The following is a 57,671-nucleotide window of genomic DNA, read 5'->3' on the forward strand; positions in this document are numbered from 1 at the left end:
TAAAATTGTAGTAGATGGTAAATTAATTAGATGAGATGGTGCTAGTGGCGATATTTCAGATGATACTATTACAAGTATAGATGATAGAGTATTTCAAGGTAATCAAAATATTACCTCAGCTTCTTTCTCTAAAGTAACCAGAATTGGAGATTATGTATTTGAAGGTGCAACAAGCCTAGCTTCAGTAAACATGCCAAAATTAAAAGAATTAGGATATTATGCATTCGAAAATACCCCTAAACTAACAGGCAAAATAGTTGGCGATGGTATATTATTTGAATGACGTAATGCTAGTGGTGATATTTCGGATGATACTATTACAAGTATAGGTGCAAACGTATTTGCAAATAACAAAAATATTACCTCAGCTTCTTTTCCTAATGTTATCAGTATAGGGAGTAATGCTTTTGAAGATGCAACAAACTTAACATCAGTTTCATTCCCTAATGCAACTAGTATTGGAATGCTAGCATTTAGTTGTGCAGACAATCTAACAACTGTTTCTTTACCAAATGCTACTAAACTCGGCAGCGGGTGCTTTTGAGGTGCATCTAGACTTAAATCTGTCTATATGCCAAAATTAGAAATCTCTAAGATGGGAAGTGATGTATTTGGTGGTACTGATAGTCTTACGGGTAAGTTAATTATTAATGGCATTTTAATTAAATGGACCGATGCTAGTGGTGATATTGTTGATGACAGTATTACAAGTATAGCCAGTTATGCATTTGCATTTAATAGCAATATAGCATCAGTATCATTCCCTAATGTGACATATATTGGAGATAGGGCATTTTTAGGAGCAAGTAGTTTAAATGAAGTCTTACTACCTAATGTTACAAGTATAGAAGAAGAGGCTTTTGAAGGTGCAAAAAACCTAGCTTCAATAAACATGCCAAAATTAAAAAAAGTAGGATATGATGCATTCAAAAATACTCCTAAACTAATGAGTAAAATTGTAGTAGATGGTAAATTAATTAGATGAGATGGTGCTAGTGGTGATATTTCGGATGATACTATTACAAGTATAGCTGATGGAGTATTTTGAAATAATCACAATATTATCTCAGCTTCTTTTCCTAATGTTACCAGTATAGGGGATAAGGCTTTTTATAATGCATCAAATTTAACATCAATAGATATGTCGAAATTAAAAAAAGTATCATATGATGCATTCAAAAATACTCCTAAACTAATGAGTAAAATTGTAGTAGATGGTAAATTAATTAGATGAGATGGTGCTAGTGGCGATATTACTGATGATAGTATCACAAGTATTGCTGATGGTGTATTTGTAAATAATCAAAATATTACATCAGTTTCATTTCCTAATGTTACAAGTATTGGACAAAGTGCTTTTGAAGGTGCAGCAAACTTAACATCAGTCGATATGTCGAAATTAGAAGATGCATGATGAAATTCGTTTAAAAATACTCCTAAATTAACTAATAAAGTAGTTGGAAATGGTATATTATTTAAATGATCTGATGCTAGTGGTGATATTGCTGATGACAGTTTCACAAGTATTGCTGGTGGTGTATTCGAAAATAATGAAAAGATAACTTCAGTTTCATTCCCTAATGTGAAAAGTATTGGAAATAAAACTTTTGCAGGTGCAACAAATCTAACATCAGTTTCATTCCCTAATGTTACAAGTATAGGAAATAATGCTTTTGAAGGTGCAACAAACCTAACATCAGTAGATATGCCAAATTTAAATGAAATTGCATGAAATGCATTCGAAAACACACCAAAACTAATTAACAAGCCTACAGTGAAGGCAAATTAATTATAAACCCGGAGTAACAAGCTTGCTAATTAACTTGTATCAAAAAGGAAAGCTCAGTACCTTATGGTACTGGGTTTTTAATTAAAAAAGCCTATGCTATAGGCATAAGCTTACAATTAATTTAAATTATTGTTTGATAACTTCAACATCAACAATACTATCACCATCTTTTAGGTTAATGATTTTAACACCTTTTGTGTTACGTGAAGCTTCTGAGATTTGATCAACTTGAGTACGGATTGTAACACCTGAAGAAGTAATAACTAGTAATTCATCACTTAGGTTAACAAAGCGAGCAAAAACTAGTTTTCCAGCTTTTTCAGCATTAATTCCAGTTACCCCCTTAACACCACGGTTAGTTAATCTAAATTGGTCTTTGGCTGTTAATTTTCCAAAGCCTTTTTCGCCAAGTGTAAGGACGTAATCTCCTTCATTGTCTGCAGAAGCTGAAATTACTTCTTGACCAGGGGCAAGTGATATACCTTTAACACCTAAAGAAGAACGTCCAAGTGGTCTAACATCATCTGATTTAAACATTACAATATTTTTAACGTTATTAGCTAGTAAAACAGCGTCATTTTCACCAATTACAAAAGCTCTAACTAATTGGTCACCTTCACGTAATTTGAAGGCAATAAGACCATTTTTACGGATATTGCTAAAGAGATTTAGTTCAGATTTCTTAAACATTCCTTGTTTAGTTACTGTCACAAGATATTGATTATCTTGATATGAATCAATATTTAGAATTGAAACAATCTTTTCACCATTTTCAGTATCAAGTCCTTGAATAATATTGATAAATGGTAATCCTTTTGATTGTTTAGAACCTTCAGGGATTTGGTGTCCTCTTAGGTTATATACTTTTCCATAGTTTGAAAATAGTAATAAATCAGTATGAGTTGAAGCATGAATTATCATAGCGATATCATCATCATCATAAGTCTTCATTGAGACTGAACCCATTCCACCACGGCGTTGGGTGTTGTATTCATCTAAATCCATACGTTTTACGTATCCATTTGAAGACATAGTGATTACAATTTCTCTTTCAGGGATTAAATCTTCATCTGAAATTGAACCAACAGCAGAAGCATCAATTACAGTTCTTCTTTCATCATTGTATTTATCTTTAACTTCTTGTAATTCAAGCACAATTTCATCAATTAATTTAGCTTCTGAAGATAAGATATCTTTGTAATGAGCTATTTCAACTTGTAAATCTGTAATTTCAGCATCCATCTTTTCGATGCTTAAGCCAGTAAGACGACTTAAACGCATTTCTAAAATAGCTTTCGTTTGTTTTTCACTTAATCCAAATCTTTGTGCTAGTGCTTCTTGTGCATCTGCATCTGTCTTAGATTTCTTAATAATTGCAACTACTTCATCAATGTTAGAAACAGCTATTTTTAATCCATCTAAGATATGAGCTCTTTCTTCAGCTTTATTTAAGTCAAATTTTAATCTACGAGTTACAACTTCTTTTTGGTGATCGATAAAGACTTCTAAAGCTTGTTTAAGGTTTAATGTTTTAGGTTCATTATTAACAATAGCAACTAAGTTAAAGTTAAATGTAGTTTGAATGTTTGACTTTTGGTATAACTTATTCAGTAAAATATGAGGATTTACTCCTTTTTTAACATCAATAACAAGTCTAATACCTTCACGGTTAGATTCATCTCTTAAGTCAACAATACCTTCAATGACTTTTGTTTTGTGTAATTCAGCAATCTTTTCAATGATTGTAGTTTTCTTAATTGCATAAGGAATTTCACGGATAATAATTTTACTTTTACCATTGCTTTGTTCAATCACTTCACATTTAGAACGTACTGGAATGCTTCCTCTACCTGTTTCATAAGCTTCTAAAATCCCTTTAGTACCTAAAATAATAGCTCCTGTAGGGAAATCAGGTCCTTTGATATATTGCATTAATTCTTTGACTGTGATTTCGGGATTTTTAGCTAGTGCAATTGTAGCATCAATGGTTTCTCCAAGGTTGTGTGGTGGAATTTCTGTTGCCATCCCAACTGCAATACCAGAAGAACCTGAAACAAGCAAGTTAGGGAAACGACATGGAAGTACTGTAGGTTCTTGTTCACTACCATCATAGTTATCAACAAAATCTACTGTATCTTTCTTAATACCATCTAGCATTTCAACTGCAATTTTAGCCATTCTAGCTTCAGTATAACGCATTGCAGCTGCTGCATCACCATCAATTGATCCAAAGTTTCCGTGTCCATCTACTAATGGATAACGCATTGAGAAATCTTGTGCCATTCTAACCATAGCTTCATATACTGAAGAATCACCATGTGGGTGGTATTTTCCAAGTACATCCCCAACAATACGGGCTGACTTACGGTGTTGGCTACCTGGAGTAATTCCAAGTTCACTCATATCGTATAGAATTCTACGGTGTACAGGTTTTAATCCATCTCTGGCATCTGGTAAAGCACGAGAAACAATAACACTCATTGAGTATTCAAGGAATGATTGTTTCATTTCATTATCAATTACCACTGGATGTAGACCATCAGTTGGTTCTGTGATAATTTGAGATGTAACTACATATTCTTCACTTTCTTGAGGAATTTCTTCTTCATCTTCTTCAACTACAGTTGCTTTTTTCTTGCGAAAAATCATTGTGTTGTTTTCTTCATATTCAAACTCTGTATCGTCTTGAATTTTTACTTTTTCTTCTTCGTTATCATTTACTATGATTTTATCTTTATCATTCATGTTTTACCTCATAATTTAATTAATATAATTAATTAAATTATATAGATTTTTATGCTTTTGCCTAATTAGCTAGCTGCATTTTTAGCTCTATGGGGTAGGGAAAAAGTAAAAAAATCTAATACCGAAGTATTAGAAATTTGTTTAGTTGTTTTCTTCTGTTACATCTTCTTTATCATTTAATCATTCAAGTGCATTTGTAACATTGCCAACTTCACCAATAATTGTAATAATATCATCCTTTTGAATAATGGTATCCCCAGTAGCACGCTTAAAGGTATTACCTGTTTTAATTAAAACAATAGTTATTCCCATTTGAGATAAATGTAAGTCTTTAATTTGCTTGTTTTCAAGTTCATTATTATTAACCTTAGTTGATCCTATCACAAAGTTACCACCAATTTCTTGTAAGTTTTGTGAGTAACGAATGAAATTACGATTTGTGGCAATTAAAGCAGCTCTAATTCCTGATTCATATTCAGGACGAATGATAACATCTACCCCAATTTGTTTTAGCACTCTAGCATGACGTTTTGAAGTAGCACGAGCAATAATGTTTTTAACTTTTAATTCAAGTAAAGCAGCAACAATTTCAATGTTATCTGAGACAGCTACAACTACTGTTTCAGCTTGATCGATTCCAAGTGATTTTAATGTTCTAGTGTCAGCTGCATCTCCAATTACAATCCGATCCACTTCATCAGCAAATAGTTTAGCTGTTTCTTGATCCTTATCAAGGACAAAGACACTTTTTTCCATTTTAATTAATTGTTCAATTACTGCTTGACCGAAACGCCCAGTTCCAATAACTACAATATCATTTTTATAATTTAATTTCATATATTCTCCTATCCGATTGCTACATCAGCATCAACGTATTCAAAAGTACGTTTTCAATTTTTCTTACGTTTTCAAACAAGTAAGGTTGATGAAATACCAAATTGTCCAATAAACATAACAAGGATTAAAGCTAGCTTAGAAACTGTATTTAAATTCTTGGTAATACCAGAAGTTAGCCCAGTAGTTCCAAAGGCACTAGCTACCTCAAAAATAATGTTTTGCGTGCTATATATCTCATTTGCATTATTTGTATTTGATAAGGTTTGTATTGCTCCTCCATAGTCTTTAAATGAAGAAAATAGTACTAGAGAAGCTAATACAATCAAGATAAAGGCAATAGCTAGTACTTGAGATGACATATTAACTGTATCTTGATTAATTGCTCGTTTAAACATTCTTACCCGTGGTAGTCCAAATAATACCCGCACAATTCCCATGATAATTAAAGCAAAAGTTGTGGTTCTAATTCCACCTCCAGTTGAAGCTGGAGCAGCTCCAATAATCATCATAAAGATAAAGACAAATGTTGATCCTTGAGTAAAGTGTTTAATATTAACTGTTGCAAATCCTGCACTTCGAGTAGAAAGTGAGGTAAATAAAGTAGCAAAAGTCTTATCAAATCAATTTCCATATAATTGACCATTTTCAAAGACTCATTTTTGTTCATTTAATAAAGCATATTTAGGATTAGATAATTGTTCTAATTGGTGACCATTTTTAAACCAGTCAACATATTGTGTATGGAAGATATACATATCATTGGTGTTGTAAAGTTGACCATTAGCATGTTTTAAGGTTTCAGGAATGTAATATTGGTTTCATAAAGCATAGGCATTTTGTGAGCTAGCTTCAAAACCAATTGAAATTAGAAAGCCAACTACAAAAACTAATCCATATGTTACTAAAGAGATTTTAGTAAAGACTGAAAAGTAATATGGAGCTTTTTCACGTCTAATTTTATGCTTAACAAAGCATGTAATATCATAAATAGCTGGATATCCAAGTCCACCGATTACAAGTAATATAATAAAGCAAATTTGTAAGAAGTAGTTTTGATAATATGGCATTAAACTTGCAGAAGACATAATATCAAACCCAGCATTATTAATCGCTGAAATAGTGTGGAAGATTCCAAATTTTAAAGATAGTAAGATATTTCCTTGTGGCGAAATAAAATTGTTATTTAATTCATCAGCATAATTAGCTTGATTAGGTTGCAATCCATTAGCTAGAACTAAATCAATTCCTTTAGTATGTGTTGGAGTTGCAAAATAGAAATAAATAGTTAAAGCAACACTAAAGATAAATATGCAAATAAATAAGAATTTAATTGAAGAAATAATAATTTGAGTAATTTTGGCAATATTTGTTCCTCCACGTTCACTTTGGATTAGTTTAATTTCTCCTAGCGAAGAGGATTTCTTGCGAAAAATAAAGTTAATAATAAAGAATTTTAAAGCAAAGATTCCAATTCCACCCGAAAGGATTAAGATCGCAATAATTGCTTGGCCAAATTCATTTCATTGTCTAAAGGTATCAGTTACTACTAATCCTGTATCACTAAAGGCAGAAGCAGTAGTGAATACAGCATCAATATAAGAAACTTTATTGGCAGCTGGATTTTGAGCTCATGGTGAAAAAAGTAATAAGCTAGAAACTAAGACTATTAAGAAATAGACAAATAATAAATATTTTAGCTTGGAAACATTAGATTTTCAACGCCAAAAGCGCATGATACTTTGAATAAATTTCGAATTTGCTAGTTTACTTTTTAAGTTATACTTAACTCGCTTCATTGTACTCCTATAATTATTTCTACTATATAAAATGATTATATTAAATTTATATAATAATATAAATTTATCTAAATAGCTAGTTTACTGGCTATTTTTTAATTTTAAGCCTATGACATAAGGATAAAAGTATATTTGATTGCAATAATTATTTTCACTCGGGCTTTTTTTGTATTTTTTGCAATTGTAAAGAGGGAAATTTCCTTTTTTCGCTAGGTGCTAGCTAAATAAAAATTCACTGCGAAAGTGAATTTATATGATTTAATGAAATTTATTTGTTTTTAGCATCGTTCATAGACTTCATAATTTGTCTAATTTGAGATTCACTAGCTGTTCTTCCCATTTGTTTAAACATAACACGAATCATTTTTTCGTTAATAGGTGGGTTTTCTCTTAGTTGCTTTTCAAATATTCTTTTAGTTACAAAGAATGTAACTAACGCAACAGCTATACCAACTAAAAGTACAACACCAATAATCATTCCGACGAATGCACCAGTTGTCATATTAACCATATTTTCCTCCTATAGTGGCTTATTTATATTTTATTTTATCATATTTTTCTGGATTAAATTCTAATATAAAGTTAGAGATTAAATCACTAGCTGCAAGTAGATCTGAAATTGCACAAACTCCAATTGGTGAGTGCAGATATCTTTGTGGTAGTGAAATGGTAATTGTAGCAGCTCCTCCACGAGCATATTGCAATTCATGAGCATCAGTTCCTCCACCCATTGAAACAAATTTATAAGCTGGGATATTGTGGTCTTTAGCTACACGTTCCATTTCAGCAATTAGTCCAGTATCCATTAAGTTTCCACCATCTTTGATTCTTAAGGCTGCACCCTTAAATAAAGCAGTAGTTCCAGGGATAGTACCAATTGTATCATGTGAAGAAGTAGTATCTAGAGCAATTGCAATATCTGGGTTAATAATTGAAACTGAAGTTTTAGCACCTCTAGTTCCAACTTCTTCTTGTACTGTTCCAACCATGTAAAGGTCGCAATCTAAATCTGCTAATGCTACACTTTGAGCAATCCGTTCAAATACAGCTACACCAGCTCTATTGTCCATAGCTTTTCCACCAATTAAATCTTCATTATCAAAGATAATGGTTTCTCCACTCATTCTAACTTGGTTTCCAATTTCAACACCAGCTTCAAGAGCTTCTTGTTCTGATCTAAAACCAAAGTCAGCATATAAATCATCATTAGTTAAAGCTTTAGCTACTTTATCTCTTTCCATAATATGGATTGAAGTGTGACCAAAAACTCCTAAATAAGTCTTTTTGCTTGTAATTAATTTAGCTTTAGTTCCAATTACGGTGCTAGCTCAAATTCCACCAATTGGGCTAAGTAAAATTTGACCTGATTTATCAATTCTACGTACGATGTAGCCAACTTCATCCATGTGAGCTGCAACCATAACTTTAGGTGCATTAGGGTTTTTTGAAGGTTTATGGAAGATAATTGAGCCCATTTTATCACGTGATACTTCGTAACCTGTAATGTTTTTTCTTAATTCATTTGCTACTGGTTCTTCATATCTAGACATGGCTTCAATTTCCATGTATTTAATAACTCTTTCTTTAAATTCTTGATTCATTTTAACTCCTTAAGTAAGTATTTTAAGTTTATCAAATTCTATCTAAAATGCTAGTAAATTGGATAGAAAAACCCCAAGGGTTACTTGGGATTAATCTTATTTTTTATCTTTAGTAAAGAGCACTAATGCTGCAAGGAAGCAGACTGCTGAAATAATAGTTAAGTAAGCTCATCATGGGAATGCTGAAGCATCAGCTTGTGCCTTAATATCAGTTAAAATAGTTGATTTAAGTACTTTTGGAGCTTTAGCAAATTGAGTATTCATTGTGATTGCTTTAATCTTTTCAATATCATCTTTAGTAAATTTGTTTTTACTAATAATGTCAAAGTAATTGTTATCAACTAGTAATTTATTAAAGGCTTGAACATTAGCTGGGAAGATAGCATCCTTAGCTAAGGTATTAAATTTACTTTGATCCTTAGATTGAATTGCACTTACTAGTTCAATCATTTTATTACTTAATAGGCTAATATTTGCTTCTTGAGTATTGAAAGCTGTTACAAGAGCTGCTGTTTTAGCATTAGTACTTGCACTTAATGCTTTATTTTGATTTAGAGCTTGAGTTAAGTTACTTTTTGCTGTGTTATAAGCTGCGTTCTTAGTATCGCTTGCAATGTAAGCTTGGTAAGCTTTATCTAGTGTGCTTAAATTATTTAATTGAGATATAACATTAGCACAATCATTATATGCAGCAGTTGGAATGAATTCTTTTATTGCTTCAAGTTGTTGTACTAATTCAGGAGCAGGACTCATAGCAGCTACTTTGTCTTTTAATTGTGCTACTATTTTTTCTAATTCAGCGTTAACTTGAGTTTGTTTTGCTAATGCATTATCTTTAACTTCTTTTGCAGCTGCAAAAGTATTTGTTGCATTGAAATCTTTCTTAACTTGAGCCTTATAACTATCTGAAACATCATTTAAGTTTTGAGCAATTCAGTTATCAATTTCTGCTTCTTGCACTTTATTTGCATCAAAGTATGCTTGACTTGGGAATAAAGCTACTTGTTTGCTGCTTGCTTGAAGAGCATCTATTTTATTTCTATAGTCTTGAATTACTTCTGGAGTTAATACTTCAGGTAATGTTTTAGCAGCTTCTAAAGCAGTTAATTGACTAGTTAACTCATTTTGTAAATTAGTTGGTGAATTCTTGAATTGGTTACTATTAATATCAATCTTAGCTTGATTAATAGTTTGATTAATTTCATCTTGTAATTTTTGTCTAATTTTTAAAGCTTCTTGGTAGTTAGCTTCACCTTCTTGAGCTACATTAGCATCTAATTGTGTTAATTTAGCTGCTAGTGCATCAATTTCACTAGCTTGGTTGGTTTGATATACTGTACCAGTTGCTAAGTTTTCTAATGCATTAGCTGTAGCTAAATTGTCTTTAAGTTCTTGTAATTTAGCTTCATTAGCATATTGGTAATGCTTGCTTGCATCTAATATATTTGCATTAACATTTTGAGCAATTGCGCCAAGTTGAACCATGCTTGTATCTAATTGGCTAGCTTGAGTTTCAAGTGCATTTACAGCGTTTTTATCACTAGCTAATTGGATTTGTTTATAAAGAGCTTCTTTTTGTCCTTTATTTAGATGAGCAAGGTTATAAACCTTATTTAGAGCAGTAATTTGAACATTATTTAACTCTTGAGCTGCTGCTGCTTTTTCAATAGCTTGAGGATCGTTAAAGTTAACATCTTCAAATAAGCCTTTAGTTGTATCTTTTAGAACTTTGAATCCTGGTTCAAGAGGAATGTTACTATTTAATTCTTCACTTTGTTGGTAGTTTAATAATGGAACTGCCACTACATAGTGATTTAGTTTATTGCTTAAGGCATCAATTGCACTAATTTTGCCTTGTTTAGTTGCTTCAAGGTCTTGTGCGCTGACTCCATATTGAGCAACTATTGCTGGGTCTAATTTTTCAAAAGCTTGAGTTGCTTTAGTTAATTGTTCTAATGCTACAGTAAGGTCTTTGTTTCCATTTGCTAATGCCAAAGTAAAGTCTTGGCTTAATTTTGCCATACCTGTTTGGTCTGGAGCGTTATTAAAGGCGCTTTCAATTGCTGCAATAGTGTTTGCTAACGCATCATGATCAGCTTTTGTTCCTTGAGTATCCAATTTTTCAAGCAAGGTTTTTGCTTGTTGCATTTGAGGTTTCATTTCCCCGATAAACTTATCAAAGTTTGTAGCACTTGTAACAATTGGATCAAGTTGTTCTATATTAGTTGCTTCATTAATTTGCTTAATGTAGTTATCTTTATCATTTTGAGAGATATTATTTAAGGCATTTATTTTTTCAATAGCTTGTTGTTTGCTATTTTGAAGTTTTATCGCTGCTTGGTAGTTAGCTTCAGCTTCTTGAGCAATCTCATCGTTTAGACGATTAATTTTTTCTCTTAAGGCATCAATTTCACTAGCTTGGTTAGTTTCATATACTGTACCAGTTGCTAAGTTTTCTAATGCATTAGCTGTAGCTAAAGCTTTCTTTAATTCTTCTAATTTGCTTTGGCTTGCAAATTCATAGTGTTTGTTTGGATCCTTAATGTCAGCATTCACTGTTTCAAGGGCATCAGAAAGTTGAGACATACTTGCATCTAGGTGATTTGTTTGATTCATAATTTCACTTAAAGCATTTGTGTCACTTGCTAATTGGATTTGTTTATAAATAGCTTCCTTTTGTCCTTTATTTAAGTGACTAAAGCTATATACATTGTTTAAGTCATCAATTTGGGCATTATTTAACCCTTGAGCTGCTGCTGCTTTTTCAATAGCTTGAGGATCATTAAAGTTTACATCTTCAAATAGGCCTTTAGTTGTTTCTTTTAAGACTTTGAATCCTGGTTCAAGAGGAATGTTGCTATTTAATTCTTCACTTTGTTGGAAGTTAAATAAAGGAGCTGCAACTACATAGTGATTTAGTTTATTAATCAAATCATCCATTTGACTAATTTTTCCTTGTTTAGTTGCTTCAAGGTCTTGTGAGCTTACACCATATTGAGATACAATTTCTGGATTTAATTTCTTAAAGGCTTCATTTGCACTAGTTAATTGTTCTTTAGCAGTATTAAGGTCTTTATTAGCGTTTGTTAATGCTGTATTAAAGTTTGCTTTAATTTTAGCCATTTCATTATCATCTGGAGCATTATTAAAGGCATTTTCAATTGCACTAATTGCTCCTGTAAGAGCATTATGATCTGCTTTGGTGTTTTGTGTATCTAGTTTTTCAGCTAAAGCTTTAGCATCTTGCATTTGAGGTTTCATGTCCCCAATAAACTTATCAAAGTTTGTTGCCTTTGTTACAACTGCATCTGCTTGAGTTGTATTATTAGCCTCATTAATTTCTTTGATGTAGTTCTTTTTATCTTCTTGAGAAATATTGCTTAAAGCATTAATTTTATCAATAGCTTGTTGTTTGTAATTCATTAAATCTTTAGCAGCTTGATAGTTAGTATTAGCTTGTTGAGCTACTTGTTCATCTAATGCTTTTAGTTTTTCTCTTAAAGCATCAATTTCTTCAGGTAAGTTGTTTTGATATGCTTTTCCTGTGTCAAGAGCTTCCAAGCTATTAGCAGTAGCTAAATCATTTTTAAGTTCTTCTAATTGACTTGGGTTAGCATATTGGTAGTGTTTGTCTGGATCCTTGATATTTTGATCAACAGTTTGAGCTACTGAAGCAAGTTGACTCATACTTGCATCTAGGTGGTTAGCTAAAGAAACAATATTATCAATCGCTTTCGCATCCTTAGCAGCTTGAATTTGGTCGTATAAAGCTTCTTTTTGTCCTTTATTTAAGTGACTAAAGCTATATACATTGTTTAAAGCAGCAATTTGAGCATTATTTAGTTCTTGAGCTGCTGCAGCTGTTGCAATGGCTTGAGAATCATTAAATTGTAAGTTTTCAAACATTGCTTTAGTTGTGTCTTTTAAAACTTTGAATGAAGGTTGAACTGGAATAGCACTGTTTAAGTCTTCACTATTTAAGTAGTTTAATAAAGGAGCTGCTGTTTTATAGTGTTTTAATTTATTACTTAATGCATCAATTTGGCTTAATGTTCCATTATTTGCAATGTTATCTTTTTCTTCAGCTGTGATATTGTAAACACGTTGTCCTTCAGGAGAAATTGTCTTATATTCATCATAAGCTTTATTGAGTTCTTCGTTTGCTTTTTCAATGTCATCTTGAGCTTGTTTTACAGCGCTTTTAAGTGTTTCTGCAATTTGATTTGCTTCAGTTACTGAAGGCATATTTTCTAGAACTTTATTAGCGCTCTTAATAGCTTGGCTTAAATCATTTTTATCAGCGCTTACTGCATCAGTATCTAGCTTATTAATTAGTACATTTCCTATTTCAACATTAGTTTTTAATGTTCCAATAATTTCATCTACTTGTTTAGTTGTATTAACTTTTTCTTCTATTTCTTCATAAGTTTCTGCTTTTTTAATTTCTGCAATAACTTTTTCTTTATCAGCTTGACTTATGTTTTCTAAATCATTAATTTCATCAATGGCACTTTGTAATCTTTCATCACCATCTAGATCAGAAATATCAGTATCTATATTTTCAATTGCAGTTTGAGCATCATCGGAACCTTCATTTAGTTCTTCTATGTTTCATGGATCTTTATTTAATGATTCTAGATATTCTTTTAAGGTATTTAAATTATTATCTAATGAGTCTGAATAAGTTGCATCAGAAAACTTATAATTTGTGGTTTTTTGGGCAGCTTGAGCTTTTTCGATTGCTTCATTTAGCCCAGCTATGTTTTCATTAATTTCCTTGATCTGGTCTAAAGCTTCATTCTTTTCTTCATCAGTTTCAATTTTATTAATTGCTTTTATAGCTAATGCTTTTTGTTCATCAGTTAAGTTTTCAAGGCCATTAATAACAGTAGCATATCCATTAAGTTTGTTTTCTGATTCATCAAAAGTTTTTAATGCTGTGTTGACTGAGCTTACTAGCTTTGTTGTGTCTTCGCTATTAAATGTTTCGTTTGAAATTTCATTCAATTTAGTATCGATTTGTTCTTTAAGCTTGTCTAGTTCTTCATGAGCATTATCATAAGCATCTTTAGTATTTGAATCAGATTCACTGTAATTTACAGTTTCCTCATTTGCAGTAAATGATTCATCTCTTTTCTTGATTTCTTTTAGTAAATCTCCAAATGTTTTTACTTCAGAAATTAAATTTTGAATAACTTGCTTATCATCAGAATTTTTAGCAATTTCTTTGATTTTATTTATGATATCTGAATCTATAATGCCATTAAATTTATCAGTTGTAGCACTTAATTTATTTTCTTCAGCAGCTTTATTTTTATCAATTTCATCTTTAAGAGAATTAATTAGGTTGACTTTTTCATTTTTTTCGCTAGTTAATAATTTTCATAATGCTTTAAGATCAGTCAAAGCTGAGCCTGTATTTGATTCTTTATCAAATCCATTATTAAATTTATCTTTAGACTCAGTACTTGCAAATGTGTATTTTTGTTCTTTTTTAAGTTGTTTTGCTTTATTGTCTAAGTCGTTGATATCAGTTTTAGCTTCACCGATCTCTGTAATTATTTTTTCATTTTCGTTATATTGTGCTTGGTCTGATATATTTTTAAATAGATTTCAGGCTTCTTTCTTTTGTTCTTCCGTAAGACCTGCTCCATTTATTTTTTTTGAAAGGTCATCATATGCTTCATTAACTTGATTAGTCTCAGATTCAAGTGTAAGGTTATAACATGTGTTATATAAGAAATCTACTTCTTCTTTGGAGTTTGAAACAAATGTACCCAATAAATCAGCTGATCCAACAAATGCACTTATACTGGTAGTATCAGTATTAGATGTAAATGGAATGTCGCCTGTTTTTCATTTTAGACGTTTATCACGTTTTGGACCATTTATCTTTGTTATAAAATTATTCAAATCAGTGCTACTATTAAAAGCAGCACTTTTTGTGAAAGTTGTTTCTATATCGCTGCTTATTTTGCCTCTTGAATCTGGGCTCATATAGATTAATTTTTCTGTATTGTTTGAATTAAAAAATGATAAAACTTCCTTCATTTCTTGTTGCTTTAATTTGTTGTATATTAGCAGATCTCAACCAAGATTTACCATATCGGAAGCATTTCGCACATTAATTAGGTCTTGTTTTGAGACATCTTTTCAAGGTGTTGAACTAGATTCTGAAGCATTATTTGCACAAACTTGAACATAATATTCATTAAGAGAAGTAAAATCTTTTTCTGCAGCCTTATTAGCTATATTTTGAATAAAATCAAGCTTGTTCTTCATAGCTGATATAACATTATTGTAGAGTTCAATTTGGTCATGATCATTTTCATCTGTTAACCCTTGGTATATTCCTTGTTTATTATTTTTTAATTGATCATTATTTAATATGCTGTAAAACATGTTATATCAACGTTTCATTCCAATTTGAATACTTGAAAGTAAATTTAAATTGCTCATCACTTTATTATCATACCTGTTATTGTCATCATATCTAGTCCAGTTGTTACCATCATTTCCTGGTTTCATATTATTAATGAAACTATCTTCTCCATTTATAATACTTTGCATATTAAGATTAGACATTTCAGTAATGAAATCATTTAGTTGCTCATCAGAATAGTTATCATTGTTAAATAATTCATATAACTTTTTATTTAATTGAGCAATATTTGGATCATTTTTACGGAATTCTTGATAATGGAAATTACTAATTGATCAATTAGGTCCTCAAATTCAATAACTTATAAAGTCAAAATCACTCTCATCAGCAACCTTAGAAATAAACATATTTGGAATGTATTTTTTATTTGCTTTATAGAATGTAATTAAATTAGCAATTTCGTGTTTAAAATCATCAGTGTTTTTGCCTAATATAACATCACTAGTTTGTATAAAAGATTTTAAAAATGTTTTTCATTGCGTCAACAATTGTATTCTATCTCTAAGTGCATCAGTATAATGTTCTCTGAATTTACCATCTCCTGCTTGATATTTTAAAATAGCTTGGATGTTAGTTATATCATCAAGTGCAAGTGAATCTGGTTTTTTCTTTCCTTTTTCGGTTTTAAATCCATCAACAATATTTTTTTGCATTTTTATCATTTCATCTTTTAAGCTCTTTAAATTTGGTTTATTTTTATATTCATTTTTTGTCATAAGCTCATCAAGATTTGCAATTGCTTCATTATAAAGCGTTTCCACTTTTTCCTTACTTAATATATCAGTAATGAAATTGTGCAGTTCTTCTCTTGATAATGGATTATAACCATATGGTATTACATAATCATTGAGATTTTTTTCTATAGTAAAATCCTTAATGGCATTTGTGTTTAATTCTCCACTCGCACTCACTGAAAGCACTGCAATTGGAGTTGTTACCCCTGCAAGTGCTAAAGTAGTAAGTATTGAGTTGGTTAATTTTTTCGGTTTCATTTTGACTCCTTTATTATGCATTTATGTTACTTAAAAGTAACCACTTTTAATTTAATTTAAAAGTATGCTATTCTATATTTTTATTATACTCTTATATAAATATCATGCTGATTTTGCAAAAATGTTAAAAAGTGCTGATTTTGAATTAAAAAGTGAATGCTATTTTTGCAAAAAATCAACTTTATTATTTTGAGTTAATAAATTGTAGTTAAACAATTAAAAAGCAATTTTTCTTTTTAAGCCTTACTACAAGGCAGAAACATATTTTATTTTTTTCTTTATTTTGATTCTTGATCAAAATAAATAAATCAAAATTAAGAAAAATAATAAAAGTAAAATATCTTACATATATATCCAAAAAGTAATATTAATTAACTTTTTTCTTTTTTATTTCAACTAAATGCAAAATTTTGTGTTTTTTATTTTTACTAAAATTTAAGGTAAAAAATCCCTAATTGAACAAAAAAGCAAAAAAATCCTTGCTTGCGCAAGGACCTTTTGGAGATTATTTTTTCTTAAAGACATACAATGAAATTCCGGCAACAAATAGTAAGCTTGCTAGGATGGCTACATAAGCTCATCAAGGGAATGTGGCTTCTGCTTTCAGTTCGCTTAAAATAGCACTTTGTAGTACCTTTGGTGCACTTATAAAGGCTGGATTTGTTACAATGGTTTTAATATCTTTGATATCACCTTTTGTATATTTATCTTTTGAGATAATTTCAAAGTATTTATCATTAAGTAATAATGTATCAAAATCTTTAATATTGTCTGGAAGTAGACTGCTTTGAGCAGTATTTTGGAATGTATTTTGATCTTTAGTATCAATAGCATTTACTAATGCAATTACTTGTGCTGCAAGTGATTTAATATCAGCTTGAGCTTGATTGTATTGAGTAATTAATGGATTAGTTATGCCAGGAGTTTGTTCTTTGATTTCAGCTAGGTTATTTAATGCTTGATTTAAAGCATTTAATCTTGCTTGATATTGAGCAGCATCTTTGACATTTGAATCTAAATAAGCTTGGTAAGCATCTTTTGCTGCTTGTAAGTTATCTAATTTATCTATTACAGTTGCGCAACTATTTCAAGTTTGCTCTTTGGCTTTATTTTGCAATTGATCTAACTTAGCTTTTAGGCCAGTTGCATTTTGTCCATTAATAGCTTGTGCAACTTGACTAATTAATTCATTCATGTCATCTTTAATAGTTGCTTGTTGTTTAAGAGCTTGTACCTTTACTTCGTTGGCTGCTGGCAATGTATCAGTTTGATTATAAGCTGCTTTAACTTGAGCTATCACTGCTGTAGAAACATCAGTTAAGTTTTCTTTGATTCAATTATCGATTTCAGGAATTTGCTTGTCGTTATCATCTTTAAAGACTTGTGGCGAGAATTGTTCAACAGCTTTGCAATTATCTTCAAGTGCTTTTATTAATCCTTCAATCTTAGCAATAGTTTCAGGAGTTAATTTATCTGGTAATTCTTTACTTTGACTTAAATTATTTACAACTGTATTCAATTCATCTCGAAGAGCTTTAGGTGAATTAATAAATTGATTGCTGTCTAAAACCTTTTGTCCTTGTTTTAGTGCTAAATCAATCTTATTAGCTAAATTTTGTTTAGCTTGTTGCATTGCAGCTTGAGCTTGTTGTTTAACGTTAGCATCTAAATCTTTTAGCTCATTAGCTAAAGTATCAATTTGACTTGCTAAATTATCTTGATAAATGTTTCCGGTTGCAAGAGCTTCCAATTCTAAAGCTGTTTTAAGATCAGCTTGTAATTTAGCTAATTTATCTTTAGGAGCATATGTAACATATAGATCGTTGTTTGTGCTTAAATCTTGATTTACATCTTGAGCTATCTTAACAAGTTGTTTCATGCTTGTATCAAGCCCTTGAGCTTTTGCAATAATATCTGCAAGAGCATTTGCTTCTTTAGCAGCTATTGTTTGAACATATAAAGCTTCTTTTTGTCCCTTATTGAGATTTGCTAAAGCATATATATCATTTAAAGTCTTAATTTGTGCATTATTTAATGCTTGTTTATTAGCTTGAGCTTGAATTGTAGCTTGATCATTTTGATCAATGTCTTGATACATAGCTTTTGTTTCTGGTGCTAAAGGTTTAAATTCTTCTTGCAGTTTAATGTTAGGATTTAATTCTGGGGCTTGTAAATAATTTACTAATGGATTTGCAATTACATAGTGGTTGAGTTTTTTACCTAACTCTTCCATATCTTTTAAAGTACCATTAGCAATAGTTTGCTTGATATTTTCTGGAGTTGGTGCAAATTGAGCCACTACTTGTTGGTCTAATTTTTGGAATTTTTCTAAAGCTAACTTAGCTGATTCTTGACCATTAGTAATATCTGTTTTACCTTGAGTTAAAGCTGCATTCATGTTTTCTAAAGCTTGATTTAGTTGTTCTAAATCAGCATTTTGATTTATAGCGTTTTTAGCTTGATTTATAGCATTTTCTAAAGCTGTTTTATCTTTGGCTACTGCTGGAATATTTAATCTAGCTAGTAGTGTGTTGGCATCTTCAAGCATTGGTTTAAGTTGATCAATTACAGCTTGGCGCATTTGATTATATTGTTCAAGAGCCTTATTTTTAACTTCATTAGCTTGTGATGCATCAGAAGCTGCATTAAAGTCACTTATAACTTTAGCAGCAACCTCACTATTAACACCTTTGAGATTTTGTTCCACTCAGTGATTAATTTCTGGAATTTGTTTTTGTTCTGAATCAGTAAATTTATCATTGCTAAATTGAGCAACTGCATTATTTGCATCTGATAATTGTTTTAATACTTCAGGGTATTTTGCTACATCAGTTGGGTTATTTGTAGTTGTGGCTTTTTCTAATGCTTTAGCAGCTGTAATAGCATCATCTAATTGTTTTCTTACTGTAGTAGGAGCATTAATATAACTATTTGAATCTTTTAAAGTATTACTGCTATTTAAAGCCTTTTGAATTGCTTCATAAGTGTCTAGATTTTTAACTTTTCCATCCACTTCTTGCATTTTAGTTTCATCTGGATAAGCAGTTTCAAGTGCTTGTTTTAATTGATCCTTTTGTTCATTTGAAAGATTTTGTGCAGTTTGAATGTCTTGTTCAACTTTGTTTTTAACTTCATTTGCTGATTTGATTTGTTCTTCCATCTTATCGTATGCAGCTTGAAGCTCTTTAGCCATATTATCAATTTGTTCTTGACTGGTTCCTGACATTAAATCGCCACCTGGACCAGTGATGCTTTCATAATCACTAATTGGTGTTTCAACAATCTTAGCAAATTTATCTTCAAATCCAGGAGTCTTACTTGTATTAATTACTTTGTTGTATAACTCTTGAACTTTAGTAAATTCTTTAGCTAAATTTTCATCACCATTTAAATTTCTCATTGCATCATCTAAGGTTTGCGTTTGTGTAATTAAGGCATTAATATATGGAATTAAGTCAGATGCATTAGCTACTTGGTTTAAACCTGTAGCATTGGCTATTGCATTATCTTGTAAATTCTTTTGCGCAGTAAGGACAGCTTGTTGTAAAGGCTTATCAGCAGCTAGATAATTTGGTTCTTGTTGGATGTTTGTAGCATATGAATCAGTTAATTTAGCTTTTCCAATCGCATCATTAAGTTGTTTAGCATTATTTAATATGGTATTAATTTCTTCATCAGAAGAGCTAGCTTTAACTTTGGCTTTTAAGTTATCTCTTAATTCTTGAGATAAATTGCTTAATTTATCAATGAAGGCACTATATCCATTAAGATTATTTTTAGCATCAGTTACTGCTTTTATTGCAGCTGTAATAGTAGCAATGTCTTCATCTGTGTAGCTAGGTTTTGCTAACATTTGGCTTGATAGACTTTGCAATGCTTCATAAGCATTATCGAAATCAGATTGTTTATCTGGTGTAGAGTTTTGATAAATTCTAGTTTGAGGAACTAGGATTAAATCATTAAGTGTATCTGACATTGAAATATTAGCCTCAGACATCTTGGTTCCAAGTGCTGTTATTTTGTCAATTCCTTCTTTGCTATAAGTTTTAGCTAGTTCTTGGTTGATATTAGTTTGTTGCACATTAGATAAAGCTGGGAAGTTCATTTCCACTTTTGCTTCATTATCAAGAACTTTCTTTTCTTCTGTGATAGCTTTTTCTAATTGGTCAATTGCATCATTCTTATCTTTAATTTCAGTTTCGATGTTTTTAATTACTTCGTCAATATTAACATCTGTACCAGTCTTACCATTTTTATTAAATGCTTTATTAAAGATGTCTTTAGATTGTGCAGTTGCTAATTGATATTTATCGCCATCTTTTAAATCGTTAGCTCTATTAATTACTGCTTGTAAATCTTTGTTTAATTTTTGGATTTTTTCAGGGATGGTTTCAGTTTTTTCTGTTCAGCTAGTATCATCTTTAGCAGCAGCTATTTCTTTAAGTAATTCATTCTTTTGATCTTGATTAAGTAAAGGTAATGCTTCAATTTTGCTTACTACTTCAGTACCTTTTTTGTTGATTGTATCAATTACTTCACCTAGCCCAGTAATATTATTTTCTGAATGTGAACTATTTTTACCTAATAAGAAGTTATAAACATTTTCTTTTCCTCATTCAAAAAATGGAAATGGTGTAATGTTAGATTTTGCTTCTAAGCCATAGTATTTTAAGATAGGTTCATCATTTTCTTTTGATTTAAAAACGTTCTCATTAGGAGAATAATTAGGTGAAACTAAAATATCTGAACCTAATTGTATTAGAGGAAGAGTAACCATCTTACTTTTTTCACTAGGTAAAATATATTTGAATTTTAAAGAACCTGTAATTGGATCAATAAGTTGGTCACATGCTTGAAACATTATAATATTTCTTTGAATAAATAAACTTATTTTAGGTAGTAAACTACCAAATTTTACTACATCAGCAATACTTGCATTATAAAGCTTTTCTCAGTCATCTGATGTAATTTGGGATGCTACTTGTTCCAGTGTTAGGCTTGAACCAGGCTTAATTACAGTGTTATATAGCTGTACAATTTTATTGGCAGTAGTTTTTAAAGCACCATTTGTCCGACTCTTTCAACCATTGACTAAGTCTGTATTTGGATAGTCTTTTAAATTACTAATAGCAAATCTAGGATCATTAACTAGTTTTTCACTATTCAAGAATCAATAATTTGATTGATACATCAGTTTCATTTGATATTCAAACATATTTAACAAAGTACTTGTCATAGGAAAATCATTATAGTTAAAATAAACTGCTGTAGGATTAGCACTGAGATTTACACTAAAACGATTTGATGAAGATAAATTTTTATTTAATTTATTAAATTCCTCTGTTTGCAGATTTTTTATAAATGTATCATAGTCTTCGGTACCTTGAAGATAATTAACAAAATTCTTTCCTGATGGGCTTGCAATAAACGCTTGTCAGGTTGATTTAATTTCATTATTTTCTATATATTGTCCAAAATTACTGTAATACGTTACATCTGTTAAAAATAAATCTAAGTATTGAAAATTAAACATCTTATCGATAGGCAATAAATAATTCTTGCTTGAGTTATATAATTCTTTCAAATTTTCAAACTTAGTCTTAAGCTCATTTGCTTTTTCATTATTATTAAGCAGCATTTTATATGTTGTGTTTAGATTAAATGCTAAGTTTAGATCGCATAATAAATATGCATTTATTAAAGCTGTATCATTAGGATAATTCTTGTCGTTAATATACCCACTGTTGGCAATATATGATGAATTTGTTATTTTTCCATTATAACCAGATATAAAATTGAAAATTTCATTAGCTTCTTTGGTATTTTTAACTCCATCAATTAACGCTTTGGTATTGGTTAATTTATTATTTATGATACTGGTTAACTTTGTTCATGAACTTTGCAACTTTTCTAAAAGTTGTCATTGATAGCCAAGGAAGCCTTTCATTTCTTGGTTTCATTGTGGAAGTTTACTTACTTCATCAAACATCGCATTATTTTCAGCCATTAATTGATTAAAATAATCTGATTTAGCAACTTGATCAACATATTTTTGAAAATCATTTAATGAGACATTTTCAAAATAAGCAGGTTGGTAAGGTGTAAAATTGTTTGCCTCTAATGCAGCAGCATTATTAGCAAAATTATCTGCCACTGAAGTGGAAGAATTTTCTTCGCTAGCAGTATTTGCACTCACAGTAGCTAGCGCAGTTGGAACAAATATTCCAGTTGCTGCTAGTGAAGCGAACGCAAGAGATTTAATTTTTTTAGATTTCATATAAGCTCCTAGGAATAAGAAAACTTTATTCCTTATTTTTATTATACTATTTTGGTATTTTTATATCCTTTTGCACGAAAAAAACTTTAATGTATTTTTACTAGTTCCAAAATAATGCTTTATATTTTACCATATTTAAAAAATTATTTTTCTGTATAAAAAATATGCCTATTTTGCACTTTTTGCTTTTAAAATGAGTAATATATTCTTTTGCTGACTTTTTTGCTTAAATAAAATATAATAGAAACATGAATAAAATATATCTACATACTAATACAGAATACTCATTTTTAAATTCAGCAATTCGGGTAAAAGATTTAATTGCACTGGCACGCGAAAATAAGATGCAATATTTACCTTTAACTGATATTGATAATCTTTATGCCTTACAGTATTATTGAGAAGCTCAAGTTGCTTATGGTATTAAGCCTTTAATTGGATTAGAATTACCTTTAGCTGAAGGTTTTAGCGTTTTTTTACTAGCCAAAGATAATGAGGGATACTACTTTTTAAATGATTTAATTTACGCGCGCACTAGTGGTAAAGAAATTAAATATGCAGAATTAGAAAATGAACATGTTTTTGTTATTGATCACCAATTACTTGGAATGAAAGCTAAAAACATTACTGTAGATAGATACCTAAAGAACTTTTATTTAAATGCTAAAACCAGTCAAGAAATTCAAACTGTTTATGCTCCATGTAAAAAGATTTTGCAAGCTGAACAAAATGAATTAATTCCAATCTTAAATAGTATTGCCGGCAGAGAAGTAGACCATACTTTTTATACTGAATACCTAGATGAAGATGATTTTGCTAACTTAGATCCTCAAGTTGAACAAAACATTGAATTTATTGCTGCTAGTTGTAATGTAACTATGCCAGATAAAAGTATTAAACTAGCTAAATTCCCAGGTAATGTTAAGGAAGAATTAGCTCGCTTAATGTCAAATCAAAAGGCTTTAGATTTAATTTATACCTATGGGGAAGATGTTGTAACTCAAAGAGTTTATTACGAATATGAAGTAATTAAAAAACTAGGCTTTTTAGATTACTTCTTAATTATTCAAGACATTATTAATTATGCCAAAAGTCATGGAATAGCTATAGGACCTGGTCGTGGATCAGCTTCTGGATCTTTAATTTCCTATTTACTTGGAATTACTGACATTAACCCACTTGAATTTGACTTGCTATTTGAAAGATTTTTAAATGTAGATAGAGTTTCTTTACCAGATATAGACATCGATATTCAAGATACACGTAGAGATGAATTATTACAATATATCAAAGATAAGTATGGCCAAGATAATGTTGCCTTAATTAGTGTTTTCCAAACACTAGCATTAAAAAATTCACTGAGAGATATTGCTCGTTATTTATCAATTCCAGTTCCTGAAGTCGATAAAATCTGTAATGCATTAAAAAATACTGATGAAAGCTTAATTCAAGCTTATGAAAATAATGAAAAATATAAAATGCTAGTAGATATGTATCCTAAATTACATCAATATGCTAGTCAAATTGAAGGTTTACCTCGTCAAGTTGGAATTCATGCTGCTGGAGTTATAATTTGTGATCAAAATATTAAGCATGTAATACCAGTTTCAAATAATGCCAACACCTTGCCTCAAGTGCAATTTACTTTAAATTACCTTGAAAGATTTGGACTAATTAAAATCGATTTCTTAGGATTGAAAAACTTAACAATCCTACAAGAAATCGAAGACTTAATTCCATCTCAATATCATTTTGACAATATTGTTGGCAAAAGCTATGGTAAATTCATTGATCCAGATGTAGCTAAATTACTTAATAATTTACTAACAAATGGAATTTTCCAATTAGAATCACCTGGAATGCAAAATGCTATCAAAGAAGTTCATATCGACTCTTTTGATGACATTTATGCCATTATTTCACTATTTAGACCTGGACCAATGCAATATATTTCAACTTATAGTCGTAATAAACTAAATCCAAATAACATTGAAAAACTGCATCCAGCTTATGATGAAATAGTTAAAAATACCTTTGGTATTATCTTATATCAAGAGCAAATAATGCAAATTGCTCAAAAGGTTGCTGGTATGTCATTTGCACAAGCTGACCTCTTACGGAGAGCTATTTCTAAAAAAGACGAAACTAAATTACACAGCTATAAGAGTGATTTCTTTGCTGGTGGGCTTAAAAATGGCATTTCAGCTGAAATTCTAGAAAAAATATACTCTAATATTGAACGTTTTGCTGCTTATGGATTTAATAAATCACATGCAGTAGCTTATGCACTAATTGCTTATAAGCTTGCTTACTATAAAGTTAAATATCCACTCATTTTTTACAAAGTATTAATTTCAAATTCTTCAGCTGATCAACAAAATATTAAAAAATATGTTGCTGATGCAACTAGCCAAGGAATTAAGGTGTATTCACCTGAAATTAACCATTCAACTGAAATAGTTGAAATTGATAATAATGAATTATATTTACCTTTATTAATGATTAAGGGACTTGGAGCTGTTGCTGCAAGTAAAATTGTTGAAGAACGTAAGGCAAATGGTCCATATAAGAGCTTTTTAGAGGCTTATTTAAGACTTAGAAATCTAGCTAACGTTTCAGAAAGCATTTTAGATAACTTAATTAAATCTAATACTTTTAGAGAATTTGGTGGGATTGATACCTTATTAAATGCCAAAGAAAAATATGCTTTACCATTTAATAAATTATTTGAGGATTCATATAAAAAAGTTGCAGGAGACAAAAGTGCTTTATTACTTAACTTTGTTAAGACTCAAGGACTTAATGAAATAGTTATGGAGCTAATTCCAACTAATTTAGCTGAAGAAATGAAATCAGAAGCTGCGCTACTTGGAGCTGTTTATAATGCTTTAAGCTCACTACAAGAAGCAACAGGTTATAAGCAATTAATTGATGTTGAACTTAGCCCAATTTGAGTTAAATGCTTTATGTCTAAAGTGCAAAAGGATGCTAAAGGCAGACCAAGAGTTTCACTAACTGACAATAGCAAAAGCATTATGGCTTTTGGATTTTCTCCACGCGCTGGTGAAATTTTAAACCACACTAACCCGCGTATGATTGTTGCTTTATTAAAATTATCAAAAGCAAACTACTACACATTTATAGACTGAAAAGAGATTGAAGATGAACAAAACTAATATTCACTTAATAATTGATGGAAACTACTTAATGTTTCAGTCATTTTATGCTACCTATTATGGTAATCCAGATAACATAATGCGTGCTTCAGATGGCACACCAACTAATGGAATTAACTTATTTTTACACCAACTAAATAAACTAATTGAGTTTTATCATCCTCAATATTTATATATTGCTTTTGATTCAAAAGATAAAAGCTTTAGACATGATCTTTATGATGATTATAAAGCCGGTAGAGCTAAAGCACCAAATGAACTCTATATTCAATTTGACTTAATTAAGCAAATTTTAGATCGTTTAGGTGTTGTGCAACAAGAACTAGCTGGCTTTGAGGCTGATGATTTAGTGGCAGCTTACTGTCATAAAGTAGCACTAGATGAGCCTAAAATTATCTTTTCACGTGATAAAGACTTACACCAATTAATAAGCCCTAATATTAGTATTATTCAAAAAGAAAACTATGGATATTCTTTATTAACTAATGAAAACTACTTTGAAAATTATGGATTTTTACCATCTCAAGTAGTTGATTATAAGGCACTAGCTGGTGATAGTAGCGATAATTTACCTGGAGTTAAAGGTATTGGAGAAAAAACAGCTATTTCAATTCTTGAAAAATTCCATACTATTCCAAACCTATATGCTAGTCAAGATCAATGAGATAGCAAGCTAACTAAAGGGGTAATTAATAAATTAATTGCTGGTAAAAATGATGCTTTATTTTGCTTACAAATGGCTACATTAAATCCAAATATCGATAGCTTTAATTCTAATAAAGATGCTTATGTTTTAAATCTAAATCTGCAAAACGCTTTACCTTTATTAGAACAACTAGAGCTTAGATCAATTATAGATAAATGAAACAAATGATAGCAATCGTTGGACGAATGGCTTCTGGCAAAAGCACTTTTTTAGCTGCTTGTGCCTCATTAGGCTTTAGTACCTTTAGCTGTGATGAGTATGTTGCTTACTTATATAACCAAGATAAAGCATTTATTACTCTAATTGAGCAAAAATTTGGAAGTTTTTTGCTTTCAGAAGGCAAAATAAATAAAAAACTTGTTAAGAACTGAATAATGCAAGATCCCAGTAATTTAAAAAAGCTGGAAAAAGAGGTATTTTACAGGCTAAAACAGCATTTAATGCAACATAAATACGATTTTGTTGAAATTCCAATTTTATTTACTGAAATTGAAGATTTTGCACCATTATTTAGTTGTATTTTTCATATGCAAATTCAAGAGGATATCAGACAAAAATTTCTACACCAAAAGGGTGTGGATAACTTTACTTTAGAATTTTTGGACAACCAAAATGCCTATGACTGAGACTTAAAAGAAATTTTTCGCGAAAAAAGGGTTGTGCATATCTCTTTGGATAAACGTGATAATATAGAAAAAATTTCAAAAGTACTTCTCATGCATGCGAGAGTTAGGTAAAATATGATTACTATCAAATATTTTTTACGTTAAAAGGAGCAGAAATGGACCTACAATATTCATATTTCGCAGTTGAAAAAAATTCAGAAATCACAAATGATGATTTAGTTAATTTCAGAGAGTTTTATGGGCCATTTTTAGGTTCAAATCCTATCTTTTTATACCAATATTTATTAGATTATGTAAGAGATAGCCAATTTAAGCGTTTTGCTTATGACTATTTATCTTTAACTGTCTTTTTAAATATGGATGAAGCTGCTCTTTCAAAAGCTAGAAGACAATTAGAAGCTACAGGTCTAATTAATACTTATGCTGATCACAGTAAAAAAATTATGATCTTTTCATTGCAAAAACCATTAAATGCTTTTGGTGTTAAACAAAATCAACTAATCACTGACTTATTACGTAACAAAGTTGGGGATGAAAACTACAAGCAAATGATACTAGCTAAAACTCGTCCAGCTACTTATCGTGATGCTTTTGATGTAGAAGATGTTACAACAGACTTCTTTACTGAATTTGCTAATAATCAAACAAGCAAAAATTCTATCATGGCACAAAATAATTTTGTTCAAGATGTACTTCATATTGGAAAAATGAGAAAAAGTCGTGTTGAAAGTGATAAATTATCATTCTCAACAGCTACTCGACTTGAAATTGGCAAGATCAAATATTCTAATGAATATGAAGCTATCTTAAAGCTTAATTCAATTGAATTTGCTCAACAATTAATCAATGATGACTTAGAAGCTAGTTATATTGCTACATTACAACAATGACAAGATAAAGTCCAAGATGACAAAATTATTAACTTAATCTTATTTTTATCCTTCTATCATTCATCAAAAAGTACAGGTAGACCATTAAAAGAATGATTTAAACATGCTGGAAGCATGATTAATGAAGTGCTACAAATGAACTTACTTGATTTTGCTGTAGTTGAAAACTACTTTGATGGTAAAATTAGAAATACCTATGATATTAAAATTTTCCAAAAGAAGGAAATTCTCAAATCAATGTTAAAGTAAAAGGAGTTAATTATGAGTTCAATCAATAAACCGATGCTAGCGTTTGATTTCTTAAAAGAAGCTCCAGTAAATAAAGATAACTTAATTGCTCAAATTAAAAAAGAGCCTTTACTTAATAAATTATTTAAAAAATTAAAAGTCTCAGATTCTGAAATCTGAGATTACTTTAATTATTTTATAGATTATAAAAATCAAATTATCAATCCTAATCAATCACCTTATTTACTTGATTTTAAACGCGATAGTAATAATAAGCTTATTATCGAAAAGAAACTAGCACATAATGAAAAAGGTGATCAGTTTCGTTTATTAAATAATTTATTATTGCAACACATTTCATCACCTTTTTATGACACCACTTTACAAGATTTAGATATTAATGATAATTTATATTATGATCTAGCTGGAATTAGAGCTGAAATCTTACTTGCTTTAGAACCTAATCATCAAAACTTTGATTTACTATACGGAGTTTATTTCCATGGTCCAGCTAACAGTTACCGTACTAAATATCTTTCTTCTGTAGCCAATACTTTTGCTTTAAGTGATGTTCCAGTTGCTTATATCGATCTAAATCAACTTGATGAATGAGTTAAACAACTAATTGGAAATAATGATGATATTAAATATTTAGTTAATGAACTTTCACGGGTTCCAGTCCTAATTATTGATGAAATTGGACTCAAAAACTATACTGAATGATTCTTGGATACAGTTTTAGTTAAAGTGTTGCAAAATCGTGCTCAAAATCATTTATTAACTTATTTTGGCTCATATTACCCACTTAGTGCACTAGCTAAAACCTTAATTACAACAAAAAAAGGAAATGTAGTAACTACTATTTCTAAACCTTTAATTGATAAAATCATCCACTTAATTATTGAACTTACTAAAGTTGAAACCTTTATAGGAGTTTAGAAAGGAACCTTATGGATAAAATTAAAATCGTTTTAGCCGGAACTCCTCAATTTGCTGTTCCAGTTTTTGAAGAAGTTATTAAAAACTTTGAAGTAGTTGCCTTAATTTCTCAACCTGATCGTCCAGCTAATCGTGGATATAAGCTAGAGGCTACTCCAACTAAATTACTAGCTTTAAAGTACAACATACCTGTTTTTCAGCCAAATAAGATTTCTGAAATCTATGATCAATTAGCTGAAATGGATTTTGATATCTTTCTTACTTGTGCTTTTGGTCAAATTATTCCTGAAAAAGTACTAGCCTTACCTAATTTAGCTGCTTTAAATGTACATGGTAGTTTACTGCCTAAATATCGAGGAGCTGCTCCAATTCAATATGCTTTATGAAATGGTGATGATGTTACTGGAATTACTTTAATGTACATGGTTAAAGCTATGGATGCTGGGGATATGATTGTTAAAGCTAGTTTAGATATTTTACCAACTGATACTAGTGATACTTTATTTGATAAACTTTCTGCCCTAGCAGCAAGCAATATTGTAACTTGACTAACTAATTTTGCTCAAGGGAAATATAAGCCAGAAGCCCAAGATCCTTTGCTAGTTTCCCTTAGCCCTAAGTTAAATAAAGAAGATGCTTATTTAGATCCAAGCTTAAGTATGGAAGAAGCTTTTAATCGGATTAGAGCTTTTAGTTCAAATCCAGGTTGCTATTACTTAATTAATGATAAAAGAGTCAAAATTTATTATGCAAGTAAACAAAAAGTTGCCAATGCTATTAAGTTAGACTTTGCTAATGGTTCCTTATGAGCAACTGATTATCAATTCGAAACTAAAAAGCGTGTTAAAATTGCCTAAAACAATAATCAAGCTAGAAATTCAATATACTAGCTTGATATTTTTTTCTGATATAAATAAAATATTTATATCAAACTAGCTAAAAATGTTTATAATTTAACAAGCTATTTTAAGGAGGAAAAAATGATTTTTGACAAACTTTCAAATATTAAGAAATATCAAATCAATCCAGCAATTAAAGCAGCACTAGAATTAGCTGCAAATGCTGATTTTGATGCATATGAATATGGGATTCATGAGTTTAATGATGACATTAAGCTTGTCAAACGGAATTTTAGCCCCTTATTTGAAGAAAATTATGGTGAATTACATGATCAACACATTGACATTCACGTTTATTATGCTGGGGATGAAATAATTTACTTTGATCCGCAACCACATTATACTCAAGATGATATTTTAAGTGCTTCTAAACCTAATGATGTCTTTTACATTAAAGCACCACAATATCATAATCAAGTTAGACTAAACCAAGGGACATTTGCTTTATTCTTCCCTGGTGAATTACACAAAATTACTTTTGCTAATGAGCAATTAACTAATAAAGACAAAATTATTATTAAAGTCAAATATTAAGGAGACAATGCTATGCATTCTATTAAAAAATTTATATTAAAACCTGGGTTCTATGACACTTGAACTGATGTTACAGTTAAAGGATGAGTTTCATCTAACCGTGGAAACAAAAAGATTCGTTTTATTGAAGTAAATGATGGATCAACTGTTAAAAACTTACAAGTAGTATTTAAAGGTGAAAACTTCGATTTCGAAGCTTTAGACAGCTTAAAACCTGGTTCAGCCATTGTGGTTAAAGGTACTTTACACGCTACACCAAATGCACCTCAACCAATTGAATTAGTTGCTGATACTTTAGTTGAATACAAAAAAGTTGATGAAGACTATCCAATTCAAAACCAAGAAATTAACTTAGAAACCTTACGTGAAATTCCACACCTAAGACACAGAACTAACTTACTTAGAGCTATCATGTTAGTTCGTTCAACTTTAGCACAAGAAATTCACAAATTCTTTATTAACAAAGATTTCTTCCTTATGGCTAGTCCTATTATTACAAGTAACGATGGAGAAGGAGCTGGAGAAACCTTTATTGTTTCAGATCCAAGCTGAGCTGACCCATTCTTTGGTAAAAGCAAGAAGGCTACATTAGGAGTTACCGGACAATTACATGGTGAATCATATGCTGTAGGAATGAAAAAGATTTATACTTTTGCTCCTACATTTAGAGCAGAAAAATCAAACACAAAGAGACATTTAGCAGAATTCTGAATGATTGAACCAGAAGTTGCTTTCTATGATTTATTTGACACTATTGCGTTAGCTGATGATATGCTAAAGGTTGTTATTAGAAACACAATGGCTAAAAACAAACTTGAATTAGAGTACTTAGATCAAGTAACAAACAATGGTCTTTTAGATAGATTAAATCACTTTGTTGAAACACCACTTTTAGTAGTTGATTACAAAGATGCTATTAAAGAACTTCAAAAAGTTAGAGATATTTTTGAAAACAAAGATATCGAATTTGGCCTAGATTTAGGTTCAGAACACGAAAAATACTTAACTGAAAAAGTTTATAACGCTCCAATTGCAGTTATTAACTTCCCTAAAGATTTCAAAGCCTTCTACATGAAACAAAATGAAGATGGTAAAACTGTTGCAGCTTTTGACTTACTTGTACCTGGTGTAGGTGAACTTGTAGGTGGATCTCAACGTGAATCAGATTACAACAAATTATTAACTAGAGTTAGAGAACTAGGAATTGATGAAAAAGACCTAGAATGATACTTAAACTTACGTAGATTTGGACATATGTTAACTTCAGGATTTGGACTTGGATTTGAAAGACTTGTTATGTATGTAACAGGAACTGAAAACATTAGAGAAGCTATTCCATATCCAAGAACAACTGGAAGCATTAAAATGTAAAGCCACATTTGTGGTTTTTTTATTAAAAGTTTAAATTTATCCCTAAAAAGCAGTAAAAAATTACTTTTTAGTGATAAAAAATATTATATCAGTGTTACAATACTAGTATATTATTAAGATATTTAGGGATGAAATTATGAAGAAATTTAAATTAGTTTTAGGAGCTTTAGCTACTCCTGTTCTTTTGCCTATTATTACCATTTCATGTAATGATGATAAGAAGCAAATGCAAGAGCATATTAAGACTCAAGACAAGCAAATTAGTATATTACAAGATTCCTTGAATCAAAAGCAAACTGCCTTAAATCAAACTAGCACACTATTAAATAGTACTTTGGAACAACTTAGTCAAGTTCAAAAGTCTTTATCTACAAGCAATAACCAAGTAGCACAATTAAATAATCAAATTACAGAATTAAGCACAAATAATAAAACTTTACAGGCTGATTTAGATAGCAAAAATGCATTGTTAGCTCAAAAGCAAGCCCAAATCCAAGAGCTAAATGAAACTTTAGCCAGTCAACCCGATAAGGTGGAATTTACTAACTTAAAACGTCAATTAGCCACTAAAGAACAAGAAATTGCAAGCTTAAAGCATCAAATTAATGCTGCAAATGATAGTAAAACTAAATTACAAAGTCAAATTAGTTCCTTACAAGAGCAACTTGCTTTAATTACCAAACAAAAAGAGCAACTACAACAAGAAGCAAACAATAAGCAAGCTTTAGATGCAGCTAAAATTGAACAATTAAATAATCAAATAGCTCAGTTAAATAGTGATTTAGATCAAGCTAATAAACAAAAGCAAGATATAAGTGATCAAGTTGAAAGTTTCAGCGCTCAGTTGCAAGCAGCTAACATAACTAATAAAAATCTTCAAGAACAATTAGATAAAAAGACAAGCCAAATACAACAAGCTCTTAAAGATTACAACAATCTTAATCAACAAGCTGAGGATCTAAGACAACAAATAATTCAACTTGAAACTACTATTAGTAATAATGAAGCCAAAATACAAACTAAAAATAATACTATTGCAGCCTTGCAAACTATAATAGCAGATAATAAAAATCAAATTAGCTTACTTACTGAACAAAAAAGTTCACTTGAGCTCAATATCGAGAGCTTAACTAATCAACTAAATAGTACTAAAGAACAACTAGCTAGTGCTCTAAAACAAAATCAAGACTTACAAAATCAAATTAAAAAACTTGTTGATGAAGTAGAAAAATTAAAGAAACAAAATTCTAGCTCTACTAGTGGGGAAAATAAGGATAAGGATCAAACCAATCCAAGTCACAGTGATACTGGGGCTTCTAATCCAACTACTAATTCAAATCAAAATAATAATCCTAGTTCATCTCAAGACCTCGCTAATGCTAACTTAATGTTTAAGCTAAAAGATAACTACATAGTTGCTAAGGATGATAAAAGCTTTAATTTAAATTCGCTTGTGACAATTAATTCTAATTATCAAGCCAAAGAAATCAAAAATACCATTAATAGCCATGGAATTTTAACCCCTGATGGTGTAATAATTCCAACCATTAATACTTCAAATATTGAGACTCTTAAACCAGGAAAAGCACTTTCTAACCCACCAGTAGGTAGATGGTTTAGAACAGAAAAACAATTTGACCCAGATGATTATCACTACTATTTAATGTGAGATGAAGCTGCTAACTGATTTGATGCCAATAAATGATTTAGATACACACCAAATATTGATAAGTCCAATGAAGATAACTATTATCCAATGAGATACTTTGGTAATGGTGGAACTGACGATCGAAGTTGTTGAGCTGCTGCCTCAAGCAACATTATGATGTGATGAATTCAACAAAATCATAAATACATTGAAACATACTACAAAATACATCCAGAAGATAAAATTTTGATGCTAAATGGAAAAGATATCTTACAAAGTTATAACGAAAAGGATTATGCCTTTATCTTTAACTTTTTAGTTGAATACTTTACCGATACCTCAGGATATGCTTTATTTGGTAATGAGTGATTACTATCAGGAGAAAAGAATCCTAACTTTAATGCTTCTATTGAAGTAGATAAGGCAAAGCAAGCTGCTCAATTTAAAGGATTATTCCCTCATTTATTTAACTGAGATAATGTTTCTAAATTAGGAGATTATAAGAAACTAGCTGGTGGAGTTACAAATGCTGATAAAGTCTTTTCTAACTATGTTAAAGAAGCTTTCGAAAATCACTATGCTGTTTCATTTGTTATAAATCCTTCAGCTTCTTATAATCATGCAGTGACCTTATGAGGAGCTCATTATAATTCAGATGGTATAATTGATGAAATCTATTATGCTAACTCTGACCACAATAACAAAGAAATGCGCACTAGATCTAGACTTGAAAGAGCCAAAGTGGTTTATTCACCAGATAAAAGAAATATAAGAATTTGGCTAGCTCCAGATCAAACTAACTATGAAGAACAAAATAGAAAAGGATACCTTATTGCTTCTGTTGAAAAATTTAACCTTGGACATGATATTTGAGAAAAGTGATATAAAGAAAATGTTAATGCAACAGATGATAAAGTTGCAATTAGCGTTATTAATGCTGATCAATTTGATATTTCAAAGCCAGGAATCTATCAAATTAAATATCAAGGGACAGATAAATTTGGCAACACTCAAACGCAAGTAGCAAACATTACTGTAAAATAGTTTTAGCACTAGCACGTAGGCTGTTAGTGTTTTTTTGCATAAAAAATCCAGGACAAGCCTGGAACTAATTAGATTAGTTAACTAATTTAATAGATTATTTGTTTTTGTTTACAAAATCATCTAATCTAGCGTGTTTTCTAGCACCTTTGTTAGCGTGGAAAACACCTTTTGAAACTGCTTTAGCAATTGTTTTGTGTGCGAATGCTACTAATTCAGCAGCTTTTTCGTCTTTAGCTAATACAGCTTCTCTAGCTTTACGTACAGCTGTTTTAACACGAGATTTCATTGCTGAATTCTTTTTGTGTGCTTCTTCCATTTTAGCTATACTTTTGATTTTTGACTTAATGTTTGCCATTATGTCCCCCTTTTTCTAATATGTTTATTGAAAAATCAAGTATATTATATATTAATTTTAGATATTACTAAAATACAAATACTCCTTAATTATAGTAATTAAGCAAATTATTTATATTTTTTTAAATTAAAGTATTGCTTGCTTTTTACTCAATAAATAGCCCACGTAAATAACGCAATCCGATATAATAAAAACATTATGAAAAGAAAACTAAAAATATTTGAATCATTTGCAGGAATAGGTTCTCAATATAAAGCATTAAAGAATATATATATATATATATATAGCAATAATATAAGAGAGAGAGAGAGAGAGAGAGAGACGAGCTCCAAATTGTACCATTAGGTACAATTGATTGATATATAGATGCAATTATATCTTATCAAATCATTCACTACGGACTATTAGAGCCAGAATCTAATTATTCTCATGAGCAAATGGCTAGTTTATTGTCTCAGTACACCTTTAGCTCAGACTCAAAAAAGCCAGTTTCAAATTCATACTTCAAAAAGATGAATAACGAAAAACTTAGCAAGATTTTTCCTTATTTATATTCTTATGTGAATAATGAATATTTCACTTCAGTTTATCCAAAACATCAAAGAGATTTAAAATATGTAGGCTGCACAGATATTACTCAATTTGAAACACTTCCAAAGCATATTGATATTTTTACATATTCATTCCCTTGCCAAGATTTATCACAACAAGGAAAACAAAGAGGACTTGAAGGTGGTACTAGAAGTGGTCTTCTTTATGAAGTTGAAAGAATACTGAAAAACAATACAGATCGCTTGCCGAAAGTATTGCTTTTAGAAAACGTAAAGGCTCTAGCTAGCTCCAAATTTAAAGCACCTTTTGATGAATGAATTAATACACTAGATCAATTAGGATACGAAACTGTTTATAAAGTAATTAACTCAGTGGATTATGGTTCAGCTCAAAATCGTGAAAGAGTATATGCTGTTTCAATTCTTAAGTCTCATTTAAAGAAACCATTTGTTTTTCCTTTACCAATTAAGGAAAAAGGAAAACAGTTAGAAGATATCATCCACTTAGAGCACAGTGATAAGCTTTTAAATGATTTATTAAAGAAATATAAGCATAATGACTTTAATACTACATCTAATAATATTACTAAGTCTAGACTTTTAAACTATACAAACTTTAATTCAGAAGCTTATATTTACTTGCCAAAAGGAAAGGGCCCAACCCTAACTGCTAGTGGTGCAAATAGTAGACTTAAGTTTTACTTTCCAGAGCAAAAAACTCTAAAGGCTATAAGTCCTTTAGAATCCTATTTATATATGGGATTTGATGCAGATGACTATAACAAAGTTGCTCAAAGCAATCTAGTTTCAAATTCCAAAATGATTTACACATGTGGTAATTCAATTTCAGTTGAAGTTTTAGAACAAATCTTTACAACTATTTTGAAATGTCTAAAATAGAAATATTTAAAATACCCATGTGTACTAAATCTTACTATTCAAAAACATCTCAATCAGCAAAAGGACAATTTGACCTTTATGTTGCATTTGACACTAAAAGATTAATCATTTATGATATTTTTGTTAATTTTTTAAATCTCGAAATAGATTTATGCAATACAAAATCTCATTTTAACAGTAATCTATCTAATTTTAAAATTAGAAAACACATCTTTAACCAGCTTGGCTTAGAACTCATACCAAGACAAAGTACCAAAGAAAATAAGCTACTTAAATTAAATGCACAGCAGCTAATTAAATTTAGCTCATTAGTTAATACCTATTATTTTCAAGAAAATCAAAAAAATATAAAAGAACTAATATATTTATTAAAGGGCAATAATCCAGGTGGATCAGTTACTAGAAAAGAAAATTCAGAACTAATCTTAGATGAAAAAAGAAACTCTAATGGGCGGATATTTTATAACTTACCATTAATTATTGACGCTATTACAATTGGAATAAATTTCAGTGGTGATAGTTTACATCATATGCTTGCGCATTATCAAATTAGTGAGCATGAAATTAAAAACTTTGATACTATGATCGAAATAATTAAGAACAATGATTCGAAATATCTATGATCAGGAATTTGTATGCTAGAGATAACTGGCATTAATCATAAAGAGCAAAATGATACTTGAATTAAAAATATGAGCACATATATTAAAAATCTTTCAAATAGTAATAAACTTTGTAAATCTATTAAAGAGACTATTAAGAAATATAGATCAACTTATGCAAAGCGTGTAGAAGGAAAGAAAATATTTGACATTGAATATTCAACAGAAAAAGCCCATATTTACAATGTTGAATGAATACAAAAGGAAGCATTTGACTATTGTGCAAATGACCCAAATAGAATAGATGATCAAAGATATCACAAAATAATTAAACAAATTTCTGATGAAAATAATTATTTAAATTTAGAACCAAATATTCATAAAAGCTTTGATAGATATGAATTTAGTTATAATGAAAATGGTAGATTAATTCAAACAAAGCAAGCATTAAAAGATAATGTAAGAGAAAATGCCTTAGATAGCTACTATCAAATACCTAAAGATAAGTTAAATAAGCAAATTAAAGATTATATTAAGAAAAGAAACAATTATATAGAAAATAATAATTTGTTAGATAACTATACCAAGAATTAGACCTAAAAGTTTAAATTGCTACTTTATTCATAATTGCAATATATTTAGAATTATATCTTTGGCGAGTTATTATATAATTTGATTAGTATTTTTACAATTTAGTGCTAAGTTTTAATATAATTTATACGAAATCCTTTCAGAGGGGTTTTCAGTGGAGTACAAAAAACAGTGCTCCACTTTTTTATATTTAAAAGCGAAACACTGTATATATAATTAAGATTAAAACCTAACTTAGGATTAATTTTTACCCGCTGCATTTTGTCATAAAGATCAATAAGCACCTTTAGCCTTAAGTAGTTCTTTATGAGTACCTTGTTCTAATATTTGCCCATTATTAAGAACAATAATTTTGTCAGCATTAACTATAGTTGAAAGTCTGTGTGCAATGATAAATGAAGTTCTATTTTCAACAAGTTTGTTCATTGCTTTCTCAACAATAATTTCAGTATGTGTATCAATATTTGAAGTAGCTTCATCCAGGATTAATACTGGAGGATTTTTATAGCTTGCACGTGCTATAGAAACCAATTGTCTTTGCCCTTGAGATAAGTTAGATCCTGAATTTACTAGTATAGTTTCATATTTGTCATTAAGCTTATCAATGTGTCCATTTAAGTGAGCAGCTTCAGTTACATCATTAAGGACATATTCATTGATACCATCAGCACCATAAGCAATATTGTTTTTAACACTATCACTAAAGAGTACAGTTTCTTGCAATACATATCCCAGAGATTTACGTAGCGAATCTTTTTCAATTGCTTGAATTAAGATTCCATCATATAAAATTTCACCTTCTGCAATTTCATAAAAGCGTGAAATTAAGCTTGTAATAGTTGTTTTACCAGCACCAGTAGCCCCAACTAGAGCTATTTTTTGACCTGGTAACGCTTCAAATGAAATATCTTTTAAAGTATATTCATTTTGATATTTAAATGAGACATTTTTAAACTCAATATGACCTTGTAGTAGTTTATATTCATAGCTTGAACCAACAGGTATTTTTCAAGCAAATTTTCCATAACTTTCAGCTAGTGGGACTTCAATATATTTACCCATAGCTTCTTCAACACGTACTAATGTAATTTTACCTTCATTAGTTTCAGGCTTTTGATCCATGATATCAAATACCCGGTTAGCACCAGCTAGCGCAAGTACAACTGAGTTAGCATTTTGTGTCATAGAAGAAACAGGTCCTGAAAATGATTTAGCAAATTGTGTGAAGGCAATAAAGGTACCAAGTTCAAGTCCAGCTAGTGAGCCGGCTGTGGCTACATTGCCACTAGTGTAATTATTAATTACCATAATTCCACCAAAAATAGTAACTATTGCATAAGCAATGTTTCCTAAGTTTTGGCTAGTTGGGAAAATTACGTTAGCTCAAAATTCTGATTTAAAACTTACTTTAGCTAGTTTTGCATTAATTTGATCATATTGATTAATTGCATTAGCTTCTTGACCAAAGATTTTAACAGTTTTAAGCCCACTAATCATTTCTTCAGCATATCCAGTTAATTCTCCAATTTGCTTTTGTCTCTTAACAAAGGCTTTAGAAGAGAATTTTCCAATTATAAAGCTGGCAGCAAATATTAGGATAATAACTCCAATCATAATTAAACTTAAAGCTCAATCTAGCACTAGCATAATAATAATTGAAGCAGTTAAGATAATTAATGATTGAGTAATTGAAGGGAAAGTTTTTGATAAGAATTGTCTTAAAGTATCAATATCAGCTGTAAGCCGAGAAACCAAATTTCCCTTAGCATTAGAATCAAAGAATTTAATTGGCAATGATTGCATGTGGCGATAAAGTTTTACCCGCATGCTGGTCATTGTTTTGTAAGTAATATTAATCATGATTCTGTTGGCTGCAAAACCTGAAAAAATACTTACTAAGAATAAGGCAACTGAGCCAAATAACATTAAGTAGAATTGATCTCAGTTAAAGGTATCAACCGTTAGGCCATTATCTAGCGCAGGTTGTAAGAATAATTGCACAACAATTTTACCTATAAAGACTTGTTGATATAGCATCCCTACTGTTGAAAGTAAAATTAAGCCAGCAGCTAGAATTAATCACCACTTATTATCGCCTCATAGGATTTTAATTAAGCGAGAAAAAGTAGCTTTCTTTTGTTGCTTAGTTAATTTGGTATAAGCTGGTCTAGGACCCATTTTATTGAAGGATTTCATCAATACCTCCCATAGCTTGTTGAGCTTTATATAACTCAGCATAAAAGCTTGATTCCTTAAGCAATTCTCGGTGTGAACCAATGTGCTTAATTTCACCATTGTCAAAGACTAAGATCCGATCACAGTCTTTAATTGAATTAATTTTTTGTGCAATAATGATTTTGGTGCAATTATCAATTTGGCTAATTGCTTGTTTGATTTGTGCTTCTGTTTTAAAGTCAACAGCAGAAGTTGCATCGTCTAAAATTAAAATTCTTGGTTGTTTTATTAAGGCACGCGCAATACATAAACGTTGCTTTTGACCACCTGAGAAATTTTGTCCTTTTTGCTCAACTGGTGAATCCAGTTTTTCTTTTAAGCCTGTGACATAGTCTTCTATATTAGCTTGAGCCAATGCATGATAAATTTCTTCATCACTAGCATCTTGCTTACCTCATAGCATATTGTCTCGAATAGTACCTTTAAAGAGGATAGATTCTTGGAATACTTGTGCAATTTGCATTTTGGTATAGTGTAAATCTAAATCTTTAATATCATGATCATCAAGTAAAATTCTACCTTCTTGTGGATCATAAAATCTAGCAATTAAGGAAGTGAAAGTTGTCTTTCCTGAACCCGTTTCACCAATAATACCTATTGATTCACCTGGTTGAATTTTAATTGAAACATTTTTAATACTTGGATGATTAGTATCTAAATAATTAAATGTTACATTTTCAAAAGTAATTCCACCTTGTAAGTTTGCTTTTAGAGCATTAGGCTTATTAACAATACTTGGTTGATGATTAATGATTTCTTTAACACGTTTTGAACTTGGGATTGCCATTAAAACCATTCCAAGTACATTCATAATTCCCATTAAAGAACCTGAAATCATTCAAATATAAGAACCAAAGGCAACAATATCCCCAACTTGAATGCTTCCGCCAAGGGCTAAACGTGTTCCAATACCACCAAGAGCCACAACTGACATAAAGATAGTTCCAAAAATAATTGGAGTATTTCAAGATACTATTTTGTCTACTTTTGTATTAGTACTTTTTAGTTTATTAGCTAATAATTCAACTTTATCAGCTTCTGACTTTTCAGTTACATAAGCTTTAATTGTTCTCATTCCGTTAAGGTTTTCTTGAATCTTTTGATTATAGGCATCATATTCCTTGTATAGTAATTTATATTTAGGATATGAAGTGTATCAAATAACCAGGAATAAAGTAGCAATTAAAGGTAAAGACACTGTAAAAATGGTTGAAAGTTTTAGTGAAACTTTAATTGCAAAAACAATTGCTGCTATAAACATAAAAGGTAATCTAATAAAGGCTCTTATTATCATCATAAAGGCCATTTGGATGTTATTAACATCATTATTTAAACGATTAAGAATTACCCCATTGCTATATTTGTCAATATCATTAAATGAAAATTCTTGGACTTGAGCAAATATCGCATGGCGAATATTGCGTGAAAAGATAGTTGCTGCCTTTGCTGATACGAAGGAAACTATCACACCAGATACTAGCGAAGCAAGAGCTAATCCAATTAAAATAAGTCCTTTTTGAATAACGACAGTTTTATTACCTTGAACAATTCCACTGTCAATTACATTTCCTACTATTTTAGGCATAAATACTTGCATAAGTACTTCTGCGATTACTAAAATAATACAAATTACCGAATACCAACGGGCACCTTTGGTAAGTCGGAATAAAGAGGGCATTTTGGTTTTTACCCTTTTTACTATTTTTTGTTCTTTACTTTTTGTCATGACTGTTTAATAAACAATCTTTTTCGCTATGTTCATGTATTTGTTCGTGTCCGTCATTAAAACATTTACATGTATATTTTTGATAAACGTCTTCTTTAACAAGTCGCATAATTTCTTCAATTAGCACACCATATTTTTTAATAAATGCTGGGGCTAAATAGTAATAACTAGCTACACCTTCTTTTCTAATCTTCACCACTCCGGCTCTTTTTAAATTCCCTAAGTGTTTTGAAACATTAGCTTGTTTTTCGTTTAAGGCATTAAGCAAGTCATTAACGTCACACTCACGTTCGTGACATGTATAAAGGTGAATAATTAACTTTAATTTAACATCCTTTGATAAGAAATTTAAAATTTGTAATGTATCCATATAGCATCTCCTTATTCTTCTTCATCAATAGATTCAATTATTCATTCAGCAGTCGCATCTTGCATACTTGGTTGATCTATTGTTTTTGTGTTTCTTTTTACTGCATTTTCGACTTGTTGTACTTTGTTTAAGGCGCTTTGTTCAATTTCTTCATGTGAGATAACTTGAGTTTTATTGGCCTCATCATCTACATCATCAAAATTGAAATTGATAACAAAATCATCATCAGCTAAGTCTTCATCATCTTCAACTCAATTAGACTCAGCACTTGTTTGTTCTTGTTTTGGTTCAATATCTTGAACATTTATATCAGTCTCAATGATATTTTCAGCAACATTGCTTTCATCATTTTCAACTTTTTTAATAAATTGTGTTACTTCTTTAGTTAATTGTTCAGAAGAAGTTTCAATTGCAAGTGAAATTTGAGCGCTATCTTCTTCATCATTTTCAACTAATTTAGTTGGTTCATTATAAATTTGATCATTAGCATAAATTGAAATTTTTTCTTCTAGTTTAGAAAGATTGATACCTAATTCAGAAAAATCAGTTTCATATTCTTCTTCAGTTGTTAAGTCTTCTTCCAATTGTTCAATATTGGCTTCTTGCTCTTCTAGAGTATTTTGTGCATCTAAACTATTAGGCTTGATTGCAGCTTCATTTTCAATTTGCTCTTGAGGCAATTTTTCAATATTGTTTTCTTCTAAAACAATATCTTGTTTAGCAGTATCTTCTTCAATAGACTCAGAGTCATATGTAGCTTCATAGGTATCAAAATCATTTTGATCTTCGGCTTCATATGCCACAACTTCTTGTTCAGGCTTAACTTCTAAGTTATCTTCTTCCAATATTAAATCTTGAGTACTTGAATCTAGACTAGTTTCTTGTTCAATAATACTTTCAACTGAATTTGTGGTTATATTATTGCTTGCTTGTTCTAGCTCAGCTTCTGGATTTAATTTATAAGTTGCTGTAGCTAATTGTTCAGGCTTAACATTTAGGCCTAAAACATCTTCATTGTCTTCAAGGTCATCTTGTTCAATCTTGTTGATTGCATAAGTATTAGTCTTATTGGCCACCGAAGTTTTTTCAAAGCTATTAATTTCTTTAGCATTAAATCATTTTGCAACATTATTTTGTTCATAAATTCATGAAATTGGATTGATAACAGTAACGTCATATTTCTTAGATTTTAAGAATTTGATTGCATCATATAACTTAACGTATTTTTCGATCGAATTTGAGTAATTAAATGTATCAAAACAAATACATTTGAATGGTATTTTGTTATATGTAACTACAATGTCAATATCAAGTGAACCTACTGTGTAGTCTTTAAAGATTTCAAATCTTGGATTATTAGCAATTGTTTGGGCAATTTTATCAAATACTATATCTTTGAATCATTGATCTTTATTAAAGGTATTTGATATAGCATCATGTTTTGACTCAAATGAATTTTTAAGCATCTTTAAACGTTGTTCAGGACTACGTTCAAGGAATTCTAGTCATTTTTTAAAGATGCGCATATCGTCACTCATTTCATATTGAGAAACAATATCACTTGATTTAATTGTTTTAATCACAATCATTTTATCTTTAGCACGTGAAATAGCAACATTAAGTGCATTTTTACCACCAGGTCTACATACATAAGTTGAATTTAACTTAGTATTTTTATCATAAGCTACAGTGGCTACAACTAAATCAGCTTCATCTCCTTGAATATTTTCAATATTTCTTATAAGTAAGCGTTTAGCTGCAATTGCATCTTCTAATTCACGGTGTTGTTTATAAATTTCATTAGTTAAGTATTCACTTTGTTTAGCGTTAAAGGCTAGCAAAATAATCTTATTGTATTTGTCAAGGTTTTCTTTAACCTTTTGGATAGCTAAATGAGCTTCTAGTATATTACGGTTATTATCTCATTCTCCATTAACTTCATATACTTCGATTGGATCATTATTTCAAACACTAGCTGCATCGAGAACATCAAGTTTTCCTTCATAGAAATTACGAGATGAAAACGTCATTAAGGCAGCATGATTTGATCTATAGTTCTTATTTAGCATAATTGAATGCACACCTAAAGATAAGGCATAATCAAGTACAGATTCAACTTGACCAAAGATTGAATCGTCAGTATAACGGATTCCAAATCAGTTACTTGGTTTCATTTGTTCAGTATCACCAGCTAAGATATTTACTTTTGCTAAATATAAAATTGGTAAAGCGTTTTCAATAAAGATTTGGCTTGATTCATCTAAGATAGCATAGTCAAATTCTTCTTTACCTCAACCAGATAAGTCTGTATTTGGTGTAGCAATAATAATTGGATAAATTAATTTAATCATTTCTGAGTATTTTTTAACAAATCTATATGGTTCCAAATTATTGATCCGTACAGATTGAGCAAATTCACGGTATAAACGTTTTTGGTCTTCATTAAAATGATTAATTCGATTAAAGATTTTTTCAGTAATAATTTGTTTTAGGGCTTCTTCATTTGAAATTAAAGGTTTATGTGCGATGTCAGCATTTAGCTTAATTAATTCATTTAGTCGTCTAAATGGAGAATATTCTGAATCAATATTATTAAATCCAATACTAATAATAAAGTTCATTAGATCAGCTCATGAACCATCAAAATTAGGCATGCGACTATCAATTTCATTTCCAATGCGTTTTAATTCGTAATATTTCTTCACAAATGGGAAGAAAGTTAAACGCGAAATCTTAAGTAATTCTTTAGCAGTTTGACAATGTGTTGGGTTTTTAGGATATTTGATATCTCTTGGTAAAGATAAGATAAATTCCATATCTTTATTAAAGTCAAAATTATCTTTATGCTCTGCAATGTAGTAGTAAGCTTTTAGCACATTTTGTGCTAAAGCATCATTAAGATATTCAGAAGCTTGTGAAATAAACTCAAGTTCACGTTTTGTGATAGTACCAATTGATTCAATCTTACGTGAATCATTAAAGTTTTCTAGCATATCAAGGTAGTCTTTAATTGGTTTGTAGAATGCTTTACGATTTAGATCTTTGCTATTTAGAATAAAAAGACAGAATGGAGCCAGTGAATTCATTCTATTTTTAATAACATCAAGTGCAGCTTTCTTTTGACTAGCTACAATAGCTGTTTTTCCATAGAATAAAATGTTAGCAAGTAAGTTAACAATTGTTTGAGATTTACCTGTTCCAGGTGGACCTCAAATTACAGTGTTTTGATTTAGAGCTGAAACAATAGCTTTATCTTGTGATAAGTTTGATTCAGTAATTCTAAGTAATGTTAAGTTAGGATTAAAAATTAATTTATTAATTACTTCTTTATAAACATTCTTATTGAATTCAACTTTAATAATGTCATCCATTTCATTATTAATGATGATATCTTTCATCCGATTACGTGAATATCCACCTCAAGGTTTATAAATACCTAATACAGCCCCTGGATAAAATCTCATGTTTTCATTATTTATATCTTCATAAGTAAATTTTTCAAAAGGTGCTGCAATATTTTCAGGTAATTTGTATAAGCCATCTCAATCTGCACGTAATTTTTGAATTAATGAAGAAATCTTGTAGTTTTTAAAGTCTGTATCAATTGTTAAGTTAAATTCGTTATTGTTTAAGAAAAATAATAATTTTTCATTAACTTTGATATCACCATCACTTTTAATAATAGGCTTTCCATTTTTAAAGATAATATTAGCTTCTTTTAAAAATAGTGGGGCATAAATTACCCGATCATCTTTTTTGAGAGATAAAAATAAGAAACCAATGTGTAATGGTCAAATATTAGTTTCATCTAAGATATTAGTTGCTTTATCATTTAAAATTTTTCATTTTAAAATGGATTTTTGGACTCTAAGTTCTAATTGGTTTAAAATCTTTTCTTTGTTATGTTCATAATTTTCATAAATGTTTTCTGAATTAAACTTAATATTAAGACGTTCAAAATCAGCACTATGTGCTTCCATGTATTGCACTAAGTTTTCTGAATTTGAAAGATTCATAATTCGCTTAATGTGTTCAACAATACTATCATCAAGTGCTGATACTTCAAAAGTTTCATTATCAAAAATTGTGGCAATGTTATTATCACCTACAAGTTGATATAAGTCCATGTAATCTTTATCATTGATTCTGGTAAAAATTGATGGATCACTTTGTGTAATATCAAGTAAATTGTCAAGTACGATTTTATATTTTAATTGTTCTTGCATGTTTCCTCCTTACTTAATTAATTTTCTTAGTTCGTTATAAACAACTGTTGTATATTCACCTAAAACTAAAGACACTCCGTTGCTACGAGCAACAATCCCACTAATTCCTTTCAATTTATTTAATTCTTGTAATTTGACTAGTTTAATATCTTTAACTGAAATATTAATTCGATTGAGTCTAGTTTGCACTTCTTGAATATTATCGTTTCCAAGTAGAGCTAAAAACTCGTTGAGTTTAAAAGGCAACTTATCATTTTGATAAATTGTGTTCTTTTCTTTTTTGGTTTGTTTGTTTCATTTTATTCAAATTAGACCAAATGTAATGATTGTTAAAAATACTATTAAAAATTTATCCTTTTTCATATGCATTTATTATATTATTTATTTATAAATTAATTTATAAATAAATGCATTTTTTAGCCTTAAAGATAAATATTTTGGCTTTTATAATTAAGAAGTAAAATATCAATTATTAAAGTAGGTAGACATGAATAATGATAAATATAAAGATATAATAATTTGCTCAACTGATACAGTTTGTGGTATTGGTGGCCCTGTTAATGAACAAACCCTAGACTTACTTTATGAACTTAAACATAGACCTAAAAGTAAGAAAATTATGATTTTAGTTGGCTCACTACAACAAGCTCAAGCCTTTCCGCAATGAAACCAACAAGCAACAGAACTAGCTCAAGAAAAATGGCCTGGTGGTGTTAGTATTGTAGTTAATGATCAAGGCTTTAGAATGCCCAATTGCCCTTTATTGCAAGCATATTTACTTGCCAATGGGCCAATTTATATGAGTAGTGCCAACATTTCAGGGCAAGCTGTTTTAACCTTGCATGAAGTTGCAAACGTCTTTCCCCAGGTTACAAATATTTATGATTTTTGCACTCCCAATGGTAAGCCTAGTGATATCTATAATTTAGATACTGGAGAAGTAATTATTCGTACTAAGTAGCAAGCTAAAGCTACTTTTTTTAACAAAAAATCCCTTTCGGGATTAATTATTATTAATAGGTTCTGCCTTAAGTAAAATACCTTTGTTAACAAATGGTTTAGGGTCTGAACCAAAAATATTGTTAGCTAAATCAGGATAATCAATAAATGGATTTCTAACTTCTTGGAATGCAGCTGTTTCATTATTTCTTAAAACATCTCAAGGTCCAACTTGATCATTTTTATTTCATTCTAGATAAGTAGCTAAGTAATGTTCTTTAATATAAGGGAATGTTCTAGTAAAGATTGATGCAGACATGTTATTTAAGCTTTTATCATTATATGTAGCTGTAAAGTATAAGTAAGCTCTAGCTACATCTCCCTTAAATTCATCTAATGGTTCCATTGCATCTAGTCCAAGATTATTTCTTCCCATTTTGCTTCCTTGTTTAAAGGTTACTTTAGGTGATGTAACATAGTCATGAGCAAAGTTACTTCTAACACCATTTACCTTTATATCTGTAGGGAAGATATGGTTGGCATCACTAACCATTGGGCTAGCTTTTCCAAATCATGATTGTGGAATCATGTGTTCACGGTTCATTCCTGAGCCTTCGCCTCGTCCACCACCTCCGCTGTAGTTAGCGTATGTATATGGATCTTTACCAGATGGATTTTCTGAATATACATCTAACATAGTGTTGTCATTTTCATAAAATAGGTCTCTAAAGGCTTTTGATCTATTATAAAAGCCTGGTAAAGAGCCATAACCATGGATTCCTTTTAAGTGTGACTTTTGAATTCTTAATAATTCATCAATTAGATCTTTTCCTTTTTTACCATTAGCACTGGCGTAATAGTCATTATTAGCATCATAAACATAGTTATAGCCATTTGCTGCCACATTTATTGGAGTTACATTATTGTCGTTTTCTCCAGGGCGAATATCTGAATCACTAGTTGGTGTACCATTATTATCGCTATTAGTGTTTTCAGTTTCATTTGTAATCTTAACTGTTGAAGTATAAGCTTTATTTGTATATTTAAATGTTCCATCAGTTTGTTTTAATGCTAATTTATATTTAATTAGTAGCAATCCACTTGTTTCATCATAAACAAAGTTTAAATTTCCATTTGGTAGATCTCTATTTTTATAGGTAAATGTAGTTTTGCTTGCATTAACAGGTTGCACAGTGCTTGCGCTATATTCTGGTTTAAATTGTAAAAAGCTAGTACCATTCTTTTTGTTTGTGGTAATTTCTCTAGACTTGTGATCAAATTGCACATAATTGTCACTATTTTTAATGTGGTTTAATACTGCTGCTTTATCAAAATTGGGCATTAATTGGAATAAAGAATTTCCATCTACTAAATTAGCAGCTACCAATTCTGGATCTTGAGTTTTAGTTTCAGGCTTATTTCCTTCTTTATCTTTGCTATCAACTGGTTTTTTACCTTCATCAGATGGTTTACTTTGATCAGGCTTCTTGCTTCCATCATTTAAATTTGTACCTGGAGTTTTATCTGTCACATCCTTAGAAGGCTTATCTTGACTTTTGTCATTCTTATCTACACCCGCTGTATTAGCATCATCTTTATCGTTAGTTTTTTTATCATTACATTGAGCAGCAACTAATGGAGTTGCAATTAAACTAGCTCCCGCTAATGTTAATAATAATGTTTTGAATTTATTCATTTTTTCTCCTTCATTTAGTCAACCTAAACATTTAATATTAACACCTTATTTTAGGAGGACAAGCATTTGGCCCAATATGTGGAAATTTTCCACATTTTGTGGAATATAATGCTCATTTCCACAAAAGTAGATAAAAAAATCAAGCCCATAATGAGCTTGAAATGCTTGCTAAGCAGCTGGTTGTGCTTCTGGTTGAGGAGCTGTTTCTTTAGCAGCAAAACTTACTGTAATTTCTTTAGGTTCTGAAATTACATATTTTTGGTGAGTGTTTTTATCTGATGATTTAATTACATAAGCAACTCTATAGGCAAATGTAATTGTCTTTTTAGCCTTATCAACAGCTTTAAGTGCAAATCTAGAGCTTGGATTTACATTATATTTTCCTCTTTTATTGTTTTTTCCAAATAAGACATCATCTGCTTGACATAATTGGAATGAGTCCTTATCTTCAAAAATAGGTTCTGATAAATTATAGTAAGGATTTTCGACATCTTTTTCATCTCTCTTGCTATTTAATACAGAATCCTTGAAGTAGTAGTTAATATATTTTGGATTAGAGTTGAAATAGTAATTAATATCTTCGACATTTGCTACTGGTGTAATATGAACTTCTTTAGCATTTACTTTAGCTAATTCTTCAGCTGTTGTTGGTCTAAAGCCAGTTAATTCTAAAGCTTTTGTTACAGTTTGACTTTTATCTGCTTTATCTGTTGCTTCAACATTAAAAGTAACTTTTCCATTTGCATCATCAATTGCAAAATCTTTAACTTTAACATCATATTTAGCTGTATCCATTCCAGTAACACCAACTTTTCCATATATTAATGAATAAGCTGAGGCATTTAAGTAAGCTCTGTATTCAGCATTATTTAAATACTTATTGTCGATATTTAAAGCTAATTTTTTAGCTGCTTCTGCAATTGCAGAAGTTTTTGTTTCACCTGCGCTGCTTCCGCCTTCTTGAGTTCCGGGTGTTGTTTTTCCACCTTCTTGTGTGACAGGTGTTGCAGTGGTTCCTCCAGCATTGTTGCCAGCTGGTTTTTTATCTTCATTTTCATGTTTACATGCTACAGTTGCAGCAACTGGAAGTAAAGTTATTGTAGTTCCTGCCATTGCAAGGAATATAGTTTTTAATTTATTCATATGTTTCTCCTAAAATTCTAATTCTAATTTTATTCTATTACTATTTTTAGGTATTGTTCAAAAATGGCATCAAATAGAAATAATTTCCACATTTTGTTCCACATTTGTAATAAAACTGCACCATTATAGTGCAGCTAAAATTAGTTTAATTTATAAGTTACATTGTGATTGTTGCTAAAGTATGTCAAGTCTTCATCTGCTCCAAAAGCAAGCTTATATTTTAGTGTTAATGATTTGTTAGATTCATCATATTGATAGTCTATCTTTTGATTTGGATCATTATTTTCTAAAGCTGGCTTTTCTTGATTTACAAGATAAAATTCATTATTAATTAAGTCTTCATTAGCATTTAAAATTGCTACTTCCTTGCCTTGAATTAAGGCACAAATAGTAAGATCTTGTAATTCATTTCCCTTAACATTGCGGACTACTTTTAATTCTTTTCCTGCTTTTAAATAATCATGTATTGCATCTTTATTTTCATTATATTGCTCACTTATAGTAAATAAGTTTTCTGTAATTTCATTATCAAAACCTTTTTCAGTTTCAGATACCAACTCAAGATTACTTCCAATATAAGGTTCTTCTTTTGCTGCTTGATTAAAATGAATATGTTGAGTTTTTACTTTAGTTAATAGCTCAATTACATTTTCTTTTTTACATACTCGATAGGAAATATCTAAACAATGAGTGTTTGGATATACTTTAATTAGTAATTTTTCAGGATTTATAATGCTTTCATTATTAATATTTAGATCTATACCAACAAGATTTTCGTCTTTAGCTAGATTTATTTCATTTAATAAAGCAAGTTTTTTGCCTTTATATGTTGCATATAACATTTTACTTTTAGCATCATAACTAATATCATCACTAATGTGATAGTTTTTATCTTGATATTCTTTTTCAGTTGCATACTCTCAGAATTCATCAATTTCTTCACTAACAATTGGTGTTAAGTCTTCGATCCGATTATTGGCAGCTTGTTCTCATTTTGATAATTTTCTAAATCCATCTATTTGATATTTAACAATCGCATAATCACCTTGATATTGTTCTCTATAATGCACTGTGACAATAATTTTTCCATTTACATCATCATAACTAATATCTCGGATATCATAGCTACTATAAAGATGAGTATCGAAATTTTCTATTCTAATATTATCTTTAAGTAAATCTTTTGAAATTAAAGATGGATAATGCTTTGCAATTCTTGCATTAAACTGGGGAGAAAACACTAATTTAGTTTCCTCTTTTGCTGGGTTTTTATCGGTTTTAGTTCCATTATAACAAGCAACTGTTGTAAAAGATAATGCACTAACTAGGGGTAGTGTGCAAAATAATAATTTAGTTTTTAGTTTCATTTAGCCTCTTTCATCTTTATTATAAAATTCTTGCTAAAAAAGAGTGTAATTTAGCTATTATTTGTGGAAATAGTTCATTATTTCCACATTTTTATACTATTTACCTCATTTATAAGCCTTTTAGATATTATTTTCAAATTTTCAAGCTTGCTAAAATAAAATAATTCAGCTTAAAAATGAGTGTGTTTTTTGTTATTTTAATAATGACATAAATTGAAATGATTTGCCTAGATAATCGATTTGAAATTCAATAATAAAAATAAAGTTATTTATTTACGTTTGCGGTTGAAGTGTTAAAATTATATTGACTATTTAAAAGTCCAAATGTCATAAGCATTTTAATTTAATTAAATAGGAGGTTATTAATTATGACACCACACATTAATGCAAAAAAAGAAGATATTGCTAAAACAGTTATTATGCCAGGAGACCCATTAAGAGCAAAATTTATTGCCGAAACTTACTTAGACCCTGGATACAGACTAGTTAACACAGTTAGAAACATGTTTATGTTCACAGGTACATACAAAGGAAAACCAATCACAGTTGCTGCTAGTGGTATGGGATGTCCTTCAATCGGTATTTACTCATACGAACTATTCAAATTCTACGATGTTGATAGAATTATCAGAATCGGATCAGCTGGATCATACAAAGCTGATTTAGGATTATACGAAGTTGTTCTTGCTTCAGAAGCTTTCGCTGACGCTGATGCATTCAGAAGAATTGCTTTAGGTAAAGAAGGAAACGTAGCTTTACCATCTGCAAAATTAAACAAAGAAATCGAAGCTATTGCTAAAGAAAATGGAACACCACTTACAGTTGGTAGAGTTCACTCTTCTGACGTATTCTACTCAGTTGTACCAGTAGAAAAAAGAATTGAAGACACACAATCATTATGTGTTGAAATGGAATCATTCGCTTTATTTACAAACGCTGAAGCAACAGGTAAAGAAGCTGCTTGTTTATTAACAATCAGTGACAACATTATTACACACGAAGAAACATCTGCTGAAGAACGTCAATTCGCATTCACAAAAATGATGGAGATTGCTCTTAAATTAGCAAGATAATTATGCGTGTAGTAGATATAATCGAAAAAAAACGTTTAAATAAAGAATTAACAAACGAAGAAATTAAATTCTTAATTACTTCATACGTTAAAAATGAAACACCAGATTACCAAATGAGTGCTTTCCTAATGGCAGTTATGTTTAATGGAATGACATCAAGAGAAATTGCCACAATGACAAAATACATGATGCACTCAGGTGATGTTATTGACTTATCAGCTATCCCAGGTATTAAAGTTGACAAACACTCAACAGGTGGAATTGGAGATAAAACTACATTAGCTGTAGCACCTATTGTTGCAGCATGTGGAGCACCAGTTGCTAAAATGAGTGGACGTGGATTAGGACACACAGGTGGAACTATTGACAAACTTGAATCAATCCCTGGATTTACAGTTGAAGTTAGTGAAAAAGACTTCATTGAACAAGTTAAAACACATGGTATTGCAGTTATTGGACAAAGTGCACAACTTGTTCCAGCTGACAAAAAACTATATGCTTTAAGAGATGTTACATCAACAGTTGAATCTATTCCTCTTATTGCATCTTCTATCATGTCTAAAAAACTTGCTACTGGATCAAATGCCATTTTACTAGACGTAAAATGTGGTAATGGTGCATTCATGAAAAATCTTGAATCTGCTCGTGAATTAGCTCGTACAATGATTAACATTGGAAAAGAATTAAATGTTGACGTTAGAGCTGAAATCACAAACATGTCTAGACCAATAGGTAGAGAAATCGGAAATAAAAACGAAGTACTAGAAGCTATGTGAACTTTACAAGGTAAAGGACCACAAGACTTTAATGAATTAGTTTACTCTTCATGTGCAACAATATTAGAACAAGCTAAAATCGCTTCAAACCACGAAGAAGCCCTTGCAATGGTTAAAGATGCTATTGAATCAGGTAGAGCTTTAGACAAATTCTATGAATTTGTTACAGTTCAACATGGTGATGTAGAAGCTTTAAAATCTCCAACATTCTGAAACCCTAAATATAAATTAGAAGTTATTGCTGACCAAGAAGGTTACTTAGAAATCTTTGACGCATTAACATTCGGAATTGTTTCAATGAAACTTGGAGCAGGTAGAAAAACTAAAGAAGATTCAATTGACTTCGAAGCTGGAATTACTCTTAACAAAAAAACCAATGAAGAAGTTAAAAAAGGTGATGTATTATTCACACTTTACTCATCAAACCCAATTGATCTTGAATTAGTTGAAGAGCTTAAGAATGGATACAAATTCAATCAAGCTAAAGTGGAAAACAAAATTATTTTAGATAAATTAAAATAAGAGAAAGAAAAAGGATAAAGATTATGAATTACAATAAAATGATCGACCACACATATTTAAAACCAGAAGCTACTAAAAAAGATATTGATAAATTAGTAGACGAAGCTGTTAAATATGACTTCAAAACAGTTTGTGTAAACTCATCATGAGTTAAATATGTTGCTGAAAAATTACAAGGAACAGGTGTAGGAATTACATCAGTTGTTGGTTTCCCTCTAGGTGCAATGATTACTCAAGCTAAAGCTCAAGAAGCTAAATTAGCTATCGAACACGGTGCAGATGAAATCGATATGGTAATTAACATCGGTAGATTTAAACAAGGTGATTACGAATACGTATTAAACGACATTAAAAAAGTTAAAGAAGCATGTGGATCACATGTATTAAAAGTTATTATCGAAACAGCTTTATTAACTGAAGATGAAATTAGAAAAGCTACAGAAATCGTTATGAAATCAGGAGCTGAATTCATCAAAACATCTACAGGATTTAGCTTTAGAGGTGCTAACTTAAACGATATTAAAATCATGAAAAGCGTATGTGGAGACACATTATTAATTAAAGCTGCAGGTGGAATTTCAAACATGGACGATTTAATCGCTATGTATGAAGCTGGAGCTACAAGATTCGGAACAAGTCGTTCAGTAGCAATTATTGAAGGAAAAGAATCTAAAGGTGGATATTAATAACCTTTCAAATGCCTAGTAATAGGCATTTTTTCTTTACTAAAAAAGGCAAAAGCGCTTAAAAAAATAGCATTTTTGCCTTTTTTACTATTTTTGTTTGTATTATAATTTATAAATAAATTAAATAAATATGTCTAATATAGGAGCACAATATGAAAAAACGCAAAGCACTTCTTTTAGCTAGTTGTCTAGCTTTTCCCCTTAGTACCCTGACAGTCTTAGGGGCAAGTAGCAATACAACTACTAGCCCAGTATCTGTATCAAATACCGACGTATGAAAAAATAATGACTTATCATACGTTTATTTTGGTACGCAATGAGCAAGTACTGAGTATCCAAAATATTATGGACAATATCAAGCTAACCAATGAATGAAAGATGTTAATGGAATGAAAACCATTTTCCAAATGTCACTACCTGGAACACATGATTCTGGAGCTTGAGAAGGGGTAGGGCCAGCTTGAGGAGTTGGATGAAGATGAGCTCGTACTCAATCAATGAATTACATGCAACAAATGTATGCTGGAATTCGTGCTTTTGATGTTAGATGTGATGCTTATTTAAATGTGCGTCATGGTGTTACTTATTTAACAACAACATTTGCTGATGTATTAAATAATATTGTTACCTTCCTGGATAAAAACCCAAGTGAATTTGTCTTCCTAAGAGTTAAAGATGAGCCAGATGCAATTAATGTTGACAATGCTTGAAATCAAGATAATGTTGCAAAGGAATACTTAAAATTACTTAGTGAACCAAGAATCTATAATAAACTATTTAACCCTACAGGTAAGGAATATGATCAACTAACAATGGATGATTTTAGACTTAAAAACTTGAGAGGAAAGATTGTTATAGCTAACTTTTGACACCACAAAGTGCTTGGTAAAATGATTGATATTCAAAAAGATTACAAAGCTAAAGTTTGATCAGGAGGATTTAACTACTGAGAAGCTATCCAAAGAAATACTATGCAAGATAACTTCAATGATTCTGTTGAACAAAAGTACACTGATGGAATTAACTTTATGCCTGTAGCTAATGCTAATAGTTATGATTCTAGAATGTTATATTTAAACTTCTTTTCAGTTGCTGGTGGATATCCATACAATTCATCTCAAACTCTAGATCCAAAATTTAATAAATACCTTAGTGAGAATGAACAATTTACTAAGCTTGGAATAGTTTATATGGACTATCCAGGGCCTGCTATTATTCAAAATGTTTATAAACGTAATTATTATTTAACTGATATGCAGTTACAAAATAATTACATTAATACCTGAAACTCAGCCCTCACTGCCTCAAATCCTTTAGTAAATGACAATCATATTACCATTCAAGGGCAAAATCTAGCTGGATATCATGTTGACATTAAACAAGGCAATAATGTAGTTGCTAGCTTTGAAGTCCCTGAAGGAACTAGTGACCAATATACAGCTACATTAAGTGAAGACTTATATTTCCCATTAGATGCAAGCTATACAGTAAATGCTTACAAACTTACTCCAGCTAATGCCTTTTATCAAGCTAGAGCTTATAACCAATTTAGCTACAATGTAACTGTAATTAACACTCCACATAATCAAAATATTGAAGCTTTTAAAGCCCAAATTAGCCAGTGAAAAGATAAAATTTTACAAGAGTACAACCCAAGTAATCTAGATGCTTACTTAAAGGCAACTTATTTAGATGTTATTGACACCATTTTAAGACCAACAGCTGAAAATGAAGTTAAACTAAACCAACTAAAAAATAAATTTGAGCAAGATGTCTTAAACATGGATAATTTAAGCAAACTATTACAAAGCACTATTAATTCAAATAATGCTTTATTAGAAAAAAATAATGCTAATCTAGCATCTCTTTTACAAGCTAATACCATCCAAGCCTTAAAGCAAGATTTAAAAGGTAACTTTAATGATCAGCTTAATAATAATATTTCTAATAGTGAGATTAATTTTGCTAATGTAAAAGACTACATTAACAATTATCTTAATATGAATGTCTACTTATGTTTAGATGCTGACATCTTTTCAAGAGTAACTAAATTAATGAGCAAAATTAAATCAAGTTTTACATATAAAAATTTAGGGCTAGAAGTTTGAGAAAAGAAACTAGATTCATACAAAGAAAGCTTTAGCACACTAGATAGTGCATTTAATCAAAGCTATGATATTAAAAATGGCCTTAGCACCTATTTAGCTTTAAAAGTAAAATTATCAGAACTTTCAACTGAATTGCTTAAGGTATCTAATTTTATATCTCAATTAAATGATCTAATTACTAAATATCAACTTACAAGCCCAGAAGTTTTACTGTTTGCAGCTGAAATTAAGCCTGCAATTAAATCTCTTTCAAATCTAGAACAAGTAGAAGAAGCTTTTAAGGATTATGGTAACACTTTAGCTCAAGCACATAGCTTAATTGAGCAAAACGATGCCTTTCAAACTGCTTACCAATTTAATGCCTTTATGACTGAAGCTAGACAAGCTTATTTAGATCAAATTAATAAACTTATTTTTCAAATGCAAACTCAAAAGCAAAATCCTATTGCACCTGCAGAGCTAAAGAGTCAAATAAAACAAATTGAAGAGCTAAAATCAAAAATAATTAAGCTATATCCTAATGAAAAAACTATTTATGAATCAAAAAACTTATTTGACTGACAAAAAACTGGTTATATAAAAATGCTTTCTAGTCTTAGTCAAGACAATAAGCAAGCTCAAGTAACTCAATTAATGAAACAAATTAAGCAAATTAATGATCTAAATCCATTGCAAGTTACTCAAGAAGACTTTTTGGCCCCACTAAATAGCAATGAACGCAAATTACTTGATTTTGACCAGAACACTGATTTAGATCCAGAAACATTTATCACTAAGTTCAATAACATTCTAGAACTAAGAAATAAAACTATAGCTTTATCACAAGCTAGTCAAACACTAGATAACATCTCTTTAGCTCTTGCTAATACTGATATCTTATCAACCGAGCAACAAGATGAATTAACTAAGATACTAAGTCAAAGTAAAGAAACACTGGCTAATTCTTCAGAATTATGAGCTTATACTTCTGCATTAGAAAGCATTACTAAAATGCAAGATTCACTTGCAAATGCCTATAAGCAAGCTGTTGATAAATTAATTAATCAAATTGATACTTCAAACAAATTATTTACATACCAAAAAAACATTATAAAAGGCCAAATTACTAGTCAAGACCTAACTGTTAATAACGTAAAAGCCTATATCCAAGCCAAAAAAGATTTCACTCAAGCGCAAAGTCAAAACTTGCCACAAGCAAAAGAAACTTTATTAGATGCCTTATCACAAGAACAAAAGCAAGCTGAAATTGCAATCTTAAATGCAGC

The 57,671-nt window shown here is 30.2% G+C and carries 33 protein-coding genes (1 of these 33 running past the window's edge); 17 read left to right on the forward strand and 16 right to left on the reverse strand.

Annotated elements, in window-relative coordinates; all coding sequences use genetic code 4:
- Positions 1–1,789 (forward strand): leucine-rich repeat domain-containing protein (locus ACNQ2T_RS00005; RefSeq protein ID WP_418035662.1); only part of this gene is annotated, 1,789 nt, incomplete at its 5' end.
- Between the two features lie 126 nt (positions 1,790–1,915).
- Here the strand turns inward: ACNQ2T_RS00005 and gyrA are convergent.
- From gyrA to ACNQ2T_RS00040, 7 genes are all read right to left on the reverse strand, one after another.
- Positions 1,916–4,534, reverse strand: a complete 2,619-nt coding sequence (gene gyrA, locus ACNQ2T_RS00010; RefSeq protein WP_416755789.1) for a DNA gyrase subunit A — start codon at positions 4,532–4,534, stop codon at positions 1,916–1,918.
- Between the two features lie 141 nt (positions 4,535–4,675).
- Positions 4,676–5,371, reverse strand: a complete 696-nt coding sequence (locus ACNQ2T_RS00015) for a potassium channel family protein (protein ID WP_416755790.1) — start codon at positions 5,369–5,371, stop codon at positions 4,676–4,678.
- Between the two features lie 8 nt (positions 5,372–5,379).
- Positions 5,380–7,167, reverse strand: coding sequence for a TrkH family potassium uptake protein (locus ACNQ2T_RS00020; RefSeq protein ID WP_418006186.1), 1,788 nt, complete (start codon positions 7,165–7,167; stop codon positions 5,380–5,382).
- 268 nt (positions 7,168–7,435) lie between these two features.
- Positions 7,436–7,678, reverse strand: a complete 243-nt coding sequence (locus ACNQ2T_RS00025) for a YneF family protein (protein ID WP_416755792.1) — start codon at positions 7,676–7,678, stop codon at positions 7,436–7,438.
- A 19-nt stretch (positions 7,679–7,697) separates the two neighbouring features.
- Entirely contained in the window at positions 7,698–8,768 is a 1,071-nt protein-coding gene (locus ACNQ2T_RS00030) for a M42 family metallopeptidase (protein ID WP_418006185.1), read from the reverse strand.
- Positions 8,769–8,864: 96 nt separating this feature from the next.
- A complete protein-coding gene (locus tag ACNQ2T_RS00035) occupies positions 8,865–16,202 on the reverse strand; it encodes a hypothetical protein (RefSeq protein ID WP_418035663.1) in 7,338 nt (2,445 codons plus the stop codon).
- A 505-nt stretch (positions 16,203–16,707) separates the two neighbouring features.
- Entirely contained in the window at positions 16,708–22,479 is a 5,772-nt protein-coding gene (locus tag ACNQ2T_RS00040) for a coiled-coil domain-containing protein (RefSeq protein ID WP_418035664.1), read from the reverse strand.
- A gap of 248 nt (positions 22,480–22,727) precedes the next feature.
- On the opposite strand from ACNQ2T_RS00040, the gene dnaE reads away from it, so the two are divergent.
- The 9 genes from dnaE (at position 22,728) to ACNQ2T_RS00085 (ending at position 34,540) form a co-directional block, all read left to right on the forward strand.
- Positions 22,728–25,655 carry a DNA polymerase III subunit alpha gene (gene dnaE, locus ACNQ2T_RS00045; RefSeq protein ID WP_418035665.1) on the forward strand — a complete coding sequence of 976 codons (2,928 nt, stop codon included), beginning with the start codon at positions 22,728–22,730 and terminating at the stop codon, positions 25,653–25,655.
- A complete protein-coding gene (locus tag ACNQ2T_RS00050) occupies positions 25,642–26,532 on the forward strand; it encodes a 5'-3' exonuclease (protein ID WP_418019794.1) in 891 nt (296 codons plus the stop codon). The genes dnaE and ACNQ2T_RS00050 overlap by 14 nt, the downstream gene beginning before the upstream one ends.
- Entirely contained in the window at positions 26,517–27,098 is a 582-nt protein-coding gene (locus ACNQ2T_RS00055; RefSeq protein WP_418035666.1) for a dephospho-CoA kinase, read from the forward strand. The genes ACNQ2T_RS00050 and ACNQ2T_RS00055 overlap by 16 nt, the downstream gene beginning before the upstream one ends.
- 44 nt (positions 27,099–27,142) lie before the next feature.
- Positions 27,143–28,126 carry a replication initiation and membrane attachment family protein gene (locus ACNQ2T_RS00060; RefSeq protein ID WP_416755036.1) on the forward strand — a complete coding sequence of 328 codons (984 nt, stop codon included), beginning with the start codon at positions 27,143–27,145 and terminating at the stop codon, positions 28,124–28,126.
- A gap of 12 nt (positions 28,127–28,138) precedes the next feature.
- Positions 28,139–29,044: a hypothetical protein gene (locus ACNQ2T_RS00065; RefSeq protein WP_418017936.1), complete on the forward strand. Its 906-nt coding sequence runs from the start codon at positions 28,139–28,141 to the stop codon at positions 29,042–29,044.
- Positions 29,045–29,055: 11 nt separating this feature from the next.
- On the forward strand, positions 29,056–29,901 hold the full coding sequence (gene fmt, locus ACNQ2T_RS00070; RefSeq protein WP_416755039.1) for a methionyl-tRNA formyltransferase: 846 nt from the start codon (positions 29,056–29,058) through the stop codon (positions 29,899–29,901).
- A gap of 123 nt (positions 29,902–30,024) precedes the next feature.
- The gene (locus ACNQ2T_RS00075; protein ID WP_418035667.1) at positions 30,025–30,477 is read left to right on the forward strand and encodes a YhcH/YjgK/YiaL family protein; all 453 of its coding nucleotides are present in this window, start codon (positions 30,025–30,027) and stop codon (positions 30,475–30,477) included.
- Positions 30,478–30,489: 12 nt separating this feature from the next.
- The gene (asnS, locus tag ACNQ2T_RS00080; protein ID WP_416755041.1) at positions 30,490–31,848 is read left to right on the forward strand and encodes an asparagine--tRNA ligase; all 1,359 of its coding nucleotides are present in this window, start codon (positions 30,490–30,492) and stop codon (positions 31,846–31,848) included.
- Positions 31,849–31,984: 136 nt separating this feature from the next.
- Positions 31,985–34,540 carry an IdeS/Mac family cysteine endopeptidase gene (locus tag ACNQ2T_RS00085; protein WP_418035668.1) on the forward strand — a complete coding sequence of 852 codons (2,556 nt, stop codon included), beginning with the start codon at positions 31,985–31,987 and terminating at the stop codon, positions 34,538–34,540.
- Between the two features lie 94 nt (positions 34,541–34,634).
- Here ACNQ2T_RS00085 and rpsT read toward each other — a convergent pair whose 3' ends face one another.
- Entirely contained in the window at positions 34,635–34,895 is a 261-nt protein-coding gene (gene rpsT / locus ACNQ2T_RS00090) for a 30S ribosomal protein S20 (protein WP_416741452.1), read from the reverse strand.
- 371 nt (positions 34,896–35,266) lie between these two features.
- Here rpsT and dcm point away from each other — a divergent pair, with 371 nt between their 5' ends.
- Together dcm and ACNQ2T_RS00100 are read left to right on the forward strand one after the other, a co-directional pair.
- Positions 35,267–36,346: a DNA (cytosine-5-)-methyltransferase gene (gene dcm, locus ACNQ2T_RS00095; RefSeq protein WP_418035724.1), complete on the forward strand. Its 1,080-nt coding sequence runs from the start codon at positions 35,267–35,269 to the stop codon at positions 36,344–36,346.
- The gene (locus tag ACNQ2T_RS00100; protein ID WP_418035669.1) at positions 36,334–37,542 is read left to right on the forward strand and encodes an MAG4270 family putative restriction endonuclease; all 1,209 of its coding nucleotides are present in this window, start codon (positions 36,334–36,336) and stop codon (positions 37,540–37,542) included. The genes dcm and ACNQ2T_RS00100 overlap by 13 nt, the downstream gene beginning before the upstream one ends.
- A 237-nt stretch (positions 37,543–37,779) precedes the next feature.
- On the opposite strand, the gene ACNQ2T_RS00105 is transcribed toward ACNQ2T_RS00100, so the two are convergent.
- The 5 genes from ACNQ2T_RS00105 to ACNQ2T_RS00125 are packed head-to-tail and all read right to left on the reverse strand — an operon-like array spanning position 37,780 to position 46,459.
- A complete protein-coding gene (locus tag ACNQ2T_RS00105; RefSeq protein WP_418035670.1) occupies positions 37,780–39,735 on the reverse strand; it encodes an ABC transporter ATP-binding protein in 1,956 nt (651 codons plus the stop codon).
- Entirely contained in the window at positions 39,719–41,500 is a 1,782-nt protein-coding gene (locus tag ACNQ2T_RS00110) for an ABC transporter ATP-binding protein (RefSeq protein WP_418035671.1), read from the reverse strand. Before ACNQ2T_RS00110 ends, ACNQ2T_RS00105 begins: the two co-directional genes overlap by 17 nt.
- Positions 41,487–41,870 carry an ArsR/SmtB family transcription factor gene (locus ACNQ2T_RS00115; RefSeq protein ID WP_416755052.1) on the reverse strand — a complete coding sequence of 128 codons (384 nt, stop codon included), beginning with the start codon at positions 41,868–41,870 and terminating at the stop codon, positions 41,487–41,489. Before ACNQ2T_RS00115 ends, ACNQ2T_RS00110 begins: the two co-directional genes overlap by 14 nt.
- 11 nt (positions 41,871–41,881) lie before the next feature.
- Positions 41,882–46,096, reverse strand: a complete 4,215-nt coding sequence (locus ACNQ2T_RS00120; RefSeq protein WP_418035672.1) for an AAA domain-containing protein — start codon at positions 46,094–46,096, stop codon at positions 41,882–41,884.
- Between the two features lie 9 nt (positions 46,097–46,105).
- Positions 46,106–46,459 (reverse strand): PTS sugar transporter subunit IIB, encoded by a 354-nt coding sequence (locus tag ACNQ2T_RS00125; protein WP_416755055.1) that lies wholly within the window; start codon positions 46,457–46,459, stop codon positions 46,106–46,108.
- A 124-nt stretch (positions 46,460–46,583) separates the two neighbouring features.
- Between ACNQ2T_RS00125 and ACNQ2T_RS00130 the strand changes: the two genes are divergently transcribed.
- Positions 46,584–47,057, forward strand: coding sequence for a Sua5/YciO/YrdC/YwlC family protein (locus ACNQ2T_RS00130; protein WP_418035673.1), 474 nt, complete (start codon positions 46,584–46,586; stop codon positions 47,055–47,057).
- 42 nt (positions 47,058–47,099) lie between these two features.
- On the opposite strand, the gene ACNQ2T_RS00135 is transcribed toward ACNQ2T_RS00130, so the two are convergent.
- The 3 genes from ACNQ2T_RS00135 to ACNQ2T_RS00145 all read right to left on the reverse strand — a co-directional run bounded on the left by ACNQ2T_RS00135 (position 47,100) and on the right by ACNQ2T_RS00145 (position 51,241).
- Positions 47,100–48,731 carry an endonuclease gene (locus ACNQ2T_RS00135; RefSeq protein ID WP_418035674.1) on the reverse strand — a complete coding sequence of 544 codons (1,632 nt, stop codon included), beginning with the start codon at positions 48,729–48,731 and terminating at the stop codon, positions 47,100–47,102.
- A 168-nt stretch (positions 48,732–48,899) separates the two neighbouring features.
- A complete protein-coding gene (locus ACNQ2T_RS00140) occupies positions 48,900–49,874 on the reverse strand; it encodes a hypothetical protein (RefSeq protein WP_418035675.1) in 975 nt (324 codons plus the stop codon).
- Between the two features lie 140 nt (positions 49,875–50,014).
- Positions 50,015–51,241: a hypothetical protein gene (locus tag ACNQ2T_RS00145; RefSeq protein ID WP_418035676.1), complete on the reverse strand. Its 1,227-nt coding sequence runs from the start codon at positions 51,239–51,241 to the stop codon at positions 50,015–50,017.
- Between the two features lie 368 nt (positions 51,242–51,609).
- On the opposite strand from ACNQ2T_RS00145, the gene deoD reads away from it, so the two are divergent.
- From deoD to ACNQ2T_RS00165, 4 genes are all read left to right on the forward strand, one after another.
- Positions 51,610–52,314, forward strand: a complete 705-nt coding sequence (gene deoD, locus ACNQ2T_RS00150; protein WP_416755065.1) for a purine-nucleoside phosphorylase — start codon at positions 51,610–51,612, stop codon at positions 52,312–52,314.
- Positions 52,315–52,316: 2 nt separating this feature from the next.
- On the forward strand, positions 52,317–53,612 hold the full coding sequence (locus ACNQ2T_RS00155) for a pyrimidine-nucleoside phosphorylase (protein WP_416755067.1): 1,296 nt from the start codon (positions 52,317–52,319) through the stop codon (positions 53,610–53,612).
- Between the two features lie 23 nt (positions 53,613–53,635).
- On the forward strand, positions 53,636–54,298 hold the full coding sequence (deoC, locus tag ACNQ2T_RS00160; RefSeq protein ID WP_416755069.1) for a deoxyribose-phosphate aldolase: 663 nt from the start codon (positions 53,636–53,638) through the stop codon (positions 54,296–54,298).
- A gap of 152 nt (positions 54,299–54,450) precedes the next feature.
- A protein-coding gene (locus ACNQ2T_RS00165; RefSeq protein WP_418035677.1) for a hypothetical protein crosses the window boundary here: on the forward strand, positions 54,451–57,671 show its 5' portion. 2,731 nt of this gene lie beyond the right edge of the window; 3,221 of the gene's 5,952 nt are visible here — the first part of the coding sequence; the start codon lies at positions 54,451–54,453; its stop codon lies beyond the right edge, outside the window.

Origin of the sequence: Mycoplasma haliaeeti, from assembly GCF_048284645.1 — a bacterium.
GTDB lineage: Bacteria > Bacillota_I > Bacilli_A > Mycoplasmatales > Metamycoplasmataceae > Mycoplasmopsis.